We start from the raw sequence: 57,671 nt of genomic DNA, 5'->3' as shown, positions 1-57,671 counted from the left end.
CTGCAACTGGGCATCCAGGCCAACAACATCACCAACGCGGAGACCAAGGTGCTGATGGGGCCGACCTCCTACAGCGGTGGCGAGGTCGACCGGCATCTGTACACGCGCAGCTGGTTCGTCAACGATCGTCGCTACTCGCTGGTGCTGCGCGCCAATTGGTAGGCGCGCAGCCGTCTCCGGCGCGCGGTCCGCCTGCGGCGAGGCGGGTGGCTGCCGCCGGTTTTTCCTCCCGACGCAGGAACCGCTCATGGCAAGACCGCTGCATCCCACCGTTCGCCTGGCGCTGCTGGCGCTGGCGTTCGCGTCATGGCCGGCCGCGGCGGAACTGCAACTGCCGTTGCTGTTCGCCGACGGCGCCGTCCTGCAGCGCGATGCACCGATTCCGGTCTGGGGTTGGGCCACGCCTGGCGCACGCATCCAGGTGCGCCTGGACGGTGCCAGCGCCAGTGCGGTCGCAGGCCGCGATGGCCGCTGGCGACTGCAGTTGCCGGCGCATGCGGCCGGTGGCCCGTACGTGCTGGAGGTGCAGGGCGACGGCAGCCAGCGGCGCGTCGGCGACGTGCTGATCGGCGACGTGTGGCTGGCCAGCGGCCAGTCCAACATGGAGTGGCCGCTGGCGCAGGCGCGCGACGGCGCACGCGAAGTGGCGGCGGCCATGGATCCGCAACTGCGCAACTTCAAGGTGCCCAAGGCCTGGGCGGCGCAGCCACAGCCGCGGCTGCCCGGGGGCAGCTGGGTCGCGGCCACGCCGGCCACTGCCGGCGCGTTCTCGGCTGTGGCGTATTTCTTCGCGCGCGAGCTGCGCCAGCGCACCGGCGTGCCGATCGGCATCATCGACAGCACCTGGGGCGGCAGCGCGATCGAGGCCTGGATGGACGCGGCCTCGCCGGGCGTGGACGCGGCGCAGGTGCGCACGCGCATCGCGCAGATGCAGGCCAAGGACGCACAGGACCTCGGCGAGACCCGAAAGCGCCTGGCGCGCTGGCCACAGCCGACCACCGTGGATGCGGATGCCGGCTGGGCCGCTGCCGACCTGGACGACCGCGACTGGGACCGCCAGCCGCTGCCGGGGCTGTGGGAGCAGCATGGCTACGTCGGCATGGACGGCGTCGCCTGGTACCGCACCACCTTTACCCTCAGTGCAGCCGAAGCCAAGGCCGGCGCGGTCGTGGGCATCGGCCCGGCCGACGATGCCGATACCACCTACGTCAACGGCGTGGAGGTCGGCCACACCGAAGGGCGCTACACCGAGCCGCGCCGCTACCACTTGCCGCCGGCAGCGCTGCGCGCCGGCGTCAACCACATCGCGATCCGCATCCTGGATACCGGCGGCTTCGGCGGCATCCCCGGCGATGCGGTGGCGTTCTTCGTGCAGCCCGACGGCGGCCAGCCGCGCTCGCTGGCCGGCGACTGGCAGTTCCGCCCGGGCAAGGTGACGTTGGCCGCCAACGACGACAAGAACCAGGTGCCGACGCTGCTGTACAACGCGATGATCCATCCCTTGCAGCCGTTCCCGGTCAAGGGCGTGATCTGGTACCAGGGCGAGAGCAACGCCTACCCGTATGGCGCGCTGCGCTACCGCGAGCAGTTCGCGTCGCTGATCGGGCGCTGGCGGCAGGAGCGCGGACAGCCGCAGCTGCCGTTCCTGTGGGTGCAACTGGCCAACTGGAAGGCCGGCAACGACCAGGGCGACTTGAGTCCGTGGGCGCAACTGCGCGAATCGCAGACCAGGACGCTGGCGCTGCCGGCCACCGGGCAGGCGGTGACCATCGACATCGGCACGCCGGACAACATCCATCCCCCCAACAAGCAGGACGTGGGGCATCGCCTGGCGCTGGTCGCACGCCACGTGGCCTACGGCGAAACCCTGGTCTACAGCGCGCCGGTGTTCGCGCGCGCCACGTTCGCCGATGGCCAGGCGCGGGTGATGTTCGACCTGATGGGCAGCACCCTGGCGGTGCGCGGCGGCGGCAGCGTGGTGCACGGCTTCGCCCTGGCCGGTGCCGATCGGCGCTTCCATCCGGCGCAGGCACGCATCGAGGGCGACCAGGTGGTGGTCCGCAGCGATGCGGTGCCGCAGCCGCAGGCGCTGCGCTACGCCTGGAGCGAAAACCCCGAGGACGCCAACCTGGTCAACCGCGAGCAGTTGCCGGTGGGCCCGTTCCGCAGCGACGACTGGTGAGGCTGGGCGCCGGCCACGTGCGGAGAATCGGATCGCCGTCGCGCGCGTTGCGCACCGCATGGCGGCTGCCTGTCCTGCTGTCGCTGCTGCTGAGCGGCTGCCAGGCCGCGCCGGATGCGCCGTCGGTTGGTGCGCACACGCCCGCTGCCGCGACATCGGCGCCGACCCAGGCACCGATCCCGCGCCTGGTCAGCACCGACGGCCGTCACGCGCTGTTGGTCGATGGCGCACCGTTCCTGATCCTCGGCGCGCAGGTCAACAACTCCAGCAACTATCCGGCGGCGCTGGCGTGGGTGTGGCCGGCGATCCGCGCGCTGGGGCCGCACACGGTGCAGGTGCCGGTCGCCTGGGAGCAGGTGGAACCGGAAGAGGGCCGCTTCGATTTCTCCTTCGTCGACACGCTGCTGGCGCAGGCGCGCACGCAGCGGGTACGGCTGGTGCTGCTGTGGTTCGGCACCTGGAAGAACAACGGCCCCAACTACGCGCCGCACTGGGTCAAGACCGACGATGCGCGCTTTCCGCGCGTGGTCACGCGCGACGGGCGACGCCTGGGTTCGCTGTCGCCGCTGGCGCCGGCCACGCTGGAGGCCGATCGCAAAGCGTTCGTCGCCGTCATGCGGCATCTGCGCCAGGCCGATCCGCAGCGCACCGTGATCATGGTGCAGGCCGAGAACGAGCCCGGCACCTACGGCAGTGCGCGCGACTTCTCGCCGATGGCGCAGCGCGTGTTCGACGGCCCGGTGCCACAGGCGTTGCTGCAGCGGCTCGGCAAGTCGCCGGGCAGCTGGGCGCAGGTGTTCGGCGCCGATGCCGACGAGATCTTCCATGCCTGGCACATCGCGCACTTCATCGACCGTATCGCCGAGGCCGGCAAGGCCGCGTATCCCTTGCCGATCTACGTCAATGCGGCATTGCGCGGCCCGTTCAATCCCGGCCAGCCCGGGCAGTACGCCAGCGGCGGCCCCACCGATAACGTGCTCGACGTGTGGAAGGCGGCAGCGCCGCACATCGATCTGCTGGCGCCGGACATCTACATGCCCGAGTATCCGCTGTACACCACGGTGCTGCAGCGCTACGCGCGTCCCGACAACGCGCTGTTCGTCGCCGAGACCGGCAACCGCCCCGAGTACGCGCGCTACCTGTATCCGGCGCTGGGCCACGACGGCATCGGCTGGTCGACCTTCGGCATCGACTACAGCGGCTACTCCAACGATCCGCTCGGCGCCAAGCGCGTGGACGCACAGGCACTGGCGCCGTTCGCGCTGGGCTATCGCGCGGTGGGCATGGGCATGCGCGCGTTCGCCCGCGCCGCGGCCGCCGGCAAGCTGCACGGCACCGCCGAGGCGCCGGGCCAGGCGGTGCAGGAGCTGCCGCTCAACGCGCGCTGGAGCGCCACCGTCACCTATGGCGTGCCGCAGTTCTGGTTCCAGGGCGAGCCGCCCGGCAATCCCGCGCCGATCGGTGCGGCGCTGATCGCCGAACTCGGCCCGGACACCTTCCTGATCACCGCCCAGCACGCGCGGGTGACCCTGCATCCGGCCAGCGCCGCGACCGCCAACATGCTCTACGACCGGGTCGAAGAGGGCGTGTACGACGGCGAGCAATGGCGCTTCCGGCGCAACTGGAACGGCGACCAGACCGATTACGGGCTCAACTTCTCCGACGTGCCGCAGTTGCTGCGCGTCACCCTGGCGACTTATTGACCATGCGGCGGCGCCAGACGCGCCATGCCGCGTGACTTCCAAGGGAGTGAACATGCACCACGCCAACCGTTGCCTGCCGCCTTCGTTGCCACGCCTGTTGGCGCTGGCGTTGCTCGCGGTCGCCGCGTCCGCCGCCGCGCAGCAGGTGACCCGCGATGCCGAGGGCGTCACCGTGCATCCCAGCGCCAGGGGCGCGGCGCCGGTACGCCTGCAGGTGATCGACCGCGGCATCGTCCGGGTCAGCGCCGATCCCACCGGCGCGTTTCAGCGCACACCGAGCCTGATGCGGGTGCCGGTGCAGGGCGACACCGGCTTTACGCTGGAGCAGCGCGGCGACACGGTGCAGCTCAAGACCGCGCGGATGACCGCGCAGGTGTCCACCGTCGACGGCCATGTCGGCTTCACCGATGCGCAGGGCACGCCGCTGCTGGCGGAAGTGGCGGGCGGGCGCAGCTTCGCGCCGTTGCAGGTCGAGGGCCGCCACTATCTGAGCGTGCGCCAGCGCTTCGTCTCGCCGCCCGACGAGGCCTTTTACGGGTTCGGCCAGCACCAGCAGGGCTGGATGAACCAGAAGGGCCACGATATCGAACTGCTGCAGAGCAATCTCGACATGGCGGTGCCGTACCTCGTGTCCAGCCGCAACTACGGGATCCTGTGGGACAACAACGCGATCACCCGCTTCGGCGATCCGCGCGGGCTGCAGCCGCTGCCGGCGACGCTGCGCCTGTACGACGCGCACGGCAAGCCCGGTGCGCTGACCGCGCATTACGCGATCGACGGCAAGCCGGTGCTGGAGCGTCGCGAAGCCGACATCGACTATCAGTACATCAAGGACCTGGCGAAATTCCCCGCCGCGGCCAAGCCCGGCGACAAGCGCCGCATGCAGGTGCGCTGGGAAGGCCAGATCGAGGCCGAGCGCGGCGGCACGCATACCTTCTCGCTCTACGCCAGCGAGTACGCCAGGCTGTGGGTCGACGGCAAGCTACTGGTCGACCGCTGGCGGCAGAACTGGAACCCCTGGCACCACGCGTTCGCGCTGCAACTGCAACCCGGCCAGCGGCATACCCTCAAGGTCGAATGGGACCTGGTCGATCCCAGCTACATCGCGCTGCTGCATCGCGACCCGCTGCCGGTGGCCGAAGCCGGCGACCTGTCGTTGTGGTCCGAAGCGGGGCAGATGATCGACTACTACGTCGTCGCCGGCGACAACGCCGACCAGGTCATCGCCGGTTACCGCACGCTGACCGGCAAGGCCGTGTTGCTGCCGAAGTGGGCCTACGGCTTCTGGCAGAGCCGCGAGCGCTACAAGACCCAGGACGAACTGCTCGGCGTGCTGGCCGAGTACCGCCGGCGGCAGTTGCCGATCGACAACATCGTGCTCGACTGGTCGTACTGGCCCGAGAACGCCTGGGGCTCGCACGCCTTCGACCGCGCGCGCTTTCCCGACCCGGACGGCATGGTCAACACGGTGCACGCCAGCCACGCGCAGCTGATGATCTCGGTCTGGCCGAAGTTCTACCCGAGCACGGACCACTACAAGGAACTGGACGCGGCCGGGCACATCTACCGGCGCAACGTCGAGGTGGGCGAGCTGGACTGGATCGGCAAGGGCTACACCAACGCCTTCTACGATCCGTACGCAGCCGACGCGCAGGCGATCTACTGGCGGCAGATCGACGAAAAACTCAACCGCAAGGGCATCGATGCCTGGTGGCTGGATGCCGACGAACCCGACGTGCACTCCAACCTGGACATCGCCGAGCGCAAGGCGCGCACCACCCCGACCGCGCTGGGGCCGTCCACCGAGTTCTTCAATTCCTATCCGCTGCCGCACACCCACGGCGTCTATGCCGGCGACCGCGCCGCCGACGGCAAGCGCGTGTTCATCCTCTCGCGCAAAGGCTACGCCGGCATCCAGCGCAACGCCGTGGCGGTGTGGAGCGGCGACATCGCCTCGCGCTGGGAGGACATGCGTGAGCAGATCTCCGCCGGCGTCAACCTGTCGATGTCGGGCCTGCCGAACTGGACCTTCGACATCGGCGGCTTCGCCGTGGAGAAGCGCTACGAAACCCAGGACCCGGCGCACCTGCCCGAGTGGCGCGAACTCAACACGCGCTGGTTCCAGTTCGGCGCCTTCGTGCCGCTGTTCCGCTCGCACGGCCAGTTCCCGTACCGCGAGATCTGGAACATCGCGCCGGAAGGCACGCCGTACTACGTCAGCATGGCCTACTACAGCCGCCTGCGCTACGCGCTGCTGCCCTACATCTACACGCTCGCCGGCGACACCTATCACCACGACGGGGTGATGATGCGCGGCCTGCCGATGGACTTCCCGCACGACCCCAAGGTCGCCGACATCGACGACGAGTACCTGTTCGGCCCAGCGTTCCTGGTCGCGCCGGTGACCCGCTTCGGTGCGACCTCGCGCAAGGTCTACCTGCCGGCGGGCACCGACTGGATCGACTTCAACAGCGGCGCGCGCCACGCCGGCGGCCAGACCATCGACGCCGCCGCGCCGCTGCAGCGCATGCCGCTGTTCGTGCGCGCCGGCGCCATCGTGCCGATGACCCAAGTGCAGCAGTACGTCGACCAGATTCCGGATGCGCCGCTGACCGTGGTGGTCTATACCGGCGCCGACGGCCGTTTCTCGCTGTACGAGGATGACGGCACCGGCTACGGCTACGAGCAGGGCGAGTTCAGCCGCATCCCGCTGCAGTGGGACCAGGCCAGCGGCGTGCTGCGCATCGGCGCGCGCGAGGGGCGCTGGCCGGGCATGCAGGACCGGCGCACCATCCATGTGCGCTTCGTCGATGGCCCACGCGACGATGCCGGCGCACTCGAACCCGCGGCCGACGCCAGCGTGGAGTATCGCGGCCAGCCACTGGAGGTGCCGCGCAAGTCGACCGGCCATGCCGTCGCGGCGCGGGCTGGATGAGTCTGGGATGGCGCGTGAGATGGTGCCAGCGTTGGTTGCCCCATGCTGGCGGTCGTGGCGTGCCGACTGGGTCGCGATGCAGCGAAATAGGCGCGCTACGCCCGTACCCTCATCCGCCCCTGCGGGGCACCTTCCCCCAATCGGAGAAGGGATGCGTGTTCACACGCGTGGGCGTGATTGTGACGGTGACAACGAAGCAGCCGCGGTGCGCTTAAGCCCCTCTCCCCCCGGGAGAGGGGTTGGGGTGAGGGTACGGAGCGCAGCGCTTCATCCGCTCCCTGGGGTACTTCCCCCGAAGAGGGCCATGGTCGACGGGGAGAAGGGATGCATCGAATGCGCTCCGGTACAACATGCTCCCGCCTTGCGCGCAGGTTTGATGCAGCGCATCAAGATGGCGCCGTGTGTAGACACATCCTGCGCAGAGCCGAGACTGCGCCAGTCGTCATCGTGTCGCGGATGCGACGGGCCATCACTGCGCGCAGTGACATCCGTTGGCTCGATCCTTGTCCTGCTTCTGCATGCGTTGACCGTGAATTGGCTGCAGGGTGGCTGGGTCCGGTGCGTGCGTACGCCATCGCCCGGGCCGCGCTGGCAGCGCGCGGCACTCAGCGTCATCATGCTTCGCTGCGTGATGCGTGCGGTGCGCACTACACTCGGCGACACGGCGGGTGGTCCCCGCACGCCGGCCTTTCTCCTGGAGCGATGATGGAACTGGGTGTGTGCACGATGTGGCGGGTAGGGCAATGAGTCTGTACATCGGCCTGGACGTGGGCACGCAGAGCGTCAAGCTGCTCGCCTACGATGCCGACAGCCGGCAGGTGGTGGCCACTCAAGGCCATGCGCTGGACCTGATCAGCCGTGACGACGGTACCCGCGAGCAGCAGGCGCAGTGGTGGATCGACGGCATCGTCGCCTGCTTCGCCGCGCTCAGCGCCGAACAGCGGGCGCAGGTGCGGGCCATCGCAGTGTCCGGACAGCAGCACGGCTTCGTGCCGCTGGACGCGCAGGGCCAGGTCACCGCGCCGGTGAAGCTGTGGTGCGACACCAGCACCCAGCGCGAGTGCGAGGAGATCATGGAGGCGGTCGGCGGCGCGCAGCGCTGCGTGGAGCTGGCCGGCAATCCGATCCTGGCCGGCTACACGGCCTCCAAGCTGCCGTGGACGCGCAAGCATCGTCCCGATGCCTACGCGGCGATGACGACGGTGCTGCTGCCGCACGACTACGTCAACTTCTGGCTCACCGGCGAGCGCTACGCCGAAGTCGGCGACGCCTCCGGCAGCGGCTGGCTGGACGTGCGCACCCGGCAATGGTCGGCGCCGCTGCTGCAGGCGATCGATCCGCAGCGCGACCTGGCTGCGGCGCTGCCGCCGCTGGTGCCGACCGAAAGCAGCTTCCTTCTCTCCGCCGTCGTGGCGCAGACCTTGGGCCTGCCGCGCGAGGTGCGCGTGGCCACCGGCGGCGGCGACAACATGATGGCGGCGATCGGCACCGGCAACGTGGTGCCAGGACGCCTGAGCATGAGCCTGGGTACCTCCGGCACGCTGTTCGCCTACGCCGAGCGTCCGGTGGTGGATCCGGATGCACGCTGGGCCGCCTTCTGCTCTTCCAGCGGCGGCTGGCTGCCGCTGATCTGCACCATGAACTGCACGGTCGCCACCGAGATCATCGCGCGTCTGTTCGGCATCAAGACCGGGCAGGGCGAGGCCTTGCTCGCGGCCACGGCGCCCGGCGCCGACGGACTGGTGCTGCTGCCGTTCTTCAACGGCGAACGCACCCCGAACCTGCCGGCGGCGCGCGGTTGCCTGACCGGCATGGACCTGCACAACACCACGCCGGCGCATTTATATCGCGCGGCGATGGAGGGCGCCAGCTACAGCCTGCGCAACGGTTTCGACGCCTTCGTCGACGCCGGGCTGCAGTTCGATGCGATCTCCCTCACCGGCGGCGGCAGCAACAGCGCCGGCTGGCGCCAGCTCATCGCCGACTTGTTCGGGCTTCCGGTGCACGTGCCGGCGCAGGCCGAGGGCGCGGCATTCGGCGCCGCGCTGCAGGCGCTGTGGGCCGACGGCTGGGCGCAGGGCGAGCGCGCCAGCCTGGCCGAGGTGGTGCTGCAGCACCAGCAGGACGATGCGACGCGCTCCGCGCAGCCGGATGCGCAGCGCGGCGCGCAGTACCAGGCGCACTACCAGACCTTCCAGCGGCATCTGCAGGCCATCGGCCCGCTGTACGCCGCGTGATTCCCTTTCCCCCGCAACGCACCAGGACTTCGTGATGAGCACTTCCGTCTACACCGGCGCCAAGGAATACTTCCCGGGCATCGGTCGCATTCCGTTCGAGGGCAAGGCCTCGGACAATCCGTTGGCGTTCAAGGTCTACGACGCCGGCAAGCGCATCGGCGACAAGACCATGGCCGAGCACCTGCGCTTCGCCGTGGCCTACTGGCACAGCTTCTGCGGCAACGGCGCCGATCCGTTCGGCCCCGGCACCCGCGCCTATCCCTGGGACGCCGGCAGCGATGCGCTGGGCCGCGCCGAGGCCAAGGCCGATGCCGCGTTCGAGTTCTTCACCAAGCTCGGCGTGCCGTACTACTGCTTCCACGACGTGGACCTGGCGCCGGACGCCGAGGACATCGGCCAGTACGAAAAGAACCTCAAGCACATGGTCGGCATCGCCAGGCAGCGCCAGGCCGACACCGGGGTCAAGCTGCTGTGGGGCACCGCCAACCTGTTCTCGCACCCGCGCTACATGAACGGCGCGGCGACCAACCCGGACTTCGACGTGGTCGCGCGTGCGGCGGTGCAGGTCAAGGCGGCGCTGGAGGCGACCGTGGAACTGGGCGGCGAGAACTACGTGTTCTGGGGCGGCCGCGAAGGCTACGCCTGCCTGCACAACACGCAGATGCGGCGCGAGCAGGAGCATCTGGCGCGATTCCTGACCCTGGCCCGCGACTACGGGCGCAGCATCGGCTTCAAGGGCAATTTCCTGATCGAGCCCAAGCCGATGGAGCCGATGAAGCACCAGTACGACTTCGACAGCGCCACCGTGGTCGGCTTCCTGCGCCAGCACGGCCTGGACCAGGATTTCAAGCTCAACATCGAGGCCAACCACGCCACCCTGTCCGGGCACAGCTTCGAACACGACCTGCAGGTGGCCAGCGACGCCGGCCTGCTCGGCAGCATCGACGCCAACCGCGGCAATCCGCAGAACGGCTGGGACACCGACCAGTTCCCGGTCGACCTGTACGACACCGTGGGCGCGATGCTGGTGGTGCTGCGGCAGGGCGGGCTGGCCCCGGGCGGGCTCAACTTCGACGCCAAGGTGCGCCGCGAGTCGTCCGATCCGCAGGACCTGTTCATCGCCCACATCGGCGGCATGGACGCGTTCGCGCGCGGTCTCGAAGTCGCCCACGCGCTGCTTACCGCCTCGCCGCTGGAGCAGTGGCGCCGCGAGCGCTACGCCAGCTTCGACAGCGGCGCCGGCGCGGCCTTCGCCGCCGGCACGAGCACGCTGGCCGACCTGGCCGCGCACGCCGCGCAGGCCGGCGAGCCGACCCAGCGTAGTGGCCGCCAGGAAGCCTACGAGAACCTGATCAACCAGTACCTGCTGCGCTGAACCGGTGTGCGGCGGCGGCCCGGTGCCGCCGCCGCGCACGCTCCTTCCCGCGCGCCGGCCGTCTCCCTCTTGCACGCCACCAGGTGAACCCATGTCCAGTGTTCCGATCGATCGCCACGCCGATGCCGGCGAGAACACCCGCCTCATCATCCTGATCAGCTGCGTCGCCACCATCGGCGGCTTCCTGTTCGGCTTCGACAGCGGCGTCATCAACGGTACCGTCGATGGCCTCAAGCAGACCTTCCAGTCCAGTTCCGCCGGCACTGGCTTCGAGGTCGCCTCGATGCTGCTGGGCTGCGCGATCGGCGCGTTCCTGGCCGGTTCGCTGGCCGATCGCTGGGGCCGGCGCACGGTGCTGATCGTCTCGGCGGCGCTGTTCCTGCTGTCGGCGCTGGGCGCCGGCGCGGCGCACAACTCGGCGGTGTTCGTGCTGGCGCGGATGATGGGCGGTTTCGCGGTGGGCGCGGCCAGCGTGATGTCGCCGGCCTACATCGCCGAGGTCGCCTCGGCGCGCTACCGCGGGCGCCTGGCCACGGTGCAGCAGATTGCGATCATCGGCGGGCTGTTCTGCGCCTTCCTCAGCAATTATCTGCTGGCCAAGGCCGCCGGCGCGTCCACCGAGGCGCTGTGGCTGGGGCAGCCGGCCTGGCGCTGGATGTTCTGGATGCAGGCGCTGCCGTCCACGGCGTTCCTGCTGCTGTTGCTGGCGATTCCGGAGAGTCCGCGCTTCCTGGTGGCGCGGGGCCGCCGCGAGCAGGCGCTGGCGGTGCTGACCCGGCTGTACGGCGCCAACACGGCGCAGACCAAGCTGACCGAAATCTCCGCCTCGCTGTCGGCCGACCAGCACACGCCGCGGCTGTCGGACCTGGTCAGCAAGGTCACCGGCAAGGTCCGCCCGATCGTATGGATCGGCATCGGCCTGGCCACCTTCCAGCAACTGGTCGGCATCAACGTGGTGTTCTACTACGGCGCGGTGCTGTGGCAGGCGGTGGGTTTCTCCGAGAGCGATGCGTTGTTGATCAACGTGCTGTCCGGTGCGTTGAGCATCGGTGCCTGCCTGATCACTGTGGTGTTGATCGACCGGGTCGGGCGCAAGCCGTTGTTGTGGATCGGCTCGGCCGGCATGGCGGTGTCGCTGGCGCTGGTCACCATCGCCTTCGCCAGCGCCTCGCTGGATGCGGCCGGCAAGCTGGCGCTGTCGCCGGGCATGGGCCGGCTGGCGTTGATCGCCGCCAACGTCTACGTAGTCTTCTTCAACATGTCCTGGGGCCCGGTGATGTGGGTGATGCTGGGCGAGATGTTCCCCAACCAGATCCGCGGTTCCGGCCTGGCGGTGGCCGGTGCGGCGCAGTGGATGTCCAACTTCGCCATCACCGTGACCTTCCCGGTCCTGCTCGGCAGCATCGGCCTGGCCGGCGCCTACGGCATCTACACCGTGGCCGCGTTCCTGTCGGTGTTCTTCGTGCTGCGCTACGTGTACGAGACCAAGGGCAAGGAACTGGAACAGATGCAGGGCTGAGGTCGATACGCACGCGCACGCGGCGCGCGTGCCATCGTTGGATCGGTGTGTCTGTAGCCGAGCGGCTGAAGGTATTGCCGGATCGGTGGTGGCGCTGCGCGTGTCGTACCCTCACCCCAACCCCTCTCCCGGTGGGAGAGGGGCTTTGGACTTTCCCTTCTCCCGCCGGGACCATGGCCCCCTTTTCGGGGTGAAGGTGCCCCGCAGGGGCGGATGAGGGTCTGGGCGAATCCTTGCGAGCAGGTCCGCACAGCCCATAGACGTTCATTGATGTCCTCCCGGCGATGGTGCTGGGCACCCCAACGGCTGAGGTGTGCGATGGGTGATCCCGTGGATACGCACTTCATGTGTTACTTTATAACAATTGTCACTCTGGCTTCCTCGCCGTCCCTCGCTCCCTTGCCGTTCCAGTCGACCCGATGAACCTGCAGATACCCCCGCCGTTGCCCGATGTCGCTGCCGACGAACCTTCGCAGATCGCCGCTCCCCTGAACTGGGTGGGCATGGACGGCATCGCGCTGCCGATCTGTCTGGACATGGGCGAGGGCACGCCTGCGGCACCCGTGCCGGCGCAGGCCGCGCTCGCCGTCGACCTGCCGTCGGCGCAGGTCAAGGGCATTCATATGTCGCGGCTGTACCGCCTCCTCGACGAAAGCGCGCAGCAGCCGCTGTCGCCGTCGCGCCTGTCGCAATTGCTGCGGGCGATGGTGCACAGCCATGCCGACTGCGCCTCGACCGCGGCGCGGGTGTCGCTGCGCCTGGAACTGCTGCGTCGCAGCCCGGCACTGCGCAGCCCGGGGCTGGCCGGATGGCGGGCGTATCCGCTGCGGATCGACGCCGAACTGCGTGGCGGCGTGGTCCGGCTCGGACTCGGCGTGGATCTGCTGTATTCCTCGACCTGCCCGTGTTCGGCGGCGCTGGCGCGGCAACTGCTCAGCGAGGCCTTCGTGCAGCAGCACCCGGAACAGGCCTCGCTATCGCGGGAGGCGGTGGCGGACTGGCTGCTCCGGCACGGCAGTCACGCCACCCCGCATAGCCAGCGCAGCGTGGCCTCGGTGCGGGTCGGCGTGTCGGCGCGCGCGGTGCGCTTCGACGCGGAGGGCGTGATCGCGCTCGCCGAGCAGGCCCTGGCCACGCCGGTGCAGGCGGCGGTGCGGCGCGCCGACGAACAGGCGTTCGCGCGCCGCAACGGCGAGAACCTGATGTACGTGGAGGACGCCGCGCGCCGCCTGCAGCAGGCGCTGGGTGCGCGCTACGCCGAGGTGCAGGTACAGGTGCGGCATCTGGAGAGCCTGCATGCGCACGATGCGGTGGCGGAGACCGCATCGGCGCCGGTGGCGGTCATGGCCGGGGAGGCCGCCCCTGACTTGGCGCAGGCCTGACCGCGGCCTGCGGGTGGTCGGTACGTGCGCACTGATGCCGACCGGATCGCGCACGTCGCCCGGGCCGCCTCGGCGTTCCGGGTAGGCTTGGGTCGGCGTGCCGGCGTCTGCAGCCGTCTGGCCGAGGACGATCGACACCCGCGCAACCAGGAATGAGACGCGTCGGGCGGTGGCCGGCGCCGAAACGCAAAAAACCCCGCCAAGGCGGGGTTTTTGCTGTGTCGCGCTGCAGGCGAGGCGAGGATGGCGCTCCCTAGGGGACTCGAACCCCTGTTTTAGCCTTGAGAGGGCCACGTCCTAACCACTAGACGAAGGGAGCGTTTGGTCGCGTCGATTGCAGCGCGCTAGTATATGGGTCTCGCCGCCCTTCGGCAATCCCGCAACCCGATACGGAAGCGCCATCATCAATCCGCCAGTTCCATCGCCATTCACCCTGCGCGCGATCCCGCGCGATCAGCACCCCATCTCGCGCAAGGACATCAGCCCCAACGCCCTGCGCGTGCTGTACCGGCTGCGCGAGGCCGGCTTCGGCGCCTACCTGGTCGGCGGCGCGGTCCGTGACCTGCTGGTCCAGGTCCAGCCCAAGGACTTCGACGTCGCCACCGACGCCACCCCCGAGCAGGTCAAGCAGTTGTTCCGCAACTGCCGCCTGATCGGCCGCCGCTTCCGCCTGGCGCACGTGGTCTACGGCCGCGAGATCATCGAGGTCGCCACCTTCCGCGCCAATGTCGACGACGGCAGCGGCGACCGCGAGGTGGACAACGGCCGCCTGGTCCGCGACAACGTCTACGGCAGCATCGAGGACGATGCGGTGCGCCGCGACTTCACCTGCAACGCCTTGTACTACGCCATCGAGGACTTCTCGGTGCGGGACTACGTCGGCGGCTTCGAGGATGTGCAGGCGCGGTTGATGAAGCTGATCGGCGACCCCGAGCAGCGCTACCGCGAAGACCCGGTGCGCATGCTGCGTGCGGTGCGCCTGGCGGCCAAGCTCGATTTCGAGATCGAGGCCGGCACCGCCGAACCGATTCCGCGCCTGGCCGGGCTGCTGGCCGAGGCCGCGCCGGCGCGGCTGTTCGAGGAAGTGCTCAAGCTGTTCCTGTCCGGCCATGGCGTGGCCAGCTTCGAGGGCCTGGAGCGGCACGGCCTGCTCGCCGCGCTGTTCCCGGAGAGCGCGGCGGCGCTGCGCTCCAACCGCAGCGGCGCGCTGCGGCGCATGCTGATCGAAGGCCTGCGCAACACCGACAACCGCGTCGCCAACGACGAGCCGGTGTCGCCGGCGTTCCTGTTCGCGCTGCTGCTGTGGCCGGCGTACTGCCGCGCGTTGATGACCCTGCAGAAACAGGGCATGCAGATGGAGGAGGCGCAACGCCGCGCCGCCGACCGGGTGACCCTGCACCAACTCAGCACCGTGGCGCTGCCGCGGCGTTTCTCGCTGCCGATGCAGGAGATCTGGCTGCTGCAGTCGCGTTTCACCTCGCGCCAGCGCAAGCGGGTAGTGCGCACGCTGTCGCATCCGCGCTTCCGCGCCGCGTTCGATTTCCTGATCGTGCGCCAGTCCGCGTCGGACGAGCACGCGGCCGACATCGCCTACTGGCGCGAACTGCAGCAGCAGCCCGGCTACGCGCCGCCGCCGCGCGGCTTCGATCCGGAGGTGGACTACGCCGGCGACGAGCTGGCGTTCGCGCCGCCGGCCGACAGCGAAGAGACCCCCAAGCGCCGCCGGCGCCGGCGCCGCCGCCCGGACGCCGCCACGCCCGTCGAGTGAGCGCCGCGACACCGGCGCCGGTCCGGGCCTGCATCGGCCTGGGCGGCAACCTCGGCGACGCCGCGGCGACCCTGCGCGCGGCCCTGGCCGCGCTCGACACGCTGCCGCAGACCCGCCTGCTGCGCGCCTCGCAGCTGTACCGCAGCCCGGCCTGGGGCCGCGAGGACCAGCCGGACTTCATCAACGCCGCGGCGCTGGTGAGCACCACGCTGCCGGCGCTGGACCTGCTGCAGGCGCTGCTCGACCTGGAACACCGCCACGGCCGCCAGCGCCTGCCCGGCGAGCGTTGGGGCCCGCGCACGCTGGACCTGGACCTGCTGCTGTATGCCGAGGCGGTGATCGACCTGCCGGGGTTGCAGGTGCCGCACCCGTTCCTGCACCAGCGTGCGTTCGTGCTGCTGCCGCTGGCCGAGATCGCCGCCGACGCGGTCATTCCGGGCCATGGAACGGTGCGTGACGCACGCGACCGCATCGAAACCGACGGGATCGCGCCAATCGGTAGATAATGCTCGGCTCATTACCGCAGCACATGAGCTTATGAGCAGTCACGCCGACAGCAAGCCCTGGACCGTTCCCGCCCTGGCCGAGGCCAAGCGCCGCCAGCAGAAGCTGGTGATGCTGACCGCCTACGACGCCGGCTTCGCGCGGACCTTCGACGCCAACGGCGTGGACCTGATCCTGATCGGCGATTCGCTGGGGATGGTGGTGCAGGGCCACGACTCGACCCTGCCGGTGAGCGTGGACGACATCGTCTACCACACCGCCGCGGTGGCGCGGGTGCTGCAGCGCGCGCTGCTGGTGGCCGACCTGCCGTTCCAGTCCGATGCCACCCCCGAGCGCGCCTTGGACGCGTCGACCCGGCTGCTGCAGGCGGGCGCGGAGATGGTCAAGCTCGAGGGCGCCGGCCACAAGCTGGAGGTGATCCGCTTCCTCAGCGAACGCGACATCCCGGTGTGCTCGCACCTGGGCCTGACCCCGCAGTCGGTGCTGACCTTCGGCGGCTACAAGATCCAGGGCCGCGAAGAGGCTGCCGCGGCCAAACTGCTCGCCGACGCCAAGGCGGTCGCCGCGGCCGGCGCCGCGCTGCTGGTACTGGAATGCGTGCCGTCGCCGCTGGCCGCGCGCATCACCGCCGAGATCGACATCCCCACCATCGGCATCGGCGCCGGTCCTGACTGCGACGGCCAGGTGCTGGTGATGCACGACTTCCTCGGCCTGGACAGCGGCCACCGCCGCCCGCGCTTCGTCAAGGATTTCCTGGCCGAAGGCGGTTCCATCGCCGGTGCCGCCCGCGCCTACGCCGACGCGGTCCGCGCCGGCACCTTCCCCGACGCCGAACACGCCTACGCGAAATGATCGAGACCGTCACCGACCTGGCGCGACTGCGCGCCATCGTTTCCGGCTGGAAGCGGCAGGGCCTGCGCGTGGCCTTCGTGCCGACCATGGGCAACCTGCACGCCGGACATTTCTCGCTGGTGATGCTGGCGCGGCAATACGCCGATCGCGTGGTCTCCAGCGTCTTCGTCAATCCGACCCAGTTCGGTCCGAACGAGGATTTCACCCGCTACCCGCGCACGCCCGAGGCCGACACCAGCGGCCTGGAAGGCGCCGGTTGCGACGTGCTGTGGCTGCCGACGGTGGAGAGCATGTATCCGCTGGGCGTGGAGCTGGCGCTGCGCATGCACACCCCGGGCGTCAGCGAAGTGCTGGAAGGCGCCTGCCGGCCCGGCCATTTCGACGGCGTCTGTACCGTGGTCGCGCGCCTGTTCAACCAGGTGCAGCCGGATCTGGCGGCGTTCGGCAAGAAGGACTACCAGCAACTGGCGGTGATCCGGCAGATGGTGGCCGACCTGGCGTTCCCGATCGAGATCCTGGGCGGCGGCATCGTGCGCGAGGCCGACGGCCTGGCGATGAGTTCGCGCAACCAGTACCTGTCGGCCGAGGAGCGGCCGCGTGCCACGCACATCCACCGCACCTTGCTGGCGATGCGCGAGGCCCACCTGGCCGGGCGCCCGCGCGCCGAGGTGGAGGCGGCGGCGACCGCACAGCTGCAGGCGGCCGGGTTCGAGGTCGACTACAGCGTGCTGCGCACGCCCGACCTGAGCGAGCCGCAGGACGGCACCGGCCCGCGCGTGGCGCTGATCGCCGCGCGCCTGGGCCGCACCCGCCTGATCGACAACCTGGAATTCTGAGCGCGGCAGGCCGCGGCACCGTCGTCGTAGCAGCGGCTTCAGCCGCGACCGGGCTTTCCCGCGATCGCCGGTCGCGGCTGAAGCCGCTCCTGCGACGGTTTGAGGCCGCCCCTCACCACCGCCACCTGACCCTCGGCTGCTAAACTGCGCGTCTTTCCTGACCGCAGTCCCGTGCCATGCAACTGAGCCTGTTGAAGACCAAGATCCACCGCGCCACCGTCACCCATTCCGAGCTGAACTACGAAGGCTCGATCGCCATCGACGGGCTGCTGCTGGACGCGACCGGCATCCGCGAATTCGAGCAGGTGCACATCTGGGACGTCACCAACGGCGCGCGCTTCAGCACCTACGCGATCCGCGCCGACGAGGGCAGCGGCATCATCTCGCTCAACGGCGGCGCCGCGCGCCACGTGCAGGTCGGCGACCTGATCATCATCGCCGCCTTCGCCGGCATGAGCGAAGAGGAAGCCGCGCGCTTCCAGCCGACCCTGGTCTATGTGGACGGCGCCAACAAGATCACCCACACCAACCACAGCATCCCAAAGCAGGCCGCATGACACAGTCCACCGGTTTCGACGCACTGCATTCCCACGCCCAGCGCCTGCGCGGGGCGCGCCTTCCCGACCTGCTGGCGGCCGAACCCGGCCGTGCCGAGACGTTGGCGTTGCAGGTCGGACCGCTGTACTTCAATTTCGCCCGGCAGAAATACGACCGCGCCGCGCTCGACGCGCTGCTGGCGCTGGCTGCCGACCACGACCTGGCCGGCGCCTTCCAGCGTCTGTTCCGGGGCGAGACGGTCAACGTCACCGAAGGCCGCGCCGCGCTGCACACCGCGCTGCGCGGCAACCTCACCGACGCGCCGGTGGCCAGCCAGGCCCACGCCAGCGCGCGCGAGGTGCAGCAGCGCATGCGCGCGCTGATCGACGCCCTGGCGCAGACCGAGGTCACCGACATCGTCAGCGTCGGCATCGGCGGCTCCGATCTCGGCCCGCGCCTGGTTGCCGACGCGCTGCGTCCGGTCACCGGCGCGCGCTTCCGCGTGCACTTCGTCTCCAACGTGGACGGCGCAGCGATGCAGCGCACCCTGGCCACGCTGGACCCGGCGCGTACCGCCGGCGTGCTGATCTCCAAGACCTTCGGCACCCAGGAAACCCTGCTCAACGGCCAGATCCTGCGCGACTGGCTGGGCGGCAGCGAGCGCCTGTACGCGGTCAGCGCCAACCCCGAGCGCGCCGCCAAGGCCTTCGACATCGCCGCCGGCCGCGTGCTGCCGATGTGGGACTGGGTGGGTGGCCGCTATTCGCTGTGGTCGGCGGTGGGCTTCCCGATCGCGCTGGCGATCGGCGCCGACGCCTTCGAACAGCTGCTGGAAGGCGCCGCGCAGTTCGACGACCACGCCCTGAACGCGCCGCTGGAGCGCAACGTGGCCGTGCTGCATGGCCTGACCACGCTGTGGAACCGCAACCTGCTCGGCTATGCGACGCAGGCGGTGATGACCTACGACCAGCGCCTGGCGCTGCTGCCGGCCTACCTGCAGCAGCTGGTGATGGAGAGCCTGGGCAAGCGCGTGCGCCTGGACGGCAGCCCGGTCGAGGCCGACACCGTGCCGGTGTGGTGGGGCGGCGCCGGCACCGACGTGCAGCACAGCTTCTTCCAGGCGCTGCACCAGGGCACCAGCATCGTGCCGGCCGACTTCATCGGCTGCATCCGCAACGACGACCCGTACACCGTCAACCACCAGGCGCTGCTGGCCAACCTGCTGGCGCAGACCGAAGCGCTGGCGAACGGGCAGGGCAGCGACGATCCGGCCCGCGACTACCCGGGCGGCCGCCCGAGCACGCTGATCCTGCTCGACGCGCTGACCCCGCAGGCGCTGGGCGCGCTGATCGCGATGTACGAGCACAGCGTGTACGTGCAGTCGGTGGTCTGGGGCATCAACGCCTTCGACCAGTTCGGCGTGGAACTGGGCAAGCAGCTGGCGAGCCAGCTGCTGCCGGCGCTGCAGGGCCAGTCCACCGAGATCGCCGACCCGGTGACGCGCGCGGTGCTGGCGCGGTTGCAGGGCTGACGCGAAGCGAAGCGCACGGGGCCGTTCGCCACCGTGCGTTCGCGAGGAACGATGCGGCCTGCGGGCGTGCATCGCAATGGCAATCTCCGGTCCAGGAAGGAAGCAGGGATGATGAACGCGAAAAGGATGGTGTGTTGGATGTTGCTGCCGGCGGTGCTGAGCCTGGGAGCGTGCCAGCGGCAGGCACCGGAGCAGAATCCGGCCACGGCGGCGCAACCGTTGCACGTCGTCGAGGTCCGGATCGGCGCGATGCGCGACGGAAGGCCTGTGCCGCAGACCAGCGATGCGCCGATCCTGGTCAACGTGGCCCTGCGCGGCGCTGCCCAGGGACAGGTCCTGAAAGCGCGCTTGCTGGATCTGCGCGATGGTCGCCAGGTCGGGCTGGTGGAGCGCGCCATGACTCGCTCCGATCAGCTCCAGTCGCTGCGTTTCGACAACGCGGCCGGCTGGCCGCCGGGGCGTTACATGCTGGAGGTGACGCTCGATGGCAAGCTCGCCTCGCAGCAGGACGTCGACGTGATGGAGCCGGCGAACAGCGCGCCGCGTACGGGCTCCTAGCGCGGCGCGGCGCCCGTACTGGACAGCGCCTGCAGGAACAGCACCAGCTTGTGCTTCTCCTCCGCGGTCAGGCTGATCGGTCGATTGCGGGCGAGGTTGCGATAGTAGACCTCGTGTTCCACCGCCGCCGGCAGATCGGCGATGCTGCCGTCGTGCATATAGGGCGCAGTATCGGCGACCGTCCGTAGCGACGGGGTGCGGAAGGCGCCCAGATCCTGCGGCGCCCGCGTCACCGCAAAGCGGCCCAGTTCCGCCACGCGAACGTCGGAGAGGATGGAATCGCCCAGGCTCCTGCCTTCGCGCTTCTGTCGCTCCAGTACGTCGAGCAGGGCGGCGACGTTGCCGGCGACCTGGTTGAAACCGATGCCGGCGTGATGGAAGCGCTGATCGCTCGTGGTCGCAGGCGTGCCGTCCAGCCGGTGGCAATCGACGCAGCCGGCCTTGCCGGAAAACAGCGCCAATCCCTCGCGTTCGTCCTCGCTCAGCGATGCGCGCGCGCCATGCGTCGTCCGGTACGTCTCGTAGCGCGTGGGCGGCGCAGGCAAGGCGCGGATATAGGTGGCGAGCGCGGCGGCCACGACCTGGATGTCGCCGTCGTCCTCGCCGGCGGCTGCATGCAACAGTGACGCGTAGCGCGGGTCGCGGGCGAGGTGGGCCAGCACGGCCTGCCGATCGGCCAGGCCCATCTCGCGCGGGTTGGTCAATGGTTGCAGGACCGCCTCTTCCAGTGTCGCTGCGCGTCCATCCCAAAAAAAATGGGTCATGAAGCGGCTGTCGAGCAGGCTGGGCGCGTTGCGTGTGCCGTGTTGGCCGCCCGTCCCGGTGGACACCGCGGCACCGTCGGTATAGGCCAACTCGGCGCGATGGCAGCTTGCGCAACTGGTCTTGCCATCCGCGCTGAGCCGCATGTCGTGGAACAGCGCCTGACCAAGCGCGATCCGCGCTGCCGCCGTGTCGTGCTGATCGCCACCACACCCGGTCATCACCAGGACGAGGGCGGCCGAGCACAGGCGCATGCAGATGACGATGTGATGACGCCAGTTCCTTGGCATGACGCTGTTGACTCCTGTCCCCACTGTCGGATATCTATATCCAGGCTGAATGCACGAAGCAAGGTCAGCATACGGACAGCCGGCCATCGTGGCCAGTCTTCAGGGATGAAAGCATGGAACGTCGCGGCGCAGGGATGGGCTCGGTGGTGGGTTTGCTGAAGCGGGCGGCGCATGTGCCCGCGCGCGGTTGGCGGCGCATCGTGGGCAGAACGGTGGCGGCCTTGTTGCTCACCCTTCTGGCCTGCACGTCTGGTGCCACCTCTTACGTCTACGACGCGCAGGGGCGTCTGGTCGCGGTCAGCAACGATGCCGGTGCCAGTGCCCGCTATCGCTACGACACGATGGGCAATATCGTCGCCGTCGAACGCGTCTCCAGCGGAACCCTGGCGGTGCTGGGCTTCAGTCCGGGGCGCGGTGCGGCGGGCGATCGCGTGCTGATCCAGGGGCAGGGATTTTCCACCGCTGCGTCCTCCAACAGCGTGGCTTTCAATGGGCAGGCGGCCACGGTGGTGGCTGCCAGCGCACGCGAGTTGACCGTGCTCGTGCCCGCCAACGCCAGTACCGGCCCGATCTCCGTGACCGTGGCTGGACAGAGCGCGAGCAGTGCGCAGCAGTTCGTGGTCGATGCCAACCTCCGTCAGCCGACCATCACCGGCATATCGCCGTTGATCGCCAGCGCCGGTACGGCGATCACCGTCGACGGACAGAACCTGGTCCCGGTCGCCGGGCAGACCACGGCGAAGCTGGATCGCAAGACCGCGGTGCTGTCGAGCGCCACCGGCACGCGCCTGGTCTTTCCGGTGCCGGGCAGGAGCGGCAGCGGTCCGGTGACCGTGACCACGCCCTACGGCAGCGCCACCAGCAGCCAGGATGTGCTGGTGGTGCCAAGCAGTGTGTCGTCCGTCGGCATCGCCAGCGTCACGCGCCTGACCCTGGACGCCGCCGCGGTCGACGTCGCGGTCGCCAACGCGGGTGGGTCCGCCGCGGTCCTGTTCACCGGCATGGCCGGCGATTACCTCAGCGCGCAATTTCAGTCGCTGGGGTCCACGACGTTGAACTACCTGGTGTTCGGCACCGATAACGTGGAGATCGCCAGTGGACTGGTGAATGCGAACCAGCCCACCCTGCATCTGCCGCGGTTGAAGGTGGGCGGCACTTACCTGTTGCTGCTCACACCCAGTACTTCCTCCGCCAGCTGGAAGATGGGAGTGGAGCATGCCGGGAGGCTTGCGCTGGACGGTGCCGAAACCAGTGTCGCCACGTCGATCGCCGCGCAATCGAAGCGCTACACCTTCCTGGCCCAGGCCGGGAGCAGGCTGGGCCTGGCGCTGACCGAGCAGTCGCCGGTCGGCAGCGGGTGGGGGACAGCTTTGGCGCAGGTCTTCGACGCCGACGGCGTCAATCTTGGCTATCAGTACTGCAATCAGGCCAACAACGGCTGCGCACTGAACATTGCCGCGCCCAGGACCGGCGTATATCAGGTGCTGCTGACGCCCGGTACGAGCGGCGCACGCACAATGCGCCTGAATCTGTTGCTCTCATCGGATCTGGTGCAGGCGTTGCCGAAGGACCAGGATGTGGTCGTGGAGATACAGCGTAGAGGCCAGAATCTGCGTTTGTCGTTCGAGGCCGCGGCGGGCGAGGCGTTCGCGTTGCAAGTCGCCGGCCAGACCACCGCGCCCGCCGGCCGCGATGTTTACTACCGCGTTTACGCGCCTGATGGCACCAGTGTTACCTCGATGGCGGTGCGCGCCGCAGGTACCACCTACGTGACGGCGAAGACCAGCGGCACCTATCAGGTGCTGGTGGATCCCGGATTCGGAGAAACCGTGCGGTTGCAGACGCGGCTCAGCACCGGAGACGCAGGTGGTGGCGGTAGTGGGATCGATGGCGCCACCGGCGCATTCGCAACGCAACTGCCGGGCGACAGCGTGTACTTCATCTTTACCGCGACCGCCGGGCAGAGCCTGGGGCTCGGCATCAGCGAGCTGCAGTCCAACGAAAGCGGCCCGCTCAACGTCACGATCTATGGCCCTTCAGGCGCGCCGATGGCCGGTGCCGCCTGCGAGGTGGCCAACGACGGCTGTGATGTGAATCTGCCGGAACTGGCGGCGGGACGTTATGGCGTCCTGGTCGCCCCTGCCACGACGACGCAGACGATGCGCTTCAAGGCGACCCTGTCCACCGACCTGGCGCTTTCCTTGACGCGGGATGCGGTCAGCCAGGTCGGCATCGGCCGGCGTGGGCAGAACGCCGTGCTGTCGTTCCAGGCGGGTGCCGGCGACGCATTGGCACTGCAGGTGTCGGAGCAGACCACGACGCCGGCGAACGGCACGGTCTACTACCGCGTGTACCGGCCCGATGGCACGGCGTTGTCGTCGATGGCGGTGTCTGGCTCGGGCACCCTGACGATGAATACGCCTATCGCCGGGACTTACCGACTGTTCGTGGATCCGCGCTATGGCGCCACCGTGGCCGCCAAGGTGCTGGTGACGACCGGGAGTGCGGGTGGGCTGCAACTGGATGGCAGCAGCGGCGAGTACAGCGCCGCCGCCGGTCAAAGCGTGTTCTTCAGCTTCAGCGCAGCGGCCTCGCAGAACCTGGGATTGGGCATCGGCGATCTGAACCTGAGCAGCGGGACCTATGTCAACGTCAAGATCGCCAATCCCAACGGTTCCACGCTCACGACCGCGACCTGCTATGCCGCCAATGGCTGCGCCTTCAATCTGCTCAACCTCGCCGCGGGCAACTATGGCGTGACTGTGAGTCCGCAATCTGGCTCCCAGAGCATGGCGTTCAAGGCGACCCTCTCCACGGAGGTCGCCGGCTTCCTGCAGAGGGATGCATTGAGTTCCGTGAACATCTCGCGCTATGCCCAGAATGCGCGCCTGACGTTCGCCGGGACCGCCGGCGAGAGCCTGGCTTTGCTCGTCGCTGACGCTGCGACCAGGCCGACAGGCCGCGACGTGGTTTATGCGGTGTATCGGCCGAACGGCGCGTTGTGGAAGGACGTGACGGCCAGCGGCAACGTCATTCTGGCCCTGCCCAATCTCCCGGAGACGGGGAGCTATCGGGTGTTCGTCGATCCGGCGGGCGGCGCGTTGTGGTCGGCCCGGTTGAAACTCTCCACGGGACAGGACGGCAATGTCGAACTGGACGGCGCAGGTGGCAGCTACCAGGCGCCCGCAGGGCAGGGCGTGCATTTCTCCATCGACACCCAGGCCGGCCAGAATCTGGGGTTGGGGATTACCGACATCGCGGTGAGTTCGGGCAGTTACTTCAATATCGCCGTCTACAGTCCGAGCGGCACGACCTTGTACAGCGGCAGCTGCTACGCCGAGGACGGATGTTCGTTGCCGCTGAGGAACACCTTGGCGGGACGCTACAGCGTGGTGGCGACACCGACCTCGGCGAGCCAGGCGATCAAGTTCCGCGCCGTGCTGTCGTCCGAGTTGCTGGATCAGCTGACCCGCGATCAGCCCTTGCATCTGGCGCTGGCCCGGTATGGGCAGAATGCGCGGCTCCGCTTCCAGGCGCAGGCAGGCGAGTCGTTGATGCTGCTGGTCGCGGCGCAGACGACACTACCCGCCGGTCGCGATGTGGTGTATCGCGTGCTACGGCCGGATGGTGCTGTCTGGAAGACGGCGACCATCAAGGTGGGCGATGCCATCAATCTGATCAATATTCCAACGTCTGGCGAGTATGCAATCCAGGTCGAGAGCCGGACAGGAAGCCCGCTGGAAGCGGACATCACCCTGTCCTCGGGCGTCGCGCTGCCGATCGACGGCGCTCCTGCGCATGTCGTGACCCGGTTGCCGGCGCAGTACAAGCACTTTTCTTTCGTCGCCAGTCAGGGGCAGAACCTGGGACTGGGCATCAGCGGCATCCAGGTCGTCGGTCCCGGCGCGCAGCGCGTCGTCGCTACTCTCTACAAGGCCGATGGCAGCACATTGGCAAGCAGTTACTGCGATGTCGAACGTGGCGGCTGCGATTTCGATCTCGCCAATCTGGCGGCAGGTAAGTACGCGCTCTTGATCGGCCAGGGCGACGATCAGGCGGCGACCTATGACGTGACGCTGTCCAGCGATCTGCCCCTTGACCTGCAGCGCGACACGCCGCTGGCCGTTTCCGTTCCCCGGCGCGGACAGAATGCGCGGCTGCGTTTCCAGGGGCAGGCGGGCGACAAACTTGCCGTGCTGGTGCAGAACCAGGCGACCACGCCCGCGGATGGCACCAGCTATTACAGCGTCTACCAGCCGAATGGCACCCTGCTCACGTCCGGATCGACGCGTACCGGTACTGCGATCGGCCTGGGTAGCCTGCCGACGACTGGCCAGTACAGCGTGGTGGTCGATCCGCAGTATGGGCAGACGATCGACACCACCGTCGCCTTGTCCACCGGCACGTCGGTGGCTGTAGACAGCAGTCGCACGTTCGCTGCGGGTCCGCCCGGCGCGGGCATTTTCTTCTGGTTCGATGCGCAGGCCGGGCAGAAGCTCGATTTCGGGCTCGATCAGATCGCACTGTCAGGCAACGGCTTCGGTTGGGTCTACGCGACGTTCTATCGTCCGGATGGCAGCAATGTCTTCTCCCGCACGAATTGTTTCCGTACCTACGGCTGCGGATTCTCCATCGACGCCGCGCAAGCTGGACGCTATGGCGTCGTGGTGGTCCCTTCGACGGAAGACCAGAGCTTCTCCCTGACCGCCTCGGTATCCAGCACCGTCGTCGGCACCTTGGCGTGGGATGTCCAGCAGTCGATCGCGCTGGACCGGCACAGCAAGACCGCCACGCTCTCCTTCAGCGGCACGGCAGGGCAGGGCGTGCTGCTGCGGGTGGTCAACCAGACGACCACGCCGGTCGGCCGGCCGGTGACCTACGCGCTGTACCGGCCGGACGGGCAGTTCTACAGATCGTTCAGCGCAAGCACCGGCAGCAGCGACCTGAGTTTCCCGGCGCTGCCGACGAGCGGCACCTATCGATTGCGGATCGTGCCTGAGGACGGTGTCACCGCGGCGATGGACATCACGTTGGACAGTACACCCTAGAACACCGGCGCGGTTCCGTCGAACGGACGCAGAACGGAAGCAGGCATGGAGCGGAGCGAGCATATGACGTGGTTCAACAGCGCATGGAAAAGCGTGATCCTGGGTGGGCTGCTGGGCGCGCTGGCGTCGACGGCCGCCTCCCAACAGCTGGTCTGGTCGACGGCGGCCATGCCGGCCGTCGGCATTGGCGCTGTTCCTGCAGTGCTCGGGCAGTGGCATGCGACCACATTGGCCGATGGCAGCGAGCTGGCGCTGGCGCCCGACGGGCGCTTTCTGCGCCATCGCGTGCCCGGTCAGCGTGCGCGCGAGATCGCGCTGCCATCGGTACGCATCGATGCCAGCGTCACCTTGCTGCCGAGCGGGCGCGTGCTGGTCTGGGGCGGGCGCGATGCCAAGGGCCGGCTGCAGGACGGCGGCGCGTGGTTCGATCCGGCAAGCGCCTCCGTGCAGCCGGCCACGGGGCTGAGCCTGCGTGCGCGCTATGGGCACACCGCCACGGTACTGACCGATGGTCGCCTCCTGCTCGCCGGCGGCACTGGCGATGGCGCCGGTGCGCAGGTGTGGGACGAAGCCAGCGATCGGACGATCACCCTGCCTGCGGATCTGCCGGGCGGCGGCAACGCAAGCTCGCGCCTGCTGGCCGATGGCCGTGTGGCGTTGCCGGCGTCGCGGAACGCCCAGCGCATCGCCAGCGATGCCGTGTTCGATCCGCTCGCGGGTGCGTTTCTTCCGTATCCGGCCAGCATCGCCGATACGCCAGGCGCGCCACGACTCGCCGGCAGCGTGCCGGTGCAGGGGGCTGCCGGCGTCGCGCCGACCGCGCGGCTCGCGCTGCGCTTCTCGCGTCCGCTGCACATGCCCACGTTGTCCGCGCGCACCGTCACCCTGGTCGGTCCGGAGGGGCGCGTCGCGCTACGCATCGCGCCTGTAGAGCAGGGGCGTCTGCTGTTCGTGCAGCCGCGTCAGGCCTTGTTCCCGGACTCCCGCTATACCCTGATGGTCGACGGTGCGCGCGGCGCATCGGGCGATGCCGTGCCGCTGATCGCCCTGGATTTCCGCACTGCGGCGTACGACAGCAACGGACAGCCGGTGGGGCACGCAACGGCCGCGCCTGCAGAGGCGGGCGCCGCACCCAGCGTGCAGATGACCGGTGCAGGCACGCCGGCGTCCTGTGCCAATGACGGTGTGCCGTGCCGCGCGCACGGCCTGTTGGTGGACGGCATCTGGTACCCGGGACAGGACAATACCGACAGCCGCTGGCGCATCTATGGCGCCTCGCAACAGCCGGAACATAACGCGCGCATCGCGCGCATCGCCGCGACCTTCCACGTGACGATGGTGCGCGGGCGTGTGGTGCGGGTGGACCAGCAACCCGTGGCCGGGGTCGAGGTCAGCATCGGCAAGGAGCGCGCGCTTACCGACAAGAACGGCTGGTTCACCCTGTTCGATGTGCCGGCGGGGCATCAGGAACTCTACGTCGACGGCAGCACCGCCAACACGGCCGGCGCCGAATACGGTCAATTCGTTGTCGGCACCGAAGTCGCCGCCGGCCGATTGAACGAACTCGGCTATCTGCTGCATCTGCCACGCATCGCCGCGCGCGACAAGATCAGGATCCCGTCGCCGACCGTCCAGGACATGGTCGTTGGCCACCCGGACATTCCCGGCCTGCAATTGCGCATTCCCAAGGGCACCGTCGTGCTGGACCGCAAGGGCCGCCTGGTGACCGAACTGGCGATCGTGCCGACGCCGGTCAATCGCGCGCCGTTCCCGGTCACCGAAAACCATCCGATGGCGTTCACGGTCGAGCCGGGCGGCGCGCAGATCCGCGGACTCGACCCCGGCGCCAACAACGGCATTCAGGTCTACTACCCCAACTACGACGGCTACGCCGCGGGTACCCAGGCCAATTTCTGGATGTACGACCCGCGCGATGGCTGGCGCGTCTACGGCAAGGGCACCGTTTCGGCCGACGGCAAGCATTTCGTTCCCGAGCCTGGCGTCGCCTTGCACCAGACCATGGGCGGCATGTACAGCGTGCCCAGCAACGACCCGCCCAGCGAGGCCGGGTTGCCGCCGGATGGGCATTGCTGCGGAACCCCGGGTAGCGGCGGCGTCGCCAATGCGGCCGATCCCATCGACCTGAAGACCGGCGAATTCGTCCATTCGGAAACCGACCTGCAGATCGCCGACGTGACGGCGCTGAGCCTGTCGCGCAGCTACCGTCCCCATGACATGAAGCAGCGCGAGTTCGGCATCGGCACCGCGTCCAACTGGGGCTACTACCTGTACAACCCCGGGGGCACCTACGATTCGCTCGATCTGGTGCTGCCGACTGGCGCTTATATCCGCTTCGATCGGGCCTCCGGTTCCGGCCCGCGTGGCGAGTGGCGCCAAGCCGGTTCGACCACGCAGTATGCCGGTGCCGTGCTGCAATCGGTCTACGATCCGGACCCGCTGCAGCCCTGGGGTCGCGGCTTCCGCATCACCCTGCGCGACGGCAGTCGCATGCAGTTCTCCAGCTACATGGACACCCGCCTGCGCTGGCTGGAAGACCGCTACGGCAACCGCACCACGCTGCTCTACGATGCCGGCCTGGTCGCGCGCATCGTGTCGCCGAGTGGGCGCTATATCGGCCTGGAGTACGATACTCGCAATCGCATCGCGGCCGCCACCGACAACGCCGGCAATCGCTGGACCTATGCCTACGACAGCAATGGCTTGCTCGCCACGGTGGGGTTCCCCGATGGCGGCAGCAAGGCGTATGCCTACCAGACCAGAAGCCAGAACAACGCACTCGCGCAGCATCGGATGCAGTCCATCACCGACGCGCGCGGCAAGCGCGTTCTGCTCAACGAGTTCGAGGTCGTCAACGGCGTGTCCACCGGCAGGGTCGTCAAGCAGACCCAGGCCGATGGCGGCATCTTCGTCATTGACTATGCGCATGTCGATGGCGGCACCACTGGTGTGCTCGTCACCAGTCCGGACGGCAGCAAACGCCGCGTCGTCTTCGACGGCAACAGCGCCTATCCGAAGACTGACATCCTGGCCTACGGCACCGACCAGCAACAGACCTACAGCTTCGAGCGCAACGCCTACGGGCAGGTCACCGCCAGTATCGACCCGCTCGGCCGTCGCACCGAGTATCGCTACGACGCGGGCGGGCGACCGCTGCAGGTCACGCTGCTGGCGGGCACCACACAGGCGCGCGTGTCCAGCCTCAGCTACACCAGTGACGGCGACCTGCAATCGGCGACGGATCCGCTCGGGCGGGTCACGCGGCTGGACTACGGCGCCAACCGCTGCCTGACCGCGGTCACCGATCCTGGCGGCCGCACGGCGCGCTTCGCCTGCGATGGCGCGGGCCTGCCGTTGAGCGCGACCAATGCGATCGGCCAGACGATCGCCTTCCAGTACGCTGGCTACGATCTGGCCGGCATGGTCGATCCGCTGGGGCGCAGCACGCGCTTCCAGTACGACAGCCTCGGTCGGGTGACCGGCAGCCGCGACGACCAGGGCAACGCCACGCGCCAGGAATACGATGCGCTGGGCCGGGTCAGCAAGGCCTACGATGCCGCCGGCAACGCGACCGAATTCGGTTACGACAAGAACGGCAACGTCGTGGCGGTCCTGCTGCCGCACGGCAACGGCATCACCTATACCTACGACGAGCGCAATCGTCCGCTGACCCGGACCGACGCGCTGGGCCAGTCCGAGACATGGACCTACGACACCATGGACCGGGTCGCCAGCTACACCGATCGCAAGAGCCAGAAAAAGACGTTCGCCTACGACGTGCTTGGGCGCCTGTCGGTGGTCACCGAGGCCGACGGGCGCACCCAGACCTTCACCTACGACGCCGGCAACCGCCGTGTCGCGCTGGTCGATTCGGCAGCGGGCACCCTGAGCTGGGACTACGACCTGTTCGACCAGGTCATCAAGGCCATCACCCCGCAAGGCAACATCGTCTACGAATACGACGCCGCGGGCCGCCGTACCAAGATGATCGCGGCCAACCAGGCGGCACTGGAATACCGCTACGACGACGTCGACCGCTTGCGCACCCTGCTGCAGGGGAGCGAGACCGTGGCGTTCGATTACGACGCCGCCGATCGCCTCACCGAGACCACGCTGCCCAACGGCGTCAAGACCGGGTATGCCTACAACACCGCCAACCAGACCACCGGCATCGCCTGGCTCAAACCGGACGGCACGGCCCTTGGCGAGATCGGCTATGGCTACGACCAACTGGGCCGGCTGGTGGCGCAGACCGGCAGCTTCGCCCCGCAGGCGCTGCCGGCGGCCCGCAGCGGCAGCTTCGACGACAACAACCGGCAAACCCAGGCCGATGGCCAGACGCTCAGCTACGACGCCAACGGCAACCTGCTCTCCGATGGCGTAAGGACCTACGTCTGGAACGCGCGCGACCAGTTGGTGGAGATCAAACAGGGAACGGCGAGCATCGCCAGTTTCGGCTACGACCCGCTGGGTCGAAGAGTGAGCAAGACCGAAGGCGGGCAGACGATCAGCTATCTGTACGATGGGCTGGACGCGGTGCAGGAAACCCAGGGTGGCACCGTCAACCCGATCCTGACCGGGCTGGGCATCGATGAGCGCTATGCGCGGAACGAAGCCAGCGGACGTGCGTATTTCCTGAGCGATGCGCTTGGCAGCACGCGTGCACTTACCAATGCCAGCGGTGCCTTGATCCAGCGTTATGACTATAGCCCCTACGGCCAGACCAGTCAGGCCAATACAGGGACCAGCAATCCCTACCAGTACACGGGGCGGGAGCGGGATACGAGTGGGCTTTATTACTACCGGGCGCGGTACTATCGGCCAGACTTGGGGCGCTTTGTTAGTGAGGACCCCATTGGGTTGGTCGGTGGAGCAAACCCTTATGCCTATGTCCATGGTTCCCCACTGATGTATGGAGATCCTTTAGGTCTTTTTGATTTGCCATCAATTCCCCAGCCGGTAGTAGATGCGGTAGCAGGTTTTGGCGATTCGTTGTCATTTGGGTTGACGAACTACATACGGGATCAATGGGATATTAATGGCGCAGTTGAAAAATGTTCAGGTTATTATTCCGGTGGGCAAGTCGCCGGAACTGTTTATAGTTTAGCTATGCCTCTGAGTCGATTGGGTTACGTGGCAAAAGCCCGTCAGATTCCAAGATTGGGATTGTCTGCAGAGGAAAGCGTAATCGCAAGAAACGCTCTGAAGAATTATTTCAGAGGACCTTTCGCTTACTCATTGAGAAATTGGCATGCCGTCACATATGAAGGCCTGGTGGCGCAAGGAAAGAGTAGTGCCGACATAATTGCTGGCGCAGGAAGAACGAGCATTGGGTGGACATCCGTTTTAGTAGGAGGCGGCTTAGTAGGTTCGGCAACGCGCGCAGGAAGAATTGGAGGTAATTGTGGTTGTGGTCAATAAAATACTGGTTCGTCGCTATAGGGTCTACGATCCGCTAGAGCAGGATGTCTTTGTCTATGGCGCTGGGGAGTTAAATTTTTTTTCGTCTGGTAATAAGAGTTTGAATGTGGCGGGTTGGCTTGTTGATTGGGAGAAAATATTGCGTGGCCCAAGGCGCATAATATTCTTTGAAGACGATGGATTTAAATTTATCGATGTTGGTGGGTTAGTTTTTAAAATTGGGCATGGAGTTGAGGTGCATTGCGTTCGAAATATATTTATTTCAAAATTGAGTGTTCTTAATAACGGCGTGCCGGCTGCGTCTGTTACATACCTAACTCCTTGGTGGCGACTAATTTTTGACGATGGTAGTCACCCAGATTTGCAATTTCCTTTAGAGTATTTCTCTAAATTGTGGAATGATAATATTTTCATATTTAACAAGGCTGGTTAGTTCTGGGTGATAAGCGGATGTGAGTGTGGATAAAGATTGTGGTGGGAGGCGGGGCTTCTTCTATGGCTGTTGCTCTTCCTGTTTTTGGTGAGTTTATTTTTTGATGAATAGAATTTGGTTATTTTCTGCATTGGGTTTTTTGATTTTTGTCTAGTAACTCTCCCGGGATAATGGTTTCCAATCATCTGAGGTCAATAACTTTGGAAGGTTGGGTGATTTTGATGCAGATGATGAATTCGGACGGCAGGGCCCTGGGCGAGATCGGCTATGGCTAGGGCTACGACTAGGTCGGCCGCTTGGTGGCGCAGATCGGCAGTAACAACCGTCAAGCCCAGGCCGATGGCCAGGCGCTCAGCTACGACGCCAACGGCAACTTGCTTTCCGACGGCGTACGCACCTATGTCTGGAACGCGCGCGACCAGTTAGTCGAAAGGAAATAGGGGGCAGCAAGCATTTCCAACTTCGGTTACGACCCGCTGGGCCGAAGAATGAGCAAGGCCGAAGGCGGACAGACGATCAGCTATTTGTATGATGGACTGGATGCGGTGCAAGAGACGTAGGGCGGCACCGTCAACCTGATCCTGACAGGGCTTGGTATGGATGAGCGCTATGCGCGGAATGACGTCAATGGCCGAGCGCATTTCCTGGCAGATCATCTGGGCAGTATGCGGAGCAAGGCGGCTGACACTGGTAGCCGCCATGGCTATTGGTGGTAGTGCCGCTGTGGAGGATAGGGGATGAGAATTGAGGTTCGCATAAGGCAATCAGAGATTCGCTTTCGTAGTGGAATTAAGCTTATTTTGTTTGTTGCTGTTGCGGCATCTATCGCATGGATTATAAATGTATTGTGGCTGGCGAAGCTTCTTCTTTTTTTTGCTTTGTTTTTTTCTGCCGTTACAGTATTTGAATTTTTTAATGCTTGGCGGCTTAGGAAAAGGCTGCAATGATTATTGGCTGCTCGTGTATATCGAGCTCGGCATGCATGAGCTCTGTACGTGCAATAAATCTAGTGGGTATGTGTCCGGCGAGATTGATTTTGGCTTTGCTGAGGCGGCCTAGGGAATGAGGCGGTCAGTATCGTCCTTTCTGGGATTGAAGGTGTATAGGTCATGAATAAATTCGATTTTTACATTTATGCGCGCCGTTGATTTCCTCTCGGTTTATGGCGCAAGCACATTCTCCGTTCTGTGCTACGGTGTTTTTGATGCAGCTTCCTTGCAGGGAGCATATGCAACGCTGAAGCGGGATATCAGTTCGCGGAGCGAAGCGTCCGTTTACAGGATGCTTGGCGACGATTGGCCGAACGGCGTATTGCTCCTCGAGACGGTCGTGGCTGCTCCGGATGCGATCTCTGCAGAAATTCATCGGGCCTTGGCAAGCATGTTCGATGCGGAGGGCTGCAGGTTCTCCCTGTGCATGTATGGCGGGGCTTTTAATCGCTATGAAAGTTTGTTTTCTCCAGATTTTTTCGATCAGGTGTATGCGTTCGCGTTCCGCAGGAACGACCATGTCGTCAATCTCGATGCGTCATTGCTTGCCTCCGGGCAATGGAAGGACATTATCGCTGCCTGTCGACTGAGAGCCTCGATCTAGGAGGAATGGTCCTTGTGCCGGCGGGCCTGTGGCGAACGACTCCGTCTCGGTTCGACATTGATTGCCTACCAGACGTCACCGTCACGGATTCGGCCATGCTCCATGACGGGGTAAGAAGGCCATCGAACTGGCAAGCGATCAGGTGCGTCATCTGCCCGTATGCGGTCCCAGATCTGCGCAGTGTGCAATGTCGGTTCTACTGCGATGCAGCAAAATCTCCGCAGCGACGCTGCGTATGCTGGTGAAGCAAAACAAGTCCATGCCAGTCACCCCAAGCAAACCCGGTATTCCATCGCTATAGCGTCAGTCGATATCCGTGCGGCGTCGAGGCATACCTCGCGTCGCGGTTGACAGGCTTGGGGCGATTCGGGAAGCGTAGGCGCCGGCCGCACCTCGGCGTGTGCGGTCCGGCCGCGACATGGCATGCGTTCGCCGTTCCTGGGAGGGAGTCTCTTGCACACACAGACCGCTGGCGCGCGCGCGCCGTTTCGCACGGCGCTGGCCGCGGCCGCTGCGCTTGGCCTGCTGGCGTTGGCCGCCGCCGTTCCCGGTCGCTCCGTGCCGGTCGCACCGGCGGCCGCGCCGCCGCCGCCGATCCATCCGGACCGGTGGCCGTCGCCGGCCTGGCCGTTGAAGGAGGATCCGGCGCTGGAGGCGCGCATCACCAAGCTGATGGCGCAGATGTCGGTGGAGCAGAAGGTCGGGCAGACCGTACAGGGCGACATCGGCAGCATGACCCCGGAGGACGTGCGCAAGTACCACATCGGCTCGGTGCTGGCCGGCGGCAATTCCGATCCCGGTGGCAAGTACGATGCCAGCCCGGCGCAGTGGCTGGCGCTGGCCGATGCCTACTACACGGCGTCGATGCAGACCGACGGTGCCGGACCTGCGATCCCGATCATCTTCGGCATCGACGCGGTGCACGGGCAGAGCAACATCGTCGGCGCCACGCTGTTCCCGCACAACATCGGCCTGGGCGCGACCCGCGACCCGGAACTGATGCGCAAGATCGGCGAGATCACTGCCGCCGAGACGCGTACCACCGGCATGGAGTGGACCTTCGCCCCGACCGTGGCGGTGCCGCAGGACGACCGCTGGGGCCGCACCTACGAAGGCTATTCCGAGTCGCCCGAGGTGGTGGCCAGCTACGCCGGCAAGGTGGTCGAGGGGCTGCAGGGCGTGCCCGGCACGTCGGGTTTCCTGGACGGGTCGCACGTGATCTCCTCGGTCAAGCACTTCCTCGGCGATGGCGGCACCACCGACGGCAAGGACCAGGGCGATACCCGGATCAGCGAGCAGCAGCTGCGCGACATCCACGGCGCCGGCTATCCGCCGGCGATCGCCGCGGGGGCGCAGACGGTGATGGCCTCGTTCAACAGCGTCAACGGGGTCAAGATGCACGGCAACACGGTCATGCTGACCGACGTGCTGAAGGGGCAGATGCATTTCGGCGGCTTCGTGGTCGGCGACTGGAACGGCCACGGCCAGGTGCCCGGCTGCCGCAACGACGATTGCCCGGCCGCGTTCAACGCCGGCGTGGACATGCTGATGGCCCCGGACAGCTGGAAGGGCGTCTACGAGAACGCGCTGAAGGCGGTGAAGTCGGGGCAGATCCCGATGGCGCGGCTGGACGATGCGGTGCGGCGCATCCTGCGAGTCAAGCTGCGCCTGGGCCTGTTCGAGGCCGGCAAGCCGTCGCAGCGTCCGCTCGGCGGCAAGTTCGAGCTGCTCGGTGCGCCCGAACACCGCGCGGTGGCGCGGCAGGCGGTGCGCGAATCGCTGGTGCTGCTGAAGAACCAGGGGCAGCTGTTGCCGCTGAAGCCGCAGCTCAAGCTGCTGGTGGCCGGCGACGGCGCCAACGACATGGGCAAGCAGGCCGGCGGCTGGACCCTCAACTGGCAGGGCACCGGCACCAAGCGCGCCGACTACCCCAACGGCACCACCATCTGGGAAGGCCTGCAGCAGCAAGTCGGCGCCGCCGGCGGCAGCGCCGAGCTGGCGGTGGACGGCAAGTTCGCGACCAAGCCGGACGTGGCGGTGGTGGTGTTCGGCGAGCATCCCTACGCCGAGTTCCAGGGCGACATCGCCACGCTGCTGTACAAGCCCGGCGACGACAGCGACCTGGAACTCATCAAGTCGCTCAAGGCCCAGGGCATTCCGGTGGTGGCGGTATTCCTGAGCGGGCGGCCGCTGTGGGTGAACCGCGAGATCAACGCCGCCGACGCCTTCGTCGCGGCCTGGTTGCCGGGTTCGGAAGGCGCCGGCATCGCCGACGTGCTGCTGCGCAAGGCGGACGGCAGCGTGCAGTACGACTTCCACGGCAAGCTGAGCTTCTCCTGGCCGCGCACCGCGGTGCAGTTCGCCAACAACGTCGGGCAGAAGAACTACAGCCCGCAGTTCGCTTTCGGCTACGGCCTCACCTACGAGGACAAGGGCGATCTGAGCCGCTTGTCCGAGGTGTCGGGCGTGTCCGGCGCGCAGGCGGTGGGTGGGGTGTACCTGGACCGCGGCAAGCCGGCGGCGGGCATCAATCTGATCCTGTTCGGCGGCACGCAGGCCAATCTGCCGGCGGCGACCTTCCCGGCGGCACTGGCCGACGGCTCGCTGAAGGTCACCGCGATCGACCACAAGGCGCAGGAGGATGCGCGACGCTTCGTCTGGTCCGGCAGCGGCAAGTCCGGGTTGGCGCTGGTGTTGCCCAAGCCGCTAGACGTGTCGCGCGAGAGCAATGGCGACGTGCAATTGATCCTGACCGTCAAGGTGGATGCGGCGCCCGGCGCCGCCGCCCGCATCGGCGTGGCCTGCGGCCACGACTGCGGCGCGCGGCTGGACCTCGGCAAGGCGCTGACCGCGCTGCCCAAGGGCGAGTGGCGCACCCTCGGTGTGCCGCTGAAGTGCTTCGCGGTGGCCGGCGCCGACCTGACCCGGCTCGAGCGCCTGCCGCTGATCGAGAGCGACGGCGCGCTGGATCTGTCGCTGTCGCGGATCGCGCTGGGTAGCAGCAATGACGCGCAGAGCGTGGTCGACTGCCCGCTGCACTGAGCGGCGGCGAACGGTTTTCTTGAACGAGCGGCGCCGCCCACGCGGGCGGCGTCATGGACAACGGTGCGACAGGGCTGCGGCCCGTAGGAGAAGGCAGTGGGGTTGGCGACGTTGGATGTGGCGATCGTGGTGGTCTACCTGGCGGGCATCTTCCTGCTCGCGCAATGGGTCTCGCGGGAGAAGGCCGGGCACCGCAAGAGTGCCGAGGACTACTTTCTGGCCAGCAAGACCCTGCCGTGGTGGGCGATCGGCGCCTCGCTGATCGCGGCGAACATTTCCGCCGAGCAGATCATCGGCATGGCCGGTTCCGGTTACGCGATCGGCCTGGCGATCGCCTCCTACGAGTGGATGGCGGCGCTGACCCTGCTGATCGTCGGCAAGTTCTTCCTGCCGATCTTCCTGCGCAACGGCATCTACACCATGCCGCAGTTCCTGGAGCAGCGCTACGGCAAGTGGATCCGCACGCTGATGGCGGTGTTCTGGCTGCTGCTGTACGTGTTCGTCAACCTGACCTCGATCCTGTGGCTGGGCTCGATCGCGGTGAGCCAGGTCACCGGCATGGACCAGACCCTGGCGCTGGCGCTGATCGGCGTGTTCGCGCTGGTCTACCAGCTGTACGGCGGACTGAAGGCGGTGGCGCTGACCGACATCGTCCAGGTCACCCTGCTGGTGCTGGGCGGCCTGCTGGTCGCCGGACTGACCCTGTCGCGGATCGGCGACGGCGCCGGCGTGCTCGCCGGCTTCCGCCACCTGTGGAACGCGCACCCCGAGCACTTCCACATGATCCTGTCCAGGGACAACCCGTTCTACAAGGACCTGCCGGGCCTGAGCGTGCTGCTCGGCGGCCTGTGGGTGATGAACATCAGCTACTGGGGCTTCAACCAGTACATCATCCAGCGCGCGCTGGCGGCCAAGAACATCGGCGAGGCGCAGAAGGGCATGGTGTTCGCCGCGTTCCTGAAGCTGCTGATGCCGGTGGTTGTGGTGGTGCCGGGCATCGCCGCGGTGGTGCTGGCGCCGGACCTGGCCAAGCCCGACCAGGCCTATCCGACCATGATGCAGCTGCTGCCCAGCGGCATCCTCGGCCTGGTGTTCGCCGCGCTGGTGGCGGCGATCGTGGCCTCGCTGGCATCCAAGATCAATTCGGTGGCGACCATCTTCACCCTGGACTTCTACGCCAAGTTCCGCCCGCAGGCCGACCAGCCGCAGCTGGTGCGAGTCGGCCGCGTGGCCGCGGTAACCTCGGTGCTGATCGGCATCCTCACCGCGCGGCCGCTGCTGGGCAATTTCGACCAGGGCTTCCAGTTCATCCAGGAATTCACCGGCTTCTTCACTCCGGGCGTGGTGGTGATCTTCATGCTCGGCCTGTTCTGGAAGCGCGCCAACGAGGCCGGCGCGCTGACCGCGGCGATCGGCTCGGTGCTGCTGTCGTTCGCGCTGAAGAAGCTGTGGCCGGAACTGCCGTTCATGGACCGCATCGGGCTGGTGTTCGTGCTGTCGCTGGTGGCGGCGGTGCTGGTGTCGCTGCTGACCCCGCAGGCGCCGGCGCGCGACCTGATCCGCACCGACGACGTGCGCTACGGCACCACGCTGGGCTTCAAGCTCGGCGCCGCGGCGGTGATCGCGATCCTGGTGGCGTTGTACGCGGTGTTCTGGTGAGCCACGGGCGGGCCGTGGCGCGGCACGCTCAGGCGTCGTCGCCCTGCCACGGCTCGGCCAGCCAGGCGTCGAGCGCGTCGGCCGGCATCGGCCGCGCGATCCAGTAGCCCTGGCCTTCGTCGCAGCCCCAGTCGCGCAGCATCCGGTACACGGTTGCGCTCTCGATGCCCTCGGCCACCACCTGTTGGCCGAAGTCGTGGCCGAGATGGATCATCGACGGCACCAGCATGCCGTCGCTGCGGCTGCCGGGCAGGGCGCGGATGAACGACTGGTCGATCTTCAGCGCGCTGGCCGGGATGTTCTTGAGATAGCCGAGGTTGCTGTAGCCGGTGCCGAAGTCGTCGATGGCGATCTTCACCCCGAGCGCGCTGATCTGCTGCAGCTGTTCGGCCACCCGCTGCGGATCGCGGATCATCGCGCTCTCGGTGAATTCGATCTCCAACGCGCCGGGCGCCAGCGCATGCTGCTGCAGCAGCGCCTGCAGCCGGGCGATGAAGTCGGCCTGTTCCAGGTCCACCGCCGACACGTTCAGCGACACGCTGAAGGTATAGCCGCGCTGCTGCCACAGCGCCGCCTGGGCGATGCCGGCGCGCAGCACCCAGGCGGTGATGCGGCTCATCAGTGCGGTCTTTTCCGCCAGCGGGATGAAGTCGTTCGGCGCCACCGTGCCCAGCAGCGGATGCTGCCAGCGCAGCAGCGCTTCCACGCCCACGCATTCGCCGCTGCGCAGGCTCACCCGTGGCTGGTAGTGCAGGCTCAGCTGGCCGCGCGCCTCCAGCGCTTCGGGCAAGGCGGCCAGGATCCGGAACGCATTGCGCTGGTTGGCGTCATGGTTGCGCTCGTACAGGCTCCAGCGCTGCCCACGCTGGCGCGCCATGTCCACCGCGGTGGTCAGCGAGCGCACCGTGTGATTGGCGCTCAGCGCCCCGTCCAGACGCACCGCGCCCAGCGAGGGGCTGGCCGCATGCGGAATGCCCTGGTGGTCGATCGCCGCGGCGAAGGCGTCGCAGAGGTGCTCGCACCAGTACTCCAGATGCGCCGTGTCGCTGCCTTCCATGATGAACACGAAGGTGGTGGTGTCGATGCGGTACAGCGGCAGGTTGCCCAGCGCCTTGCGCAGGCGGTCGCGGGTGGCTAGCAGGTAGCCCTCGGCGTACTCCCAGCCCAGCGCCTTGACCATGTCGCGGAAATAGTCGATGCCGCACACGTCGATCGCCACTGCGGTGTCGTGGTGGTCGGCGGTCTGCAGCGACAGCCACATGGTCAGGTCGTCGTTGAAGCGGCTACGGTTGGGCAGGCCGGTCAGCGCATCGACGAAGCCGCTGTTGCGCAGGGTGTCGATGCGCACCATCAGCAGGTCGCGCAGGTCCTGCAGGGTGCGGCGCGCCACCTCGTCGAACTCGTGGCGCGGCTCGCTGTCGATCACGCACAGCGTACCCAGGCTGGCGCCATCGGCCATCAGCAGCGGCGCGCCGGCGTAGAAGCGGATGAACGGCGGGCCGGTGACCAGTGGGTTGTCGCGGAAACGCGGATCCTGGCGGGCATCGGGCACCACCATCAGTTCCGGGCTGTGGATCGCGTAGGCGCAGAACGCCTGGCTGCGCGGTGTCTGCGGAACCTCCAGGCCGACCCGGGACTTGAACCACTGGCGCTGTTCGTCGATCAGCGAGACCAGCGCGATCGGCACCCGCAGGTAGCGGGACGCCAACTGTGTGACCAGATCGAAGACCTGGTCGGCCGGCGTGTCCAGCAGACACAGCTGGCGCAGGGCGCTGAGCCGTTGCGGCTCGTCCAGCAAGGCGGGTGGGGGAGACTTCAGCATGCCGGGTTATCGGCCCGGTACCAGGGGACTTGAGCGCCGGCCGGAAGGCAGTTCAGGCCACCGCCGCGCCGTCCGCCTCAGCGTGGCGGATCGCGCTGCGGGCTGGGCCGCTTGGCCAGCTTGCGCTGCAGCGAGCGGCGGTGCATGCCGAGCAGGCGCGCGGCCGCGGAGACGTTGCCGCCGGTCTCGTGCATGGCCTGCTGGATGTGCTCCCACTGCAGGCGGCTGAGCGGGGTCATCGCGTCCGGCACGTCGCTGCCATCCTCGTCCTCCTCTTCCTCGGCTTCCAGGCCGATCGCGCGCAGGATCATCGGCACGGTCGCCGGCTTGGGCAGGTAGTCGTCGGCGCCGAGCTTGATCGCCTCCACCGCGGTGGCGATGCTGGCGTAGCCGGTGACCAGCAGGATGCGCATGTCGGCGCGGATCGCGCGCAGCGGCTGGATCAGCGCCAGGCCGGATTCATCGCCGAGCTTGAGGTCGATCAGCGCGTAGTCCGGCGGCGCCTCGGCGGCCAGCGCCAGTGCTGCGGCGGCGCTGTCGGCGGTGCGCGTCTCCAGGCCGCGGCGGGCGAGGGTGCGCTGCAGGGTGCGCAGGTACAGCGGATCGTCGTCGACCAGCAGGCCCAGCGGGGTGTCGGTGTTCATGCGGAGGTCTCCAGGGCGAGCAGCGGCAGGCGGAAGCCGACCCGGGCGCCGTGGTCCGGCGCCGGCTCGGTCCACAACTCGCCGCCCAGGCGTTCGATGGTCGCATGCGACAGCGCCAGGCCCACGCCCATGCTCTCGGGCTTGCCGCTGCGGAACAGAGTGGCCGGCAGGCCGACCTGGTTGGCGTCGAAGCCGCCGCCGTAGTCGCGCACCTCGCCGACCAGTTCGCTGCCGGTGACCCGCACGTTCAGGTCCACCTGCGGGTGGCCGGCGCGTTCGCCGGCGTCGGCGGCGTTGTTCAGCAAGACCTGCAGCAGATGGCCGATGGCGCTTTCCATCCGCAACTGCAGCGGCGCGTCGTCGTTGCGGCGCAGCCGCACGGTCGGCCGCACCAGTTGCCACTGGTGCAGTACCTGCGCCAGCGACACCGTCTGCCCGCCGGCGCGCTGCGCCGGTGCGGCCAGCGCCAGCACCCGTTCGCGGCACTGCACCAGCAGTTCGCGCAGGGTGTCCAGGTCCTCGCGCAACTCCGGCTGGGTACTCTGTTCGGCGATGTCGTCGGTGAGCAGGGTCATCGTCGCCAACGGTGTGTTCAGCTCGTGCGCCACCGACGCGGCATGGGTGGCCAGGGCGACGATGCCCTCGTTGCGGGTGAAGCGCTCCCGCAGCAGCGCCAGCTCGCGTTCGCGTTCGCGCATGGCCATCGCCAGGCGGGTGGAGAACACCAGCACCACCACCGTGGACAGCAGGAAGTTGGCGGCCATGCCCCAGCGCTGCAGGTCCAGCGCCTGGTAGGGGCCGTGCGGCAGCGGCAGGCCGAACAGCGCGCTGACCGCATAGCCGGCCACGCAGGCCAGCGCCACCGCCAGCGCCCAGCGCAGCGGCAGGGCCAGCACCGCCAGCGCGATCAGCACCAGGAACAGCGAGCCGAAGGCGTTGCCGATGCCGCCGCTCCAGCCGACCATCCAGGTCAGCACGGTCACGTCGACCAGGATGTGGCCGAAGGCGGTGGCCGGCGCGGCCGAGTCGGCATGGCGCAGGCGCAGCTGCGCGTACAGGTTGAACAGCGCCAGCACCGCCACGCCGGCCCACAATGGCGCCTGCGGCAGCGGCAACTGCAGCGGCCAGGTCGCCACCAGGATCGTCGCGGCCTGGCCGGCGGTGGCCAGCCAGCGCAGGCTGCACAGGGTGCGCAGGAAGGAGGCGTCGGTGGAATCCATGCTGCGCATCGTATGCGCTGGACCCGGGGGCTGCCTGCGACAAACCGTCGCAGCGGTGCCGCCTGGCTGAATCGGCGGTGCCGGCGCGTGCGGCAGGAGCGGCCGCGCAGGCTAAAATGGGCGCATGTACGATGCCGTCAGCCGCCCCACGCCTCCCGCCGATGCCGCGCCCTGGGCGCGCCGTCTCACCCAGCCGGTCCGCATCGGCGGCGTCACCATGGGCGGCGGCAAGCCGGTGGTGGTGCAGTCGATGACCAATACCGACACCGCCGACGTCGCCTCCTCGGTCAAGCAGGTGGCCGAATTGTGGCGCGCCGGCTCGGAACTGGTGCGCCTGACCGTCAACAATCCCGAGTCGGCCGCGGCGATCCCGCGCATCGTCGACAAGCTGCGGATGATGGGCATCGAGGTGCCACTGATCGGCGACTTCCACTACAACGGCCACCAACTGCTGGCGGCGGAGCCCGCCTGTGCCGAGGCGCTGGCCAAGTACCGGATCAATCCCGGCAACGTCGGCTTCGGCAAGAAGAAGGACAGCCAGTTCGCGCAGCTGATCGAGTTCGCGCTGAAATACGACAAGCCGGTGCGCATCGGCGCCAACTGGGGTTCGCTGGACCAGGCGCTGGCGGCGCAGCTGATGGACGAGAACTCGCGGCGCGAAGTGCCGTGGGATGCCGGCCGGGTGCTGCGCGAGGCGCTGATCCGCTCGGCGCTGGACTCGGCCGAGCGCGCGGTGGAGCTGGGCCTGGGCCGCGACCGCATCGTGCTCAGCTGCAAGGTCAGCGGCGTGCAGGAGTTGATCGCGGTGTACCGCGACCTGGCGCAGCGTTCGGATTTCGCCCTGCACCTGGGCCTGACCGAGGCCGGCATCGGCAGCAAGGGCATCGTCGCCTCCAGCGCGGCGTTGGCCGTGCTGCTGCAGGAAGGCATCGGCGACACCATCCGCATCTCGCTGACCCCGGAGCCGGGGCAGTCGCGCACGCAGGAAGTGATCGTCGCCCAGGAACTGCTGCAGACCACCGGCCAGCGTGCCTTTACCCCGCTGGTCACCGCCTGCCCGGGCTGCGGCCGCACCACCTCCGAGTTCTTCCAGGAGCTGGCCAAGGTGGTGCAGAACCACGTCCGCGCGAAGATGCCGGAGTGGAAGGTGACCCATCCCGGCGCCGAGAGCATGACCCTGGCGGTGATGGGCTGCGTGGTCAACGGGCCGGGCGAGTCGCGCCACGCCAACATCGGCATCTCGCTGCCGGGCACCGGCGAAGCGCCGGCCGCGCCGGTGTTCATCGACGGCGAGAAGAAGGTGACCCTGCGTGGCGAGAACATCGCCCACGAGTTCGTGGCGTTGATCGACGAGTACGTCGAACGCACCTATGTCCGCCGCACCGGGTGAGTCCGCCGCCGAAGCGGCCGGCCTGCGCCGCTGGCTGCGGCTCAATGCCTGGCGCGTGGTGCTGCTGTTCGCCGGCGTCCTGCTGCCATTGGGCGTGTTCGTGGCCCTCGCCGACGAAGTGCATGCGCTGGAAGACCTGTATTTCGACGAGCCGCTGCTGTGGAGCATGCGCGGCCTGACCAGCCCGGGTTGGGACCGCTTCTTCACCGTGGTCACCGAGGCCGGCTATCAGTACGGCGTGATCCCGCTGGACACGCTGATCGTGCTGGTGCTGCTGGGCCTGCGCCGCTGGCGCGAGGCGCTGTTCGCCGCGTTGTCCTTCATTGGCTCGGCGCTGCTGAACATGGGCGCCAAGCAGTTCTTCCAGCGCGACCGGCCCAGCCTGTGGGAGTCGATCGCGCCGGAACACCACACCTTCAGTTTTCCCAGCGGCCACGCGATGGGCTCGATGACCCTGGCGGCGGTGCTGATCGCGCTGAGCTGGCGTACCCGCTGGCGCTGGCCGGTGCTGTGGCTGGCCGGCAGCTTCACCCTGCTGGTCGGCGTGTCGCGGGTCTACCTGGGCGTGCATTACCCCTCGGACATCCTCGGCGGCTGGAGCGCGGCGCTGGTGTGGGTGGTGGGGCTGTACCTGCTGCTGTTCCGCGGCGAGCGCCGGCCGCGCTGGCGCGCGCGGCGCGCATTGGCATGATTTCCAGTACGCGCCAATCCACACTGCTGGCGCTCGCTGTGCCGTCGCCTCCAAAACCTGCGAAGGATGAACACATGACCAGATCCGAGCGAGCGTGTCAGATTTGGGCAGTGCTGGCGTGGGCGGCACGCCATCGCCAGTCTTTGACCTACTCCCAGTTGGCCGCACTCACGGGCGCACATCGCGCGGGTCTCGGTCAGCTACTTGAGCCTATTCAGTCGTATTGCTTGCTAAATCAGCTGCCCCCGCTCACAGCGATAGTCGTACAGCAGGAGTCGGGTTTGCCGGGAAGCGGCTTTGTTGGGGCCACTGCAGAAGAGTTGGGTAGGGCGCAAATGGCGGTTTTCGGATGTGACTGGCTCGCGCATGGCAATCCTCAGCCTGAAAGGTTCGAAGCTGCTGTTCGCGAACGTCCGTCCAATGGAGAGAATTGATTTCTTCCGCCTCATGGTGCGGGCAGCGCTTTATGTAAGTGCAAAGCGGCCCACTCACTATTTGTAAAACGGGAAAAGTATTTCCTCTGCTGATGTTGTTCGAGCGTTCGCTGCAGTCTCCCGCTACCAGCTCGAACTGGCGCCGCCGCCGCCGGAACTGCCGCCGCCGGAGGAGGAGTCGCTGCTGGAACTGGAGGACGACGAGGATGAGGACGATGCCGCGGACTCGGCCGCGGCGCGTTCCCTGGCGGCTTGAGCGGCATGGTAGCTGGCGGTGTAGGCGAACACGCCGGGCGCGGTCTCGGCGATATGGCCCTTGCGGATCAGCGCATTGCGCCGCCGTGCGAGCGCCTGCAGGAAGCGGCTGTAGCGCTGCGGCGAGCGGTAGCGCTGCGCGGCGATGGCCAGGGTCAACACCAGGATCAGCAGTTCCAGCGCCAGGAAGATCACCGTCATCGTCATCGACCTGGCCGACAGCAGCACCACGAAGATGCCGGGGTTGGCGCTCAGGAACAGGCGGATGAACCACGCCCAGAAACCGCCGCGTGCGGTGTCCTGAACCAGCTCCTCGGGCTTGTCCGACAGGCGCGGATGCCGCCGCAGCAGACCCCTGCGCAGATAACCGGTCCAGGCCTGGCGCAGCGGTAGCAGCAGCCACACCAGCACCAGCAGGCCCGCCCAGGCGATGGCGCCGCGCTGCCAGTGCATGCCGTCGTCGGCCGCTTGCGCCAGTTCGGCGACGGCGGCGGGATCCTGCGCGGCGGCGCGGCCCATGAAGTCGAACGCGGCGACGATCGCGTCGGCGGTGTCGCCCTGGCGCAAGCGCGGCGCCAGGTAATCGTCCAGCGCGTGCCGGGCGACCACGTCGGGCAGCGCACCCTCCAGGCCGTAGCCGACTTCGAAGCGCGAACGCCGGTCCTGCATCGCCAGCACCAGCAGCAGGCCGTTGTCGCTGCCTTGCCGGCCGAGCCGCCAGGTGCGGAAGGCGCGCTCGGCCAGGCGCTCGATCGGTTCGTCCTGCAGCGACGGCACGATGTAGACCGCGCCCCAGATGTGCTGGCGCTCGCGCAGGCGCTGCAGTGCCGCGTTGATCCGCTCGGTGTCGTCCGCACTGAGCGTGCCGGCGGGGTCGACCACGTTCGGCGTGTAGGGCGGAATGGCGACGGCGCAGCGGCCGAGCGCCGGCCACAGCAGCAACGCCAGCACCAGCAGGGCGCTCAGCCGGAACGGCGCCCAGCCGCGCGGCACGCTGGCGGCGCGGCGCGGGCCGATGGCGGCGGCATGTGCGGCCTGGCTGCGCATCGCTAGGCCAGGCTGTACAGGGCGGCGGCACGCGCGTGCAGCGCGGTGGTGTCGAACAGCGGCACCGCCGCGTCGGCAGGGCCGACCAGCAATCCGATCTCGGTGCAGCCCAGGATCACCGCCTCCGCGCCTTGCGCCTGCAGTCCTGCGATCACCTCGCGGTAGCGCAGCCGCGACGGCGCCTGCACCACGCCCTGGCACAGTTCCTCGTAGATGATGCGGTGCACGTCCTCGCGCGCCGGCGCATCCGGGATCAGCACGTCGAAGCCGCGCCGTTGCAGCCGTTCGCGGTAGAACGCCTGCTCCATGGTGAAGCGCGTGCCGAGCAGGCCGACGCGGACGATGCCGGCGGCCTGCAACGCATCGGCGGTGGCATCGGCGATGTGCAGCAGCGGCAACGGGACCGCGGCGGCGATCGCGTCGGCCACGCAGTGCATGGTGTTGGTGCACAGCACCAGGAAATCGGCGCCGCCGGCCTGCAGCGCGCGCGCCGAGGCCGCCAGCACGGCACCGGCCGCGTCCCAGTCCCCGTCGCGCTGGTACTGCGCGATCTCGTGGAAGTCCACGCTGTGCAGCAGCAGCTTGGCCGAATGCAGTCCGCCCCGTTGTGCGCGCACCGTCTCGTTGATGTGCCGGTAATAGGGCAGGGTGGATTCCCAGCTCATGCCGCCGATCATGCCGATCGTCTTCATCGTGCGTCGCTTGCCGCCGTGTCGAGTGCGCGAGGATGGTAGCGGCATCGGTCGCGTGCGGCGACCGCGCGCTGTGCCTGTGTCGGCGATCGTCGGGACGCCGCGGTGCGACGCGGCGTCATGCGCACCACTAGGCGTCCAGGGTCGGCGGCGTGCCGGCCCCGGCGCGCGCCGCACGCCGTGCCAGCATCGCCTCGCGGTGGGCGATGTAGGCGTTGGCGCCGAGGATCACCAGCGCGCCCAGCACGGTGCCGCCGTCCGGCGTCTCGTCGAACAGTCACCAGCCGAACAGCGCCACCAGCGGCAGTTGGGTGAAGCTGATCGGGGTCAGTGCGGAGACTTCGCCGAGGCGCAGCGCATGCGTCCACAGCAACTGGCCGAGGGTGCCGAACAGGCCGGTGGCCAGCAGCCACAGCCAGTCGATGCCGTGCGGCCAGCGCCACACGAACAGCGCCGGCAGCAGCGACATCGGCACCCAGAACGCGTAGGTGTAGAACACCACCGTGTTGGCGGCGTCGACCCGCGCCAGTTGCTTGATCTGGATCGCGACCAGGGCGCTCATCACCGCGGCCAGTACCGCCACCAGGGTGCTGGGGCTGAACGCGGCGGCGCCGGGGCGCACGATCAGCAGCACCCCGACGAAGCCGCACAGCACCGCCAGCCAGCGCCGCAGGCGCACCGTCTCGCCCAGCCACAGGGCGGCGGCCAGGGTCGCGAACAGCGGGGTGGAGTAGGACAGTGCGATCGCCTGCGACAGCGGCAGATGCCCGATCGCCCAGAACCCGGCGAGCATCGACACCAGGCCGATCGCGGTGCGCAGCAGGTAACGCGGCAGTTGCGCGGTGCGTGGCAGTGGCCGGCCCGGCCGCAGCAGCATCGGCAACAGGAACAGCAGGCCGAACAGGTTGCGGAAGAAGGCGATCTGCAGCGTGGACAGCTGCGCCGACGCCAGCCGGATCGCGACCACCATCAGTCCGAAGGCCATGGTGCTGGTAGAGCGTGTTATGCCCTTCGAGCCGAGTGCGAAGCGGACTGTGGCGCGTTGAGACAAGGCGTGCGCCGTGGCCCAGGCTAGCCGCCTGGGCAAGGCGCGCAACGCAGTCTCGGCGTGCCACAGGCCGCTTCCCTACGGGTTGGCCGTCCGCGGCGCGGAGCCGGCGCCGCGCGGTTTGCCTTGGCGCCAGCCAAGGCCGCACCACGCGACACCATCTCCGCACCGCGGACGACCAACGCATCTCGGCTCGAAGGGCATAACACGCTCTGACATCAGCAGCGCCGCGCGCAGCGGCGTGGGCGCGGCTACCACTGTGCGCCGACGATGCGCGGCTCCGGCTCCAGGATGACGCCGAAGCGCTCGCTCACCGAAGCGGTGATGCGCCGCGCCAGTTCCAGCAGCTCGGCACCGCTGGCCTGGCCGTGGTTGACCAGCACCAGCGCGTGCGCGGCGGACACGCCGGCGTCGCCGTCGCGGTAGCCTTTCCAGCCGCAGGCCTCGATCAGCCACGCCGCCGACAGCTTGCGCTGGCTGTCGTCGTCGCCGGGAAATACCGGCAACGCCGGGTACTCGTGCTGCAGCGCCAGCGCCTGTTCCAGCGGCAGCAGCGGATTCTTGAAGAAGCTGCCGGCGTTGCCGAGCACGTCCGGGTCGGGCAGCTTGCGTCGGCGGATGTTGATCACCGCCTGGGCCACGTCCGGCGCACCGGGGGTGGCGATGCCCATCGCCTGCAGTTCCTCGCCGATGCCGGCGTAGTCCAGGCGCAGCGCATGCAGCCGCGGCAGGTTGAACTCCACTGCGGCGATCAGGTAGCGGTCGGGCTGGCGCTTGAACAGGCTGTCGCGGTAGCCGAACTCGCAGGCGGTCGCGTCCAGCCGCACGAAGCGTGCGTCGGCGCGGTCGTAGGCCTCGACCACGTGCACGAACTCGCCCATCTGCGCGCCGTAGGCGCCGATGTTCTGGATCGGCGCGGCGCCGACCGTGCCGGGGATCAGCGCCAGATTCTCCAGGCCGGACAGGCCCTGCGCCAGCGACCACATCACCAGCTCGTGCCAGCCCACGCCAGCGCCGGCGCGGACGATGGCGTAGTCGGCGCGATGCTCCAGGGTGTCGATGCTGCGGTTGGAGAAGCACAGCACCACGCCCGGCGCATCGCCGGCGAACAGCATGTTGCTGCCGCTGCCCAGCGGCAGCAGCGCGGCGCCGGCCAGCTCCGGCGCCAGCAGCGCCTCGGGCAGCGCCTCGGGCGCGAAGATCTGCAGCAGCCACGGCGCCTGCGCGGCGACGTGGAAGGTGTTGAGCGCCTGCAGCGGCGCCTGCGCGGTGAGCGACCAGGCCGTCGTGCTCATGGGACGACCACGTCCCCGCGGCTGGGCGCTTCGCGGCGCCGGCGCATCGCCTCCACGCACTCGCCGATCAGTTCCGGCCCGCGGAACACCAGCCCGCTGTAGCACTGCACCAGGGCGGCCCCGGCGGCCATCTTCGCCACCGCATCGGCACCGGAGAGGATGCCGCCGACGCCGATCAGCGGGATGCTCTCGGGCAGGCGCGCGCGCAGCCGGCGCAGCACCAGGGTGGACTGGCCCAGCAGCGGCGCGCCGGACAGGCCGCCGCTTTCGCCCCCCAGCGGTTCGTGTTCCAGGCCGGGGCGGGCGACGGTGGTGTTGGTGGCGATCACCCCGTCCACCTGCAGGTCCGACAGCACCCGCGCCGCCGCGTCGATGTCGCTGTCGCTCAGGTCCGGCGCCACCTTGACCAGCATCGGCACGCGCTTGCCGTGGCGCGCCGCCAGCGCTTCCTGCGCCTCGCGCAGGCGCGCGATCAGCTGCCGCAGCGCCTGTTCCTCCTGCAGCTCGCGCAGGCCGGCGGTGTTGGGCGAGGAGATGTTGACGGTGACGTAGTCGGACAGCGCATAGACCTTTTCCAGGCAATGCAGGTAGTCGGACGCGGCGTCCTCGTTCGGGGTGTCCTTGTTCTTGCCGATGTTGATGCCGAGCAGGCCGCGCCGGCGCCGCGCGCGCTCGACGTTGCGCACCAGCGCATCCACGCCCAGGTTGTTGAAGCCCATGCGATTGATCACCGCCTGCTGCCGCGGCAGGCGGAACATGCGCGGCTGCGGATTGCCGGCCTGCGCGCGCGGGGTGACCGTGCCGATCTCGACGAAGCCGAAGCCCAGCGCCAGCAGCGCGTCGATGTGCTCGCCGTTCTTGTCCATGCCAGCAGCCAGCCCGACCGGGTTGGGGAAGTCCAGACCGAAGGCGCGCGTGGGCATCGGCGCGATCGTGCGCGCCAGCAGCGGATTGGTGCCGGTGCGGTAGGCCAGCTCGATCGCGCGCAGGCCCAGGGCATGCGCGCGCTCGGCGTTGAAGGCGAACAGGAACGGTCGGGCGAGGGAGTACATGGCGTGGCTCAGTTCAGCGTCCCGGCGAAGGCGCGGGTGCGGTAATGGAACGCGACGACGCCGTCGCGCTGGTGCCGGTCGAACAGCGCGCGCAACGCGTCCAGCATCGGCGCATGCCGCGGGTGGCCGGGCAGCGGCGCGTAGGAGGACGACAGCAGGCGTCCGCGCAGCGCCTCGAAGTCCATGCGCTGCGCGTTGGGGAACTGCGCGGTGCCGCGCAGGCCGGCGCCGAACCAGCGCTGCATGGTGGCATCGTCGTGGTAGCGCTCGGCCACCGCGCTGTAGTCGGTGCCGTACTCCAGCAGCAACTGCTCGTAGTCTTCCAGGAACGGCGTGGCGTCGAGCAGGCGCGAGTTCCAGTACACCAGCGCCAACCCGCCCGGACGCAGCACGCGTGACCATTCGCGACGCACCGCCTCCAGGTCGAACCAGTGGAAGGCCTGCGCGGCGCTGACCAGGTCCACGCTGGCATCGGCCAGGGTGGTGGCCTCGGCGCTGCCGTCGATGGCGCGGAAGCCCGGCAGGTCCTGCAGCAGCGCCACTGCGGCCTCGCGCATCGCCGCGTTCGGCTCCACGGCCAGGGTCGGATGCCCGGCCTGCAGGAACAGGCGCGTGGAGATGCCGGTGCCGGCGCCGATGTCGGCGACCAGCGCATCGCGCGCCACGCCCAGCTCGCCGTGCACCCAGTCCAGCAGCGCCGCCGGATAGCTGGGGCGGTAGCGCACGTAATCGGCGACGCGGTCGCTGAAGCGTTCCCGCGGCGCGGCGGCGTCCCGGCTCACGACTGGGTGCTGGCGAACCAGGCCAGCCCGCCGAAGAACAGCACGAAGGCCAGTACCGCCAGCACGGCCAGCACCACCGCGGCCCAGCCCAGGATCAGCCCGCCCACCGCCAGGCCATCGCCCTGGAAGCGCTGCGGCTGGCGGCGGATCTCCGCCCGGGCCAGATGCCCGGTGATGATCGCGCCGAGGCTGCCCAGTACCGGCATCAGGGTCCAGCCGAGGATCCCGGCGACCAGGCTGACCACCGCCAGGGAATTGGTCTCGCGCACCTGACTCATCGCTGTCGCTCCTTGCAGAAGGAAAGGGGCGGCGGCCGCAGGGTGCGGGCCGCCGCGTTCGCCGCGTTACAGATCGAACTTGATGCCCTGCGCCAGCGGCAGCGAATCGGAGTAGTTGATCGTGTTGGTCTGCCGGCGCATGTACACCTTCCACGCGTCCGAGCCGGACTCGCGGCCGCCGCCGGTATCCTTCTCGCCGCCGAAGGCGCCGCCGATCTCGGCGCCGGAGGTGCCGATGTTGACGTTGGCGATGCCGCAGTCGCTGCCGGCCGCGGACAGGAACTTCTCCGCCGCCTTCAGATTCTGGGTGAAGATCGACGAGGACAGGCCCTGCGGCACGCCGTTCTGCATGTCGATGGCCTCCTCCAGGGTGCTGTACTTCATCACGTACAGGATCGGCGCGAAGGTTTCGTGCTGGACCACTTCATCGCTGTTCTTCAGGCCGGTGACGATGGCCGGCAGCACGAAGTTGCCCGGGCGGTCCAGCGCGGTGCCGCCGGTCTCGATGGTGCCGCCGGCGGCCTTGGCCTTGGCGATCGAGTCCAGGAACTGCTCGACCGCGCCGCGGCTGTTCAGCGGGCCCATCAGGTTGGCCGGGTCGGTGGGGTCGCCGATCTTGCCTTCGACCTGCTTGTAGGCCTTGACCAGGGTGGCCAGCACGGTGTCGTAGATCGATTCGTGCACGATCAGCCGGCGCGTGGTGGTGCAGCGCTGGCCGGCGGTGCCGACCGCGCCGAACACGATGCCGGGCACCGCCAGCTTCAGGTCGGCGCTCTCGTCGAGGATGATCGCGTTGTTGCCGCCCAGCTCCAGCAGGCAGCGGCCCAGCCGGCGCGCGCACTTCTCGGCGACGACGCGGCCGACCTGGGTGGAGCCGGTGAAGCTGATCAGCGGGATGCGGGTGTCCTCGACCAGGCGCTCGGACAGGGCCACGCCGGCGTCGTTGATCAGGAAGAAGATGTCCGGGAAACCGGCGTCGCGCAGCGCCTCGTTGCAGATCTTCATCGACGCGATCGCGGTCAGCGGGGTCTTGTTGGACGGCTTCCAGATGCAGATGTCGCCGCAGATCGCCGCCAGGAACGCGTTCCAGCTCCACACCGCGACCGGGAAGTTGAACGCGCTGATGATGCCGACCAGGCCCAGCGGCTGGTACTGCTCGTACATGCGGTGGCCGGGGCGCTCCGAATGCAGGGTGTAGCCGTACAGCATGCGGCTCTGGCCGACCGCGAAATCGGCGATGTCGATCATCTCCTGCACTTCGCCATCGCCTTCCGGCTTGCTCTTGCCCATTTCCAGCGCGACCAGCGAGCCCAGTGCGTCCTTGTGCTTGCGCAGCGCTTCGCCGCACAGCCGCACCGCTTCGCCGCGGCGCGGCGCCGGGGTGGTGCGCCAGACCTTGAACGCGGCCTGGGCGCGGGCGATCACCGTTTCGTAGTCCTGCTCGGTGGTGGCCTGGACGTCGGCGATGATGTCGTTGCTCGACGGGTTGAGCGGCTGCAGCACGCCGGCGCCGGTGGCGCTGGACCACTCGCCATTGCCGAGATAGGTGCCGGAGTTGGTGGCGGCGAGGCCGAGCGCCTTGAGCAGGTCAGCGGACATGGAATCTCCTGGGTTCGTTGCGACAGGGAAGGCGACCGCAGGCGGGGGACGCGGGACGCGCAGCCGGCAATTTTAGCAGACCGGACGCATCCGGCCGCCGCCGCTGGCGGGGGCGGCTGGCGAGCGCAAAAAACGCGTGGGCATGCCGTAGAATCCCCGCCAGGCCAATGGCCCCGTAGCTCAGCTGGATAGAGCGGTCCCCTCCTAAGGGACAGGTCGTGCGTTCGAATCGCGCCGGGGTCACCATTTCGTGCATGCCGTCCGCCGCGGCCGCGGCGCCGCCAGCGGCCATCGCGGTGCCTGCCCATGCATCCTGCGCAGCGGCCGCGATGGTGAATCGCGCGGTGTCCGATCTGTCTGCAATAACGTCCTCTACACCTTGTACCGACGCGGCCTGAGCATCGTCCTGCGTAGGCTGCGTCCGTCGGCCACTGCGCTTGGCGGCGATTCGCGCCGCGTACTCTACTTTTGCAGTGCCGATGGACGACGAGGACGGAGTCGCCTCCGCCACGTCCGCCACAAGCGTCCCGCCCGCAACTCCGTGCGGCGGGACGATCGCCGCCGCGCATCGGCGGTCCTGATCGCCTCGGGCCTGGCGTGATCGCCGGCTTGCCGGCACGCCCGCAGCGATTCCCACCCCTATGCGAAGCAGGAGTCAGAGATGAAAACAGCAATGAAGATGGTCCTGGTCGGTTCGATGCTGGCTGCGCTTGCGGCCTGCAAGCGCGACGGCGACCAACCGGCCACCGATCCGAATGCGGCCAACCCGCCCGCAGCGGCCGACGGCAGCCCGGCAGGCGGCAGCACCGCCCCGGCCGGCACCACCAGCGGCGATGCCAGCGGCACCGCGACCGGGCAAGGCACGATGCAGGGCCAGGACGCGTCGCAGGGCGTACCGCCGACCACGACGTCTCCGACCAGCCCGACTACCCCCCAGGATCCTGCCAACCCGGATCCGCAGCAGCAGCAGCCGACCGATCAGAAGCAGCAGTAAGGGTTGCGCAAAACGCGCGGCGCCGGCGGCGTCGCGCGTTCGCTGCGTGTCGACGCTCAGGCCTCCTTGGAGGGCGTTGCGTGTCGCCCGGCGCCCCTGCTTGGTGGCCTTAACGTGGTGTTTCCTGGCTTGGCGCGATAGTCACTTTTGCAACCGTTTGCCAGGGCCGCAGCGCCGATGCTGCGGTCGCACACGAGGCGCTTGACAGCGCCCCGGCGCATGATGTCCTCTTGCGTCCATGCCTCTGGTCTTCGCCCCTATCGCCATCTCGCTTCCGCGCTCGCTTCGGCACGCGGCGGGCGCTGCTGCGGGCATTACCACCGGTATTACCACCCTCACCATTCGCCCGGTGCGGCCCGTCGTCTTCGTCTGATCGTCGAACACCACGGCCCCGCACCCGGATCAGGATGCGGGGGAATCCCTCAGCCTGATGCGAGCGGGGCCTCCACTCCGAGGTCTTCCATGTCGCCCCCCGCCGTCGCTCCTGCTGTCGCCGCTTCGCCTGATTCCGCCGTCGATCCCGCGCTCGCCGCCGCCACTGTCGTGCACAAGTTCGGCGGCACCTCGGTGGCCGATGCCGAACGCTACCGTCATGTCGCGCAACTGCTGTTGGCGCGCCCGGAACGTCTCCAGGTCACCGTCGTCTCGGCGATGAAGGGCGTCACCGATGCGTTGATCGGCCTGGCCGAACTGGCCGCGCGCGGCCACGGCGACTGGCGCGAGCGCTGGCACGAAACCCGTGCCCGCCATCGCGCCGCCGCCGTGGCCTTGCTCGGCGAACATGCCGGCGCCACGGTCGAATGGCTGGACGCGCGCTTCGAGCACCTGGCCGAGATCCTCGCCGCGCTGGCGGTGATCGGCGAACTGCCGCGGGAAGTGCTGGACCGCGTGCAGGGGTTGGGCGAGGTGTACTCGGCGCAGTTGCTGGGCGACCACCTGCGTGCGCTGGGCGAGGAGTGCGCGGTGCTGGATGCGCGCGAGGTCTTGGTGGTCGACCGCGGCGAACTGGGCGTGGACGTGGACTGGTCCGCCAGCGCGCAGCGCCTGGCGCAATGGCGCGCGGAGCACCCGCAGCCGCGCATCGTGGTCACCGGCTTCGTCGCCCGCGACCGCGCCGGCCGCATCACCACCCTCGGCCGCAACGGCAGCGACTACTCCGGCGCGATCTTCGCCGCGCTGTTCGACGCCGCCGAGCTGCACATCTGGACCGACGTCGACGGCGTGCTTTCGGCGGACCCGCGGGTGGTGCCCGAAGCGGTGCAACTGGAAACGCTCAGCTATGACGAAGCCTGCGAACTGGCCTATTTCGGCGCCAAGGTGGTGCACCCGCAGACCATGTCGCCGGCGATCGAGCGCGGCCTGCCGATCATCATCCGCAACACCTTCCAGCCCGAGCACCCGGGCACCCGCATCACCGCCAGCAGCGCCACCAGCGGCCCGATCAAGGGGCTGACCCTGAGCCCGGACCTGGCCGTGCTCAACCTCGAAGGCACCGGCCTGATCGGCGTGCCCGGCACCGCCGAGCGCGTGTTCGCCGCACTGCGCAACGCGCGGGTGTCGGTGGTGATGATCTCGCAAGGGTCGTCCGAACATTCCATCTGCTGCGTGGTGCGGCAGAACGAGGCCGAACGTGCGCGCGACGCGGTGCTCTCCGCGTTCGCCCACGAACTGGTGGTGGGCCAGGTGCAGCGCGTGCAGTTGACCACCGGCATCAGTGTGCTGGCCGCGGTCGGCGACGGCATGACCGGGCAGCCCGGCGTGGCCGCGCGCCTGTTCGAGTCCTTGGGCCGCGCCCAGGTCAATATCCTGGCGATCGCGCAGGGCTCGTCCGAGCGCAACATCTCGGTGGCCATCGACAGCGCGCACGCGACCAAGGCGCTGCGCGCCGCGCATGCCGGCTTCTGGCTGTCGCCGCAGACCTTCTCGGTCGGCGTGATCGGGCCGGGCAACGTCGGTGCGGCGCTGCTGGACCAGTTGCGCGCCGCGCAGCCGCAACTGCTGGCCAAGGCCAACCTCGACCTGCGCCTGCGCGCGGTGGCCTCGCGCAGCACGATGCGCCTGGAGCCGCGCGCTTTCGCCGGCGACTGGCGGCAGGCGCTGGCCGCCGGCCAGCAGCCGACCGACCTGGACGCGTTCACCGCGCACCTGCTGTCGGCGCATCTGCCGCATGCGGTGATCATCGACTGCAGCGGCAGCGCCGACGTCGCCGACCGCTACGCCGGCTGGCTGGCCGCCGGCATTCACGTGGTCACGCCGAACAAACAGGCCGGCGCCGGGCCACTGCCGCGCTTCCACGCGATCCGCGCCGCGGCCGCGGCCAGCGGCGCGCGCTTCCGCTACGAAGCCACGGTCGGTGCCGGCCTGCCGGTGATCACCACCTTGCGCGACCTGGTCGATACCGGCGACGCCGTTACCGCGATCGAAGGCATCTTCTCCGGCACCCTGGCCTGGCTGTTCAACAAGTACGACGGCAGCGTGCCGTTCGCGCAGCTGGTGGCCGAGGCGCGCGGCATGGGCTACACCGAGCCGGACCCGCGCGACGACCTGTCCGGCACCGACGTGGCGCGCAAACTCGTCATCCTGGCGCGCGAGGCCGGGCACGAACTGAGCCTGGAGGACGTGGCGGTGGAAAGCCTGGTGCCGGAAGCGCTGCGCCAGGCCAGCGTGGACGACTTCATGGCGCGCCTGCACGAAGTCGATGCCGTCTTCGCGCAGCGCCTGCAGACGGCCAAGGCGCGCGGCTGCGTGCTGCGCTACGTGGCGCGGCTGGCGCCGGGCCATGCGCCCAGCGTGGGGCTGGTGGAACTGCCGGCCGACCATGCCTTCGCCAACCTGCGCCTGACCGACAACGTGGTGCAGTTCACTACCCGCCGCTACTGCAACAATCCGCTGGTGGTGCAGGGGCCGGGCGCCGGCCCGGAAGTGACCGCCGCCGGCGTGTTCGCCGACCTGCTGCGGGTCGCGGCGGGCGAGGGCGCGCGCCTGTGAGCCGGATGCAGACGCTGGCAGCGAGCGCCGCAGGCCCGGCCGCGCTGCCGACGCAGGCGCGCGCGTTCGCGCCGGCCTCGGTGGCCAACGTCGCGGTGGGCTTCGACCTGCTGGGCTATGCGGTGGAAGGTGTCGGCGACACGGTGACGGTGCGCCGCATCGACGCGCCGGAGGTGCGTATCGCCGCGATCCGTGGCACCACCGTGGCCTTGCCATTGGAGGCCGCACGCAACACCGCCGGTGCCGCGTTGATGTCGCTGCGCGAGGCGTTGGCGCTGCCGTTCGGCTTCGAACTGGAGATCGACAAGGGCATCCCGCTCAGCTCCGGCATGGGCGGCTCTGCCGCCTCGTGCGTGGCCGCGCTGGTGGCGGCCAATGCCTTGCTGCCCGAGCCGCTATCGCGCGATGCACTGTATCGCTACGCGCTGGACGGCGAGGCAGTGGCCAGCGGCAGCCGCCACGGCGACAACCTCGGCCCGATGCTGCTGGGCGGGCTGGTGTTGTCGACCCTGGAGCGGCTGGTGCCGGTGCCGGTGCCGAGCGGCTGGCACAGCCTGCTGGTGCACCCGGACGCGACGCTGGAGACGCGCCACGCGCGTGCGGCGCTGGCTGGGGAGTACCGGCTCGGCGAGTTCGTGGCGCAGAGCGCGAACCTGGCGCTGGTGTTGGCGGGTTGCCATGCCGGCGACGAGGCGCTGGTACGCGCCGGCTTGCGCGACGTGCTGATCGAGCCGCGGCGCGCGCCGCTGATCGTCGGCTTCGACGCGGCCAAGGCGGCGGCGCTGGCGGCGGGGGCGATGGGTGCGGGCATTTCCGGCGCTGGTCCGAGTGTGTTCGCCTGGTTCGCCAGCCGTGTCGAGGCGGAGGCCGCGGCGCCGGCGGTGCAGGCGGCCTTTGCGGACGCTGGTTTCGGCAGTCAGCACTGGGTGTCGCCGTTGCAGTGTCCGGGTGCGACGTTGCTGTAGCCACTTATTGGAGCGGTGCGTTGTCCGCGCCGCTGTTGCTGTCGCTAGTGTTGTTGCTGTTGCTGTTGCTGTTGCCGATTTCGAATTTGCTTTTGTTGTCGCTGTCGCTGTTGCTCTAATCGTTGCTTTTGCTTTTGCTTTTGCTTTGCTGTTGCTGTTGCCGTACCGGGTTCCCTTCCGAAGCGGCGGCCATCGCGGGGAAAAACCCGAAGGGCGGCGTACATGGATGTACGCCGTCCGCGGCAGGGGCAGGATGCCCCTTCCGCGGATCCCCGTGATGGACGCGGACC

The 57,671-nt window shown here is 68.3% G+C and carries 39 protein-coding genes, 2 tRNA genes and 1 pseudogene (1 of these 42 running past the window's edge); 29 read left to right on the top strand and 13 right to left on the bottom strand.

Annotated elements, in window-relative coordinates:
• The 8 genes from ACHWVH_RS01775 to folE2 all read left to right on the top strand — a co-directional run.
• Nucleotides 1-162: the 3' end of a TonB-dependent receptor gene (locus tag ACHWVH_RS01775; protein WP_394686549.1), read on the top strand. 2,775 nt of this gene lie to the left of the window's left edge; only the last 162 of its 2,937 coding nucleotides appear in the window; the start codon falls outside the window, past its left edge; it ends in the stop codon at nt 160-162.
• An 85-nt stretch (nt 163-247) separates the two neighbouring features.
• Nucleotides 248-2,182: a sialate O-acetylesterase gene (locus ACHWVH_RS01770; RefSeq protein ID WP_267094006.1), complete on the top strand. Its 1,935-nt coding sequence runs from the start codon at nt 248-250 to the stop codon at nt 2,180-2,182.
• A gap of 47 nt (nt 2,183-2,229) precedes the next feature.
• The gene (locus ACHWVH_RS01765) at nt 2,230-3,885 is read left to right on the top strand and encodes a DUF5597 domain-containing protein (protein WP_267094007.1); all 1,656 of its coding nucleotides are present in this window, start codon (nt 2,230-2,232) and stop codon (nt 3,883-3,885) included.
• A gap of 52 nt (nt 3,886-3,937) precedes the next feature.
• Entirely contained in the window at nt 3,938-6,820 is a 2,883-nt protein-coding gene (locus tag ACHWVH_RS01760) for a TIM-barrel domain-containing protein (protein WP_295964680.1), read from the top strand.
• Nucleotides 6,821-7,563: 743 nt separating this feature from the next.
• Complete coding sequence (gene xylB, locus ACHWVH_RS01755; protein WP_394686548.1) at nt 7,564-9,057, top strand: xylulokinase; 1,494 nt, start codon at nt 7,564-7,566, stop codon at nt 9,055-9,057.
• A gap of 34 nt (nt 9,058-9,091) precedes the next feature.
• Nucleotides 9,092-10,432 carry a xylose isomerase gene (xylA, locus tag ACHWVH_RS01750; RefSeq protein ID WP_152236866.1) on the top strand — a complete coding sequence of 447 codons (1,341 nt, stop codon included), beginning with the start codon at nt 9,092-9,094 and terminating at the stop codon, nt 10,430-10,432.
• Nucleotides 10,433-10,523: 91 nt separating this feature from the next.
• A complete protein-coding gene (locus ACHWVH_RS01745) occupies nt 10,524-11,951 on the top strand; it encodes a sugar porter family MFS transporter (protein WP_152236865.1) in 1,428 nt (475 codons plus the stop codon).
• Between the two features lie 419 nt (nt 11,952-12,370).
• Nucleotides 12,371-13,333 (top strand): GTP cyclohydrolase FolE2, encoded by a 963-nt coding sequence (gene folE2 / locus ACHWVH_RS01740; RefSeq protein WP_152236864.1) that lies wholly within the window; start codon nt 12,371-12,373, stop codon nt 13,331-13,333.
• A gap of 244 nt (nt 13,334-13,577) precedes the next feature.
• Here folE2 and ACHWVH_RS01735 read toward each other — a convergent pair.
• Nucleotides 13,578-13,652, bottom strand: a tRNA-Glu gene (locus ACHWVH_RS01735).
• A gap of 30 nt (nt 13,653-13,682) precedes the next feature.
• On the opposite strand from ACHWVH_RS01735, the gene pcnB reads away from it, so the two are divergent.
• The 7 genes from pcnB to ACHWVH_RS01700 all read left to right on the top strand — a co-directional run bounded on the left by pcnB (nt 13,683) and on the right by ACHWVH_RS01700 (nt 19,919).
• A complete protein-coding gene (pcnB, locus tag ACHWVH_RS01730) occupies nt 13,683-15,101 on the top strand; it encodes a polynucleotide adenylyltransferase PcnB (RefSeq protein ID WP_026143854.1) in 1,419 nt (472 codons plus the stop codon).
• Nucleotides 15,098-15,607: a 2-amino-4-hydroxy-6-hydroxymethyldihydropteridine diphosphokinase gene (gene folK, locus ACHWVH_RS01725; RefSeq protein ID WP_152236863.1), complete on the top strand. Its 510-nt coding sequence runs from the start codon at nt 15,098-15,100 to the stop codon at nt 15,605-15,607. The genes pcnB and folK overlap by 4 nt, the downstream gene beginning before the upstream one ends.
• Nucleotides 15,608-15,638: 31 nt before the next feature.
• Entirely contained in the window at nt 15,639-16,457 is an 819-nt protein-coding gene (gene panB, locus ACHWVH_RS01720) for a 3-methyl-2-oxobutanoate hydroxymethyltransferase (protein WP_010343892.1), read from the top strand.
• Complete coding sequence (gene panC, locus ACHWVH_RS01715; protein WP_152181138.1) at nt 16,454-17,293, top strand: pantoate--beta-alanine ligase; 840 nt, start codon at nt 16,454-16,456, stop codon at nt 17,291-17,293. Before panB ends, panC begins: the two co-directional genes overlap by 4 nt.
• 176 nt (nt 17,294-17,469) lie before the next feature.
• Nucleotides 17,470-17,850, top strand: a complete 381-nt coding sequence (gene panD, locus ACHWVH_RS01710) for an aspartate 1-decarboxylase (RefSeq protein ID WP_017916972.1) — start codon at nt 17,470-17,472, stop codon at nt 17,848-17,850.
• Nucleotides 17,847-19,361: a glucose-6-phosphate isomerase gene (gene pgi / locus ACHWVH_RS01705; protein ID WP_267099463.1), complete on the top strand. Its 1,515-nt coding sequence runs from the start codon at nt 17,847-17,849 to the stop codon at nt 19,359-19,361. Before panD ends, pgi begins: the two co-directional genes overlap by 4 nt.
• 138 nt (nt 19,362-19,499) lie before the next feature.
• Nucleotides 19,500-19,919, top strand: coding sequence for a hypothetical protein (locus ACHWVH_RS01700; protein WP_267099464.1), 420 nt, complete (start codon nt 19,500-19,502; stop codon nt 19,917-19,919).
• Here the strand turns inward: ACHWVH_RS01700 and ACHWVH_RS01695 are convergent.
• Entirely contained in the window at nt 19,916-20,971 is a 1,056-nt protein-coding gene (locus ACHWVH_RS01695; protein WP_267099465.1) for a cytochrome-c peroxidase, read from the bottom strand. The genes ACHWVH_RS01700 and ACHWVH_RS01695 overlap by 4 nt on opposite strands.
• A 113-nt stretch (nt 20,972-21,084) precedes the next feature.
• On the opposite strand from ACHWVH_RS01695, the gene ACHWVH_RS01690 reads away from it, so the two are divergent.
• The 8 genes from ACHWVH_RS01690 (at nt 21,085) to ACHWVH_RS01655 (ending at nt 38,185) form a co-directional block, all read left to right on the top strand.
• The gene (locus ACHWVH_RS01690) at nt 21,085-26,019 is read left to right on the top strand and encodes an IPT/TIG domain-containing protein (RefSeq protein ID WP_394686547.1); all 4,935 of its coding nucleotides are present in this window, start codon (nt 21,085-21,087) and stop codon (nt 26,017-26,019) included.
• Between the two features lie 63 nt (nt 26,020-26,082).
• Nucleotides 26,083-31,458, top strand: coding sequence for an RHS repeat-associated core domain-containing protein (locus ACHWVH_RS01685; RefSeq protein WP_394686546.1), 5,376 nt, complete (start codon nt 26,083-26,085; stop codon nt 31,456-31,458).
• Nucleotides 31,442-31,891, top strand: a complete 450-nt coding sequence (locus tag ACHWVH_RS01680; RefSeq protein WP_152236855.1) for a hypothetical protein — start codon at nt 31,442-31,444, stop codon at nt 31,889-31,891. Before ACHWVH_RS01685 ends, ACHWVH_RS01680 begins: the two co-directional genes overlap by 17 nt.
• 296 nt (nt 31,892-32,187) lie before the next feature.
• Nucleotides 32,188-32,331 (top strand): hypothetical protein, encoded by a 144-nt coding sequence (locus ACHWVH_RS01675; protein ID WP_017912154.1) that lies wholly within the window; start codon nt 32,188-32,190, stop codon nt 32,329-32,331.
• Between the two features lie 297 nt (nt 32,332-32,628).
• Entirely contained in the window at nt 32,629-32,838 is a 210-nt protein-coding gene (locus ACHWVH_RS01670) for a hypothetical protein (RefSeq protein WP_152236854.1), read from the top strand.
• Between the two features lie 187 nt (nt 32,839-33,025).
• Nucleotides 33,026-33,484, top strand: a complete 459-nt coding sequence (locus tag ACHWVH_RS01665) for a hypothetical protein (RefSeq protein WP_152236853.1) — start codon at nt 33,026-33,028, stop codon at nt 33,482-33,484.
• A 453-nt stretch (nt 33,485-33,937) separates the two neighbouring features.
• Nucleotides 33,938-36,526, top strand: a complete 2,589-nt coding sequence (locus tag ACHWVH_RS01660) for an exo 1,3/1,4-beta-D-glucan glucohydrolase (protein WP_318526795.1) — start codon at nt 33,938-33,940, stop codon at nt 36,524-36,526.
• 96 nt (nt 36,527-36,622) lie between these two features.
• Nucleotides 36,623-38,185, top strand: a complete 1,563-nt coding sequence (locus ACHWVH_RS01655) for a sodium/sugar symporter (protein WP_295921155.1) — start codon at nt 36,623-36,625, stop codon at nt 38,183-38,185.
• Between the two features lie 28 nt (nt 38,186-38,213).
• Here the strand turns inward: ACHWVH_RS01655 and ACHWVH_RS01650 are convergent, their stop codons facing one another.
• From ACHWVH_RS01650 to ACHWVH_RS01640, 3 genes are all read right to left on the bottom strand, one after another.
• Complete coding sequence (locus ACHWVH_RS01650) at nt 38,214-40,007, bottom strand: bifunctional diguanylate cyclase/phosphodiesterase (RefSeq protein WP_267094016.1); 1,794 nt, start codon at nt 40,005-40,007, stop codon at nt 38,214-38,216.
• A 77-nt stretch (nt 40,008-40,084) separates the two neighbouring features.
• On the bottom strand, nt 40,085-40,651 hold the full coding sequence (locus ACHWVH_RS01645) for a response regulator transcription factor (protein WP_160958516.1): 567 nt from the start codon (nt 40,649-40,651) through the stop codon (nt 40,085-40,087).
• A complete protein-coding gene (locus ACHWVH_RS01640) occupies nt 40,648-41,871 on the bottom strand; it encodes an ATP-binding protein (RefSeq protein ID WP_043091040.1) in 1,224 nt (407 codons plus the stop codon). The genes ACHWVH_RS01645 and ACHWVH_RS01640 overlap by 4 nt, the downstream gene beginning before the upstream one ends.
• Before the next feature lie 124 nt (nt 41,872-41,995).
• On the opposite strand from ACHWVH_RS01640, the gene ispG reads away from it, so the two are divergent.
• A complete protein-coding gene (gene ispG, locus ACHWVH_RS01635) occupies nt 41,996-43,261 on the top strand; it encodes a flavodoxin-dependent (E)-4-hydroxy-3-methylbut-2-enyl-diphosphate synthase (RefSeq protein ID WP_267104907.1) in 1,266 nt (421 codons plus the stop codon).
• A complete protein-coding gene (locus tag ACHWVH_RS01630; protein ID WP_017915921.1) occupies nt 43,242-43,952 on the top strand; it encodes a phosphatase PAP2 family protein in 711 nt (236 codons plus the stop codon). The genes ispG and ACHWVH_RS01630 overlap by 20 nt, the downstream gene beginning before the upstream one ends.
• Before the next feature lie 557 nt (nt 43,953-44,509).
• Here ACHWVH_RS01630 and ACHWVH_RS01625 read toward each other — a convergent pair.
• The 8 genes and pseudogenes from ACHWVH_RS01625 to ACHWVH_RS01590 all read right to left on the bottom strand — a co-directional run bounded on the left by ACHWVH_RS01625 (nt 44,510) and on the right by ACHWVH_RS01590 (nt 52,434).
• Nucleotides 44,510-45,688 (bottom strand): TPM domain-containing protein, encoded by a 1,179-nt coding sequence (locus tag ACHWVH_RS01625; RefSeq protein ID WP_394686545.1) that lies wholly within the window; start codon nt 45,686-45,688, stop codon nt 44,510-44,512.
• Nucleotides 45,689-45,690: 2 nt separating this feature from the next.
• A complete protein-coding gene (locus ACHWVH_RS01620; protein ID WP_394686544.1) occupies nt 45,691-46,428 on the bottom strand; it encodes an aspartate/glutamate racemase family protein in 738 nt (245 codons plus the stop codon).
• An 82-nt stretch (nt 46,429-46,510) separates the two neighbouring features.
• A pseudogene (locus tag ACHWVH_RS01615) lies at nt 46,511-47,365 on the bottom strand (DMT family transporter).
• Between the two features lie 314 nt (nt 47,366-47,679).
• A complete protein-coding gene (gene murB / locus ACHWVH_RS01610) occupies nt 47,680-48,723 on the bottom strand; it encodes a UDP-N-acetylmuramate dehydrogenase (protein WP_295926098.1) in 1,044 nt (347 codons plus the stop codon).
• The gene (locus ACHWVH_RS01605; RefSeq protein ID WP_295926101.1) at nt 48,720-49,775 is read right to left on the bottom strand and encodes a quinone-dependent dihydroorotate dehydrogenase; all 1,056 of its coding nucleotides are present in this window, start codon (nt 49,773-49,775) and stop codon (nt 48,720-48,722) included. The genes murB and ACHWVH_RS01605 overlap by 4 nt, the downstream gene beginning before the upstream one ends.
• Nucleotides 49,776-49,783: 8 nt before the next feature.
• Nucleotides 49,784-50,557 carry a class I SAM-dependent methyltransferase gene (locus ACHWVH_RS01600; protein WP_394686543.1) on the bottom strand — a complete coding sequence of 258 codons (774 nt, stop codon included), beginning with the start codon at nt 50,555-50,557 and terminating at the stop codon, nt 49,784-49,786.
• Complete coding sequence (locus ACHWVH_RS01595; protein ID WP_017913403.1) at nt 50,554-50,835, bottom strand: DUF4190 domain-containing protein; 282 nt, start codon at nt 50,833-50,835, stop codon at nt 50,554-50,556. Before ACHWVH_RS01595 ends, ACHWVH_RS01600 begins: the two co-directional genes overlap by 4 nt.
• A gap of 66 nt (nt 50,836-50,901) precedes the next feature.
• The gene (locus tag ACHWVH_RS01590; RefSeq protein WP_394686542.1) at nt 50,902-52,434 is read right to left on the bottom strand and encodes an aldehyde dehydrogenase family protein; all 1,533 of its coding nucleotides are present in this window, start codon (nt 52,432-52,434) and stop codon (nt 50,902-50,904) included.
• A 169-nt stretch (nt 52,435-52,603) separates the two neighbouring features.
• Here ACHWVH_RS01590 and ACHWVH_RS01585 point away from each other — a divergent pair.
• The 4 genes from ACHWVH_RS01585 (at nt 52,604) to ACHWVH_RS01570 (ending at nt 57,381) form a co-directional block, all read left to right on the top strand.
• Nucleotides 52,604-52,680: transfer RNA gene (locus ACHWVH_RS01585), tRNA-Arg, on the top strand.
• A gap of 415 nt (nt 52,681-53,095) precedes the next feature.
• A complete protein-coding gene (locus tag ACHWVH_RS01580) occupies nt 53,096-53,428 on the top strand; it encodes a hypothetical protein (protein WP_295937247.1) in 333 nt (110 codons plus the stop codon).
• Nucleotides 53,429-53,890: 462 nt separating this feature from the next.
• Nucleotides 53,891-56,416, top strand: a complete 2,526-nt coding sequence (gene thrA, locus ACHWVH_RS01575; RefSeq protein ID WP_394686541.1) for a bifunctional aspartate kinase/homoserine dehydrogenase I — start codon at nt 53,891-53,893, stop codon at nt 56,414-56,416.
• Between the two features lie 5 nt (nt 56,417-56,421).
• Nucleotides 56,422-57,381: a homoserine kinase gene (locus ACHWVH_RS01570; protein ID WP_394686540.1), complete on the top strand. Its 960-nt coding sequence runs from the start codon at nt 56,422-56,424 to the stop codon at nt 57,379-57,381.
• The last annotated feature ends 290 nt before the right edge of the window (nt 57,382-57,671 follow it).

The sequence above is a fragment of the uncultured Xanthomonas sp. genome (genome assembly GCF_964278005.1).
Taxonomy (GTDB): Bacteria; Pseudomonadota; Gammaproteobacteria; order Xanthomonadales; family Xanthomonadaceae; genus Xanthomonas_A; species Xanthomonas_A sontii.
This window is presented reverse-complemented; position numbering and strand designations above follow the sequence as displayed.

What these genes read in the sequence shown, in the direction of transcription:
- panC (WP_152181138.1), top strand. Translation starts at nt 16,454, where the DNA reads ATGATCGAGACCGTCACCGACCTGGCGCGACTGCGCGCCATCGTTTCC.
- ACHWVH_RS01685 (WP_394686546.1), top strand. Translation starts at nt 26,083, where the DNA reads ATGACGTGGTTCAACAGCGCATGGAAAAGCGTGATCCTGGGTGGGCTG.
- ispG (WP_267104907.1), top strand. Translation starts at nt 41,996, where the DNA reads ATGTACGATGCCGTCAGCCGCCCCACGCCTCCCGCCGATGCCGCGCCC.
- ACHWVH_RS01695 (WP_267099465.1), bottom strand. Translation starts at nt 20,971, where the DNA reads ATGCCAAGGAACTGGCGTCATCACATCGTCATCTGCATGCGCCTGTGC.
- ACHWVH_RS01595 (WP_017913403.1), bottom strand. Translation starts at nt 50,835, where the DNA reads ATGAGTCAGGTGCGCGAGACCAATTCCCTGGCGGTGGTCAGCCTGGTC.
- thrA (WP_394686541.1), top strand. Translation starts at nt 53,891, where the DNA reads ATGTCGCCCCCCGCCGTCGCTCCTGCTGTCGCCGCTTCGCCTGATTCC.
- pgi (WP_267099463.1), top strand. Translation starts at nt 17,847, where the DNA reads ATGACACAGTCCACCGGTTTCGACGCACTGCATTCCCACGCCCAGCGC.
- ACHWVH_RS01760 (WP_295964680.1), top strand. Translation starts at nt 3,938, where the DNA reads ATGCACCACGCCAACCGTTGCCTGCCGCCTTCGTTGCCACGCCTGTTG.
- ACHWVH_RS01745 (WP_152236865.1), top strand. Translation starts at nt 10,524, where the DNA reads ATGTCCAGTGTTCCGATCGATCGCCACGCCGATGCCGGCGAGAACACC.
- ACHWVH_RS01770 (WP_267094006.1), top strand. Translation starts at nt 248, where the DNA reads ATGGCAAGACCGCTGCATCCCACCGTTCGCCTGGCGCTGCTGGCGCTG.
- ACHWVH_RS01670 (WP_152236854.1), top strand. Translation starts at nt 32,629, where the DNA reads ATGAGAATTGAGGTTCGCATAAGGCAATCAGAGATTCGCTTTCGTAGT.
- xylB (WP_394686548.1), top strand. Translation starts at nt 7,564, where the DNA reads ATGAGTCTGTACATCGGCCTGGACGTGGGCACGCAGAGCGTCAAGCTG.
- ACHWVH_RS01700 (WP_267099464.1), top strand. Translation starts at nt 19,500, where the DNA reads ATGTTGCTGCCGGCGGTGCTGAGCCTGGGAGCGTGCCAGCGGCAGGCA.
- panB (WP_010343892.1), top strand. Translation starts at nt 15,639, where the DNA reads ATGAGCAGTCACGCCGACAGCAAGCCCTGGACCGTTCCCGCCCTGGCC.
- murB (WP_295926098.1), bottom strand. Translation starts at nt 48,723, where the DNA reads ATGAGCACGACGGCCTGGTCGCTCACCGCGCAGGCGCCGCTGCAGGCG.
- ACHWVH_RS01580 (WP_295937247.1), top strand. Translation starts at nt 53,096, where the DNA reads ATGAAAACAGCAATGAAGATGGTCCTGGTCGGTTCGATGCTGGCTGCG.
- ACHWVH_RS01640 (WP_043091040.1), bottom strand. Translation starts at nt 41,871, where the DNA reads ATGGATTCCACCGACGCCTCCTTCCTGCGCACCCTGTGCAGCCTGCGC.
- ACHWVH_RS01690 (WP_394686547.1), top strand. Translation starts at nt 21,085, where the DNA reads ATGGAACGTCGCGGCGCAGGGATGGGCTCGGTGGTGGGTTTGCTGAAG.
- ACHWVH_RS01650 (WP_267094016.1), bottom strand. Translation starts at nt 40,007, where the DNA reads ATGCTGAAGTCTCCCCCACCCGCCTTGCTGGACGAGCCGCAACGGCTC.
- ACHWVH_RS01665 (WP_152236853.1), top strand. Translation starts at nt 33,026, where the DNA reads ATGCGCGCCGTTGATTTCCTCTCGGTTTATGGCGCAAGCACATTCTCC.
- ACHWVH_RS01645 (WP_160958516.1), bottom strand. Translation starts at nt 40,651, where the DNA reads ATGAACACCGACACCCCGCTGGGCCTGCTGGTCGACGACGATCCGCTG.
- ACHWVH_RS01605 (WP_295926101.1), bottom strand. Translation starts at nt 49,775, where the DNA reads ATGTACTCCCTCGCCCGACCGTTCCTGTTCGCCTTCAACGCCGAGCGC.
- panD (WP_017916972.1), top strand. Translation starts at nt 17,470, where the DNA reads ATGCAACTGAGCCTGTTGAAGACCAAGATCCACCGCGCCACCGTCACC.
- ACHWVH_RS01625 (WP_394686545.1), bottom strand. Translation starts at nt 45,688, where the DNA reads ATGCGCAGCCAGGCCGCACATGCCGCCGCCATCGGCCCGCGCCGCGCC.
- xylA (WP_152236866.1), top strand. Translation starts at nt 9,092, where the DNA reads ATGAGCACTTCCGTCTACACCGGCGCCAAGGAATACTTCCCGGGCATC.
- ACHWVH_RS01620 (WP_394686544.1), bottom strand. Translation starts at nt 46,428, where the DNA reads ATGCCGCTACCATCCTCGCGCACTCGACACGGCGGCAAGCGACGCACG.
- ACHWVH_RS01570 (WP_394686540.1), top strand. Translation starts at nt 56,422, where the DNA reads ATGCAGACGCTGGCAGCGAGCGCCGCAGGCCCGGCCGCGCTGCCGACG.
- ACHWVH_RS01590 (WP_394686542.1), bottom strand. Translation starts at nt 52,434, where the DNA reads ATGTCCGCTGACCTGCTCAAGGCGCTCGGCCTCGCCGCCACCAACTCC.
- ACHWVH_RS01630 (WP_017915921.1), top strand. Translation starts at nt 43,242, where the DNA reads ATGTCCGCCGCACCGGGTGAGTCCGCCGCCGAAGCGGCCGGCCTGCGC.
- folE2 (WP_152236864.1), top strand. Translation starts at nt 12,371, where the DNA reads ATGAACCTGCAGATACCCCCGCCGTTGCCCGATGTCGCTGCCGACGAA.